This is a genomic window from Shinella sp. (genome assembly GCF_052438155.1).
GTDB lineage: Bacteria > Pseudomonadota > Alphaproteobacteria > Rhizobiales > Rhizobiaceae > Shinella.
In genome coordinates this window covers 1-50,011 of sequence record NZ_JBQVPI010000030.1, presented here as the reverse complement: position 1 = coordinate 50,011, position 50,011 = coordinate 1, and the positions used below count along the sequence as shown (strand labels likewise).

The 50,011-nt window shown below is 61.7% G+C and carries 47 protein-coding genes and 2 pseudogenes; 16 read left to right on the top strand and 33 right to left on the bottom strand.

The genetic code is table 11. The annotated features are described in order from the left end of the window. The 3 genes from ACT6VE_RS29715 to ACT6VE_RS29705 form a co-directional block, all read right to left on the bottom strand. A partial coding sequence (locus ACT6VE_RS29715) for a cadherin domain-containing protein (protein ID WP_444801864.1) occupies positions 1–2,246 on the bottom strand: 2,246 nt, incomplete at its 3' end. Positions 2,247–2,459: 213 nt separating this feature from the next. Continuing rightward, positions 2,460–3,455 carry a helix-turn-helix domain-containing protein gene (locus tag ACT6VE_RS29710; protein WP_444801863.1) on the bottom strand — a complete coding sequence of 332 codons (996 nt, stop codon included), beginning with the start codon at positions 3,453–3,455 and terminating at the stop codon, positions 2,460–2,462. Between the two features lie 267 nt (positions 3,456–3,722). After that, the gene (locus tag ACT6VE_RS29705; protein ID WP_444801862.1) at positions 3,723–4,112 is read right to left on the bottom strand and encodes a cupin domain-containing protein; all 390 of its coding nucleotides are present in this window, start codon (positions 4,110–4,112) and stop codon (positions 3,723–3,725) included. 240 nt (positions 4,113–4,352) lie between these two features. On the opposite strand from ACT6VE_RS29705, the gene ACT6VE_RS29700 reads away from it, so the two are divergent. Then, positions 4,353–4,775, top strand: coding sequence for a twin-arginine translocation pathway signal (locus ACT6VE_RS29700; protein ID WP_444801861.1), 423 nt, complete (start codon positions 4,353–4,355; stop codon positions 4,773–4,775). 240 nt (positions 4,776–5,015) lie between these two features. On the opposite strand, the gene ACT6VE_RS29695 is transcribed toward ACT6VE_RS29700, so the two are convergent. The 3 genes from ACT6VE_RS29695 to nirK all read right to left on the bottom strand — a co-directional run bounded on the left by ACT6VE_RS29695 (position 5,016) and on the right by nirK (position 7,971). Further along, on the bottom strand, positions 5,016–5,711 hold the full coding sequence (locus tag ACT6VE_RS29695) for a Crp/Fnr family transcriptional regulator (protein WP_444801860.1): 696 nt from the start codon (positions 5,709–5,711) through the stop codon (positions 5,016–5,018). A 71-nt stretch (positions 5,712–5,782) separates the two neighbouring features. Continuing rightward, the gene (locus ACT6VE_RS29690; protein WP_444801859.1) at positions 5,783–6,697 is read right to left on the bottom strand and encodes an SUMF1/EgtB/PvdO family nonheme iron enzyme; all 915 of its coding nucleotides are present in this window, start codon (positions 6,695–6,697) and stop codon (positions 5,783–5,785) included. Between the two features lie 131 nt (positions 6,698–6,828). Next, positions 6,829–7,971 carry a copper-containing nitrite reductase gene (gene nirK / locus ACT6VE_RS29685; RefSeq protein ID WP_444801858.1) on the bottom strand — a complete coding sequence of 381 codons (1,143 nt, stop codon included), beginning with the start codon at positions 7,969–7,971 and terminating at the stop codon, positions 6,829–6,831. Between the two features lie 213 nt (positions 7,972–8,184). Between nirK and ACT6VE_RS29680 the strand changes: the two genes are divergently transcribed. Continuing rightward, on the top strand, positions 8,185–9,399 hold the full coding sequence (locus ACT6VE_RS29680) for an NnrS family protein (protein ID WP_444801857.1): 1,215 nt from the start codon (positions 8,185–8,187) through the stop codon (positions 9,397–9,399). Positions 9,400–9,437: 38 nt separating this feature from the next. Here ACT6VE_RS29680 and ACT6VE_RS29675 read toward each other — a convergent pair whose 3' ends face one another. The 4 genes from ACT6VE_RS29675 to ACT6VE_RS29660 are packed head-to-tail and all read right to left on the bottom strand — an operon-like array spanning position 9,438 to position 11,924. After that, positions 9,438–9,737 carry a metal-sulfur cluster assembly factor gene (locus ACT6VE_RS29675; RefSeq protein WP_069062210.1) on the bottom strand — a complete coding sequence of 100 codons (300 nt, stop codon included), beginning with the start codon at positions 9,735–9,737 and terminating at the stop codon, positions 9,438–9,440. Positions 9,738–9,741: 4 nt separating this feature from the next. Next, complete coding sequence (locus ACT6VE_RS29670; RefSeq protein ID WP_444801856.1) at positions 9,742–10,263, bottom strand: DUF2249 domain-containing protein; 522 nt, start codon at positions 10,261–10,263, stop codon at positions 9,742–9,744. 2 nt (positions 10,264–10,265) lie between these two features. Continuing rightward, complete coding sequence (locus tag ACT6VE_RS29665; RefSeq protein WP_444801855.1) at positions 10,266–11,618, bottom strand: hypothetical protein; 1,353 nt, start codon at positions 11,616–11,618, stop codon at positions 10,266–10,268. 27 nt (positions 11,619–11,645) lie between these two features. Then, on the bottom strand, positions 11,646–11,924 hold the full coding sequence (locus ACT6VE_RS29660) for a DUF2249 domain-containing protein (protein WP_444801854.1): 279 nt from the start codon (positions 11,922–11,924) through the stop codon (positions 11,646–11,648). A 226-nt stretch (positions 11,925–12,150) separates the two neighbouring features. Here ACT6VE_RS29660 and hemN point away from each other — a divergent pair, with 226 nt between their 5' ends. Beyond that, positions 12,151–13,503 carry an oxygen-independent coproporphyrinogen III oxidase gene (gene hemN, locus ACT6VE_RS29655; RefSeq protein ID WP_444801853.1) on the top strand — a complete coding sequence of 451 codons (1,353 nt, stop codon included), beginning with the start codon at positions 12,151–12,153 and terminating at the stop codon, positions 13,501–13,503. Between the two features lie 73 nt (positions 13,504–13,576). Here hemN and ACT6VE_RS29650 read toward each other — a convergent pair whose 3' ends face one another. From ACT6VE_RS29650 to ACT6VE_RS29625, 6 genes are all read right to left on the bottom strand, one after another. Continuing rightward, positions 13,577–15,475, bottom strand: coding sequence for a nitric oxide reductase activation protein NorD (locus ACT6VE_RS29650; RefSeq protein ID WP_444801852.1), 1,899 nt, complete (start codon positions 15,473–15,475; stop codon positions 13,577–13,579). 9 nt (positions 15,476–15,484) lie between these two features. Continuing rightward, positions 15,485–16,288, bottom strand: a complete 804-nt coding sequence (locus ACT6VE_RS29645) for a CbbQ/NirQ/NorQ/GpvN family protein (protein ID WP_444801851.1) — start codon at positions 16,286–16,288, stop codon at positions 15,485–15,487. 66 nt (positions 16,289–16,354) lie between these two features. Next, positions 16,355–17,701: a cbb3-type cytochrome c oxidase subunit I gene (locus ACT6VE_RS29640; RefSeq protein ID WP_444801850.1), complete on the bottom strand. Its 1,347-nt coding sequence runs from the start codon at positions 17,699–17,701 to the stop codon at positions 16,355–16,357. 24 nt (positions 17,702–17,725) lie between these two features. Next, a complete protein-coding gene (locus tag ACT6VE_RS29635; protein ID WP_444801849.1) occupies positions 17,726–18,178 on the bottom strand; it encodes a c-type cytochrome in 453 nt (150 codons plus the stop codon). A gap of 155 nt (positions 18,179–18,333) precedes the next feature. Further along, positions 18,334–18,609, bottom strand: coding sequence for a cytochrome C oxidase subunit IV family protein (locus ACT6VE_RS29630; protein ID WP_444801848.1), 276 nt, complete (start codon positions 18,607–18,609; stop codon positions 18,334–18,336). A gap of 6 nt (positions 18,610–18,615) precedes the next feature. Continuing rightward, on the bottom strand, positions 18,616–19,170 hold the full coding sequence (locus ACT6VE_RS29625; protein ID WP_444801847.1) for a cytochrome c oxidase subunit 3: 555 nt from the start codon (positions 19,168–19,170) through the stop codon (positions 18,616–18,618). A gap of 100 nt (positions 19,171–19,270) precedes the next feature. On the opposite strand from ACT6VE_RS29625, the gene ACT6VE_RS29620 reads away from it, so the two are divergent. After that, positions 19,271–19,426, top strand: a complete 156-nt coding sequence (locus ACT6VE_RS29620; protein WP_444801846.1) for a hypothetical protein — start codon at positions 19,271–19,273, stop codon at positions 19,424–19,426. A gap of 124 nt (positions 19,427–19,550) precedes the next feature. On the opposite strand, the gene ubiV is transcribed toward ACT6VE_RS29620, so the two are convergent. Genes ubiV through ubiT form a run of 3 tightly spaced genes read right to left on the bottom strand, consistent with a single transcriptional unit; the run spans position 19,551 to position 21,969 of the window. Continuing rightward, positions 19,551–20,486: a ubiquinone anaerobic biosynthesis protein UbiV gene (ubiV, locus tag ACT6VE_RS29615; protein WP_444801845.1), complete on the bottom strand. Its 936-nt coding sequence runs from the start codon at positions 20,484–20,486 to the stop codon at positions 19,551–19,553. An 8-nt stretch (positions 20,487–20,494) separates the two neighbouring features. Further along, positions 20,495–21,472, bottom strand: a complete 978-nt coding sequence (gene ubiU, locus ACT6VE_RS29610; protein WP_444801844.1) for a ubiquinone anaerobic biosynthesis protein UbiU — start codon at positions 21,470–21,472, stop codon at positions 20,495–20,497. Continuing rightward, positions 21,463–21,969: a ubiquinone anaerobic biosynthesis accessory factor UbiT gene (gene ubiT, locus ACT6VE_RS29605; protein ID WP_444801843.1), complete on the bottom strand. Its 507-nt coding sequence runs from the start codon at positions 21,967–21,969 to the stop codon at positions 21,463–21,465. The genes ubiU and ubiT overlap by 10 nt, the downstream gene beginning before the upstream one ends. A 108-nt stretch (positions 21,970–22,077) precedes the next feature. On the opposite strand from ubiT, the gene ACT6VE_RS29600 reads away from it, so the two are divergent. After that, positions 22,078–23,589: a UbiD family decarboxylase gene (locus ACT6VE_RS29600; protein ID WP_444801842.1), complete on the top strand. Its 1,512-nt coding sequence runs from the start codon at positions 22,078–22,080 to the stop codon at positions 23,587–23,589. Further along, positions 23,586–24,179 carry a UbiX family flavin prenyltransferase gene (locus ACT6VE_RS29595; protein ID WP_444801841.1) on the top strand — a complete coding sequence of 198 codons (594 nt, stop codon included), beginning with the start codon at positions 23,586–23,588 and terminating at the stop codon, positions 24,177–24,179. The genes ACT6VE_RS29600 and ACT6VE_RS29595 overlap by 4 nt, the downstream gene beginning before the upstream one ends. 312 nt (positions 24,180–24,491) lie before the next feature. Here the strand turns inward: ACT6VE_RS29595 and ACT6VE_RS29590 are convergent, their stop codons facing one another. The 6 genes from ACT6VE_RS29590 to ACT6VE_RS29565 form a co-directional block, all read right to left on the bottom strand. Further along, entirely contained in the window at positions 24,492–24,713 is a 222-nt protein-coding gene (locus ACT6VE_RS29590; protein ID WP_444801840.1) for a sigma factor, read from the bottom strand. A 120-nt stretch (positions 24,714–24,833) separates the two neighbouring features. Next, on the bottom strand, positions 24,834–25,253 hold the full coding sequence (locus ACT6VE_RS29585; RefSeq protein ID WP_444801839.1) for a DUF2177 family protein: 420 nt from the start codon (positions 25,251–25,253) through the stop codon (positions 24,834–24,836). Positions 25,254–25,280: 27 nt separating this feature from the next. Continuing rightward, positions 25,281–25,652, bottom strand: a complete 372-nt coding sequence (locus tag ACT6VE_RS29580; RefSeq protein WP_444801838.1) for a DUF2147 domain-containing protein — start codon at positions 25,650–25,652, stop codon at positions 25,281–25,283. A 21-nt stretch (positions 25,653–25,673) separates the two neighbouring features. Then, entirely contained in the window at positions 25,674–26,906 is a 1,233-nt protein-coding gene (locus ACT6VE_RS29575; RefSeq protein ID WP_444801837.1) for a class I SAM-dependent methyltransferase, read from the bottom strand. Continuing rightward, on the bottom strand, positions 26,893–27,726 hold the full coding sequence (locus ACT6VE_RS29570; RefSeq protein WP_444801836.1) for a DUF1365 domain-containing protein: 834 nt from the start codon (positions 27,724–27,726) through the stop codon (positions 26,893–26,895). The genes ACT6VE_RS29575 and ACT6VE_RS29570 overlap by 14 nt, the downstream gene beginning before the upstream one ends. Then, a complete protein-coding gene (locus ACT6VE_RS29565; protein ID WP_444801835.1) occupies positions 27,723–29,108 on the bottom strand; it encodes an NAD(P)/FAD-dependent oxidoreductase in 1,386 nt (461 codons plus the stop codon). Before ACT6VE_RS29565 ends, ACT6VE_RS29570 begins: the two co-directional genes overlap by 4 nt. Positions 29,109–29,286: 178 nt before the next feature. Here ACT6VE_RS29565 and ACT6VE_RS29560 point away from each other — a divergent pair, with 178 nt between their 5' ends. The 7 genes from ACT6VE_RS29560 (at position 29,287) to ACT6VE_RS29530 (ending at position 36,330) form a co-directional block, all read left to right on the top strand. After that, positions 29,287–30,087 carry a DUF1295 domain-containing protein gene (locus ACT6VE_RS29560; protein WP_444801834.1) on the top strand — a complete coding sequence of 267 codons (801 nt, stop codon included), beginning with the start codon at positions 29,287–29,289 and terminating at the stop codon, positions 30,085–30,087. A gap of 2 nt (positions 30,088–30,089) precedes the next feature. Then, on the top strand, positions 30,090–31,118 hold the full coding sequence (locus ACT6VE_RS29555; RefSeq protein WP_444801833.1) for an SAM-dependent methyltransferase: 1,029 nt from the start codon (positions 30,090–30,092) through the stop codon (positions 31,116–31,118). Beyond that, complete coding sequence (locus ACT6VE_RS29550) at positions 31,115–31,669, top strand: hypothetical protein (RefSeq protein WP_444801832.1); 555 nt, start codon at positions 31,115–31,117, stop codon at positions 31,667–31,669. Before ACT6VE_RS29555 ends, ACT6VE_RS29550 begins: the two co-directional genes overlap by 4 nt. A 29-nt stretch (positions 31,670–31,698) precedes the next feature. Beyond that, positions 31,699–32,232 carry a lipocalin family protein gene (locus ACT6VE_RS29545; RefSeq protein ID WP_444801831.1) on the top strand — a complete coding sequence of 178 codons (534 nt, stop codon included), beginning with the start codon at positions 31,699–31,701 and terminating at the stop codon, positions 32,230–32,232. Between the two features lie 418 nt (positions 32,233–32,650). Beyond that, the gene (locus ACT6VE_RS29540) at positions 32,651–34,180 is read left to right on the top strand and encodes a sugar ABC transporter ATP-binding protein (RefSeq protein WP_444801830.1); all 1,530 of its coding nucleotides are present in this window, start codon (positions 32,651–32,653) and stop codon (positions 34,178–34,180) included. Further along, complete coding sequence (locus ACT6VE_RS29535) at positions 34,181–35,212, top strand: ABC transporter permease (RefSeq protein WP_444801829.1); 1,032 nt, start codon at positions 34,181–34,183, stop codon at positions 35,210–35,212. It abuts the gene before it with no gap. A gap of 53 nt (positions 35,213–35,265) precedes the next feature. Continuing rightward, the gene (locus ACT6VE_RS29530; RefSeq protein ID WP_444801828.1) at positions 35,266–36,330 is read left to right on the top strand and encodes a substrate-binding domain-containing protein; all 1,065 of its coding nucleotides are present in this window, start codon (positions 35,266–35,268) and stop codon (positions 36,328–36,330) included. Between the two features lie 313 nt (positions 36,331–36,643). Here the strand turns inward: ACT6VE_RS29530 and ACT6VE_RS29525 are convergent. From ACT6VE_RS29525 to lsrF, 8 genes and pseudogenes are all read right to left on the bottom strand, one after another. Continuing rightward, positions 36,644–37,602: pseudogene (locus ACT6VE_RS29525) on the bottom strand (IS481 family transposase). Between the two features lie 57 nt (positions 37,603–37,659). Further along, positions 37,660–39,393, bottom strand: coding sequence for a glycerol-3-phosphate dehydrogenase/oxidase (locus tag ACT6VE_RS29520; RefSeq protein WP_444801827.1), 1,734 nt, complete (start codon positions 39,391–39,393; stop codon positions 37,660–37,662). Continuing rightward, positions 39,390–40,892: an FGGY-family carbohydrate kinase gene (locus tag ACT6VE_RS29515; RefSeq protein ID WP_444801826.1), complete on the bottom strand. Its 1,503-nt coding sequence runs from the start codon at positions 40,890–40,892 to the stop codon at positions 39,390–39,392. Before ACT6VE_RS29515 ends, ACT6VE_RS29520 begins: the two co-directional genes overlap by 4 nt. Position 40,893: 1 nt before the next feature. Continuing rightward, complete coding sequence (locus ACT6VE_RS29510) at positions 40,894–41,868, bottom strand: ABC transporter permease (protein ID WP_444801825.1); 975 nt, start codon at positions 41,866–41,868, stop codon at positions 40,894–40,896. Continuing rightward, positions 41,865–43,403 (bottom strand): sugar ABC transporter ATP-binding protein, encoded by a 1,539-nt coding sequence (locus ACT6VE_RS29505; protein WP_444801824.1) that lies wholly within the window; start codon positions 43,401–43,403, stop codon positions 41,865–41,867. Before ACT6VE_RS29505 ends, ACT6VE_RS29510 begins: the two co-directional genes overlap by 4 nt. A 58-nt stretch (positions 43,404–43,461) precedes the next feature. Then, positions 43,462–44,589, bottom strand: a complete 1,128-nt coding sequence (locus ACT6VE_RS29500) for a sugar ABC transporter substrate-binding protein (protein ID WP_444801823.1) — start codon at positions 44,587–44,589, stop codon at positions 43,462–43,464. A 111-nt stretch (positions 44,590–44,700) separates the two neighbouring features. After that, on the bottom strand, positions 44,701–46,656 hold the full coding sequence (locus ACT6VE_RS29495) for an SDR family oxidoreductase (RefSeq protein WP_444801822.1): 1,956 nt from the start codon (positions 46,654–46,656) through the stop codon (positions 44,701–44,703). 68 nt (positions 46,657–46,724) lie between these two features. Further along, a complete protein-coding gene (gene lsrF, locus ACT6VE_RS29490) occupies positions 46,725–47,612 on the bottom strand; it encodes a 3-hydroxy-5-phosphonooxypentane-2,4-dione thiolase (protein WP_444801821.1) in 888 nt (295 codons plus the stop codon). Between the two features lie 398 nt (positions 47,613–48,010). On the opposite strand from lsrF, the gene ACT6VE_RS29485 reads away from it, so the two are divergent. From ACT6VE_RS29485 to ACT6VE_RS29475, 3 genes and pseudogenes are all read left to right on the top strand, one after another. Then, a complete protein-coding gene (locus ACT6VE_RS29485) occupies positions 48,011–48,814 on the top strand; it encodes a DeoR/GlpR family DNA-binding transcription regulator (RefSeq protein ID WP_444801820.1) in 804 nt (267 codons plus the stop codon). A 172-nt stretch (positions 48,815–48,986) separates the two neighbouring features. Then, positions 48,987–49,327: pseudogene (locus ACT6VE_RS29480) on the top strand (DDE-type integrase/transposase/recombinase). A 414-nt stretch (positions 49,328–49,741) separates the two neighbouring features. Further along, positions 49,742–50,011, top strand: a 270-nt coding sequence (locus ACT6VE_RS29475) for a methyltransferase (protein ID WP_444801819.1), incomplete at its 3' end; no start/stop codon positions are given.

Here is a 50,011-nt window from a genome sequence, read left to right as displayed (position 1 = left end):
TTGGACGACAGGCTGTAGGTGATCGCGCCGCCTTCGGGATCGATGGCTGAGAGCGTACCGATCGTCGTGCCTACTTTGCTGCTTTCCAGTACGGTCGTCTTGGAAAGCGCTAGCGATGTTGGCGCTTCATCGACGACATTGATTACCCCGATCGATACGCTCTTGCTGATACTATTGCCGCCCACATCAGTCGCGACGATCGTAATGGCGTGGCTCTTGGCCGTTTCGTAATCGATCGCCTTGGCAAGCTGCAGCGTATTGCCAACGATCTTGAAAATTCCACCAGGGTTGGACGACAGGCTGTAGGTAATCGCCCCGCCTTCGGGATCAACGGCCGAAAGCGTGCCGATCGTCGTGCCGACCTTTCGATCCTCCGCGACGGTCGATCTGGAAAGCGCAAGCGATGTCGGTGCAAGGTTGCGCAGATCCAGCATGCCGTCGGAGAATCTGGCCGTTTCAACGCCTAGCAGCGTGTCTTGCCCGTCATTGGCCCCCGGACGATTGTCCGTGACGGTGACAAAACCGCCAGGGAGTTTCGCCACGGTATAATCCGCTCTCTTGCCCGAATAGACGGCGATATCCGTTCCAACACCGCCATCGATCTGATCCGCGCCCCCTCGTCCGCGCAGGGTATCGCTGTATCGCGAGCCGACCAGCCAGTCGTCGCTATCCTCGGCTGCCAGCGTAACCGCCGATGTCAGCGCAGATCCGTCAAGACTGATGCCTGACGTGAGTTCGAGCTTGCCGGACAAGTCGAGCGTCCCCCCGGCACCTGAAAGGGTCAGGTTTTCCAGCCTGTAGATCGTCGAGAACGCCTTCAGCTGCGCAAGGCTGGCGGTGAGTCTATACGACTGCAGGAACTCGACATTGATGAACGTGCTTGTTCCCAGATCGCCGTTAAACCAGAACCAATCTGTTCCCGTTCCGCCGTCGACAGTGAGGGCAAGCTTTGCATCATCGCTCGCGGCCAAGACATCGTCGCCGGCGCCGCCATTCATGACGTCGCGACCCCTGCCCTCGATATGATCGTTTCCATCCTGTCCATTCAACACATCGGTGCCATGGTCGAATTCGATGCCATAAGCGTCGCCGCTGTGACCGATGAGAATATCGTCGCCCGCGCCACCATTGATCGTGTCATTGCCGTCGCCACCGGTGAAGACATCCCTGGCTGCACCGCCGTTGAACGTATCGGCGAACTCGGTTCCCACGATCCAACCGCCTTCAGGACCAGCAGTGACGGTGATGGCGCTTTCCAGCTTCGCGCCGTCCATGAAGTAGGATTTTCCCGCGAGATCGAGCGCGCCACCTGCACCGATTAGCCAGATATGATCGACCGATACCTGCGAGAAGAGCGCGAGGTCGGCGAAGCGGATGGAAATGCTGCCGCTCCAGGACACAAGTTCCTCGACATTGGTGTAGGTGACACTGCCAAGCGCGTTGCCAGAGACCACATCCCAGCCGTCACCGCCGTCGACGGTGCCGCTGCTCGTTTCGTCCACGACGAATTTATCGTCTCCTGAACCACCGTTAAGGACATCCGTGCCACTGCCGCCATAGAACGTATCGTTGCCTTCGCCGCCGTTCAGCGTGTCGTCCCCCGCCTCGCCATAGAGCGTATCGTTGCCAGCATCACCGTTGAGCGTATCACCGCCGTCGCCACCCTTGATCTCGTCATCGCCACGATTGCCCGAGAGCACATCGGCATAGGCCGAACCGACAAAAACGTCATTGCTGGTGCCGCCCGTCGTCACAAGACCGGAGCTCAGCGCGCTGGCGTCGAGCAAGACTACGCGGTTGGTTTCGATGCGCGGCAACGTCAGATCCAGGTTGCCGCCTTCACCAACGAGACGGATATCGTAATCGTCACGCAAATAGGGGCGGATGCTGGAAACACTCATCAACTGCGAAATCGACGCAATGAAGGTGTAGGCGGTGATCCGCTCTACATTGACGAAGCTCATCGTCCCGAGCGACGCGGTTTCCTCCTCTACGGTTACGACGTCGAAGCCGTCACCGCCATCGAATGTTCCGTCCGCGATGTAACCCAATAGACCCAGCTCGTCGTCCCCCTCTTCACCGTAATAGGTGACGTGCTCGGTGCCCTGGAGGATGTAGAACCGGTCATCACCTCCGCCGCCGTAGATGATGTCCGTCCCCCCGCCGACGCCGTTTGCGCCCAGTACTTCGCTGCTATCGGTTGCAGTTATCGTGTCGTTGCCTGCGGTCATCGTGAAAGAGGGCATGCGGCGGATCCCAATGAAGTGTTGAAATAACGGCACTGTCGTCCGCACGCATGGGGCGCGGACCGATCGCGACGATGAAAACTGTGCGGACGGGATCGCCGGCTTGCGGGCTTTTCAGGCGGCGCGATCCTCCGAGCCGATTGCGATACAGGCCGCAGCGGCGAAGGACTATGCAATTCCGGCATGAACGGCAGATTTCGGCGAGCGGTAAGCTTATGAGCCGTTCCGGCGAAGCGTATCGGACGGGCGTTCGCCGAAACGCCGTCGATAGGCAATTGCGAATCGCCCGAGCTCCCAGAACCCGAGCTGCATGGCTACGGTGGTCACCGACGTGGTGGCGGGATCGCCCGCAAGAAGACGATCGCGAACATGATCCAGGCGGCAGTCCCGCGCAAACTGCATCGGGCCCTGGCCGAGAAACTCCTGGCAGGCGAGGCTGAGGGTCCGCTGGGCAACACCGACCTCGACGCAGATGTCGCGAAGAGACAGCATTTCCTCCGGCCGATCGTCCATAGCCTGCTTGAAACGGGTGACGATCTGGCGATGCCGGCCGAGCGCGGCACGGTCCCGGCGCACCACACCCTGCGTCAGGCTGCCGACGAGAACATCTAAGATCGTCCCGGAGAGCGCCCTGGCCGGTTGCGGCTCGGTTATGACCCAGGGAGTGTCGCGCGCGAGGCGGGCCATGTCCACCATCAGGGCAACTAACGAGGCCATTCCCGCCTCCGGAGCGACGAACATGCGGTCGTCATCGAGCGGCACGCCATGGTCGCGACCGGTTACCTCCGATCCATAGGCTGCCAGCCGTTCGAACGGCACGGTGACGATGCCGAAGGCCCAGGGCTGACCGGCGGGAGATGAGGTGACGATCCGCTCGTTCGGGCGGAAGTGAAAGATATGTCGGCCGTAGAGGCTGCGGCCGGAAACGCGCCGTACGATGCCCGGCTCGGTCGCGAACATGAAGGTATGAAGGTTCGGCGCTCCCGCCGTTTGCGCAATGCCCTGCGCGAAACGGCCCGCGCCAACGCTCAGACGATCGAACGAGACGCGCGCAAGTGTTCCATGAAATAGCTTCCCACTTCGGCCGGCGGGCCGCGGCGACGCACCTCCGGAATACATTCCTCCGATTGCCGACGCCATCGCCTCCGGATTCACGAAGGTTCCGTAGCTGGCGCGGGCGAGATTGTCAGTTGTCGGATGGGTGCTCATTCCGATCCACCGTCAAGAGCGGCCATTGCCATTGAAAAGGTCAACGCTCGGTGAAAATCTCATCTGAGGTCCTTCGGCGGAGAGTTGATGGCATTCCTTCCTGGATCAGACCGAGGTCTACCCAGATCAGCCGCCGTTGTCGACAAAAAATTGTAAAAGAGAATGCTGCATCCTAAGGTTATTCCGCACGACTCCCACTACAAGACTTGCTCGTAAGCTCTTGAACGGATTTGAACCAAAGACCCGTCGCTATGGAAGGTCCGGAGCCTAGCCGAGATCGGTTTGTATCCACTGACGCGAATGATGGATATCAATCGTTTGGAGCCGGCCCGGCCCGAGATTCTCGAACCGGTGCGGAACGCCCGCTGGACCTAGAAGGACGTCTCCGGCCGATGCATCCAAGACACTATCGCCGATATAAAACCGTGCGCGGCCTTCCACGACGATGAAAGTCTCGTCATAGGGATGAACGTGTAGGCGCGGGCCAACTCCGATTTCATCGTTGCCATAAGCCAGCACGGTGACCGGACCGTTCAGGTCCGTGCCTGCAATCGAGCCTCTCCATGGCCCTTCGACAACAGGGTCGAAGAGCCTCATCTGCGATCCGGAACGACCATCCGGACGAACAGCGTCGGGGTCAAAATCATAACGCGTCATACTAGGGGTCCTCCTGGCTGGCTTCCAATGACGTTCGACTGATGCTCGATCCGACAAAGCAGATCGCAATAGTACAAATTCAACCTCGGTTGGTGGTTGATCATAACTTGGCAATACCGCTTGGTCCGTCTCTCATTACGAAACCGTACAGTCCGTTCGTTGTCTGTCTGGTTGGTCAGCGGGCGTAAAAGTGATACATTTGAAGAGAGGTCAGTACCGAATTTTTCAAAGGATATCGGGATGCCTGAAACCTGTTTCGAGCGCCGAAGGTTCATTGCCGCTGGTGCCGCCTTTGCGGTAACGGGGATTGTTGACCTTGGTATGCCCGCCCGGGCTTCTGCGCTTGCTGCGACGCCGTCGATGCGGGGAGGTTCCAATAACTACATCCCCGGCGCTGAAATCGTCGAGCGAATCGGCGGCGGCGGTTTTTTGATATCGGGTACAGTGCGCCTCGCTGGCGATGGCGTCCCGCTGGCGGGCCAGCGCATCCAGATGTGGGCCCATACGACCGAAGGCAGCGAGCGCGACCGGCGCAGCCATGGTGCTACGCTGACCGACGCTAACGGCGAGTTCCGGCTCGAAATGCCCCAAATCCTGCCCGCACTCGGTCAAGCGCATGCGCACCTCGACAGGTTTTGGCCGCAGAATATTCGCACGGTCTGATTAAGTCATATTTAATGATAATTCTCACGTTTACAGGCTGGATTTGCTCGCTGGCGTAAGGCGTCGGAGCAATCCCGCCAAAATCAAGGTCGACCGCCTGCGAGCGACAACCAACGTTTTTTCTGGAACGATCTTTCGATACCCGACAGCGGGTCCACCTAGTCAATGTGCGAGCGTCCTACCGCAGCATCAAGAGGTTAGATCACTCCACTCATTCCTCGCCATATGTCAGCGCGCCCATTACTTGCGAGTGTCATCTGCCAGTGCCGACAGTCCGGCAATGTCACGGATGAGCAGCTTCTGACGTCCGCCCTCTACGAGGCCCTTCGCCTCCCAGGCGCTCAGAATGCGTGACACTGTGTGCAGTGTCGTGCCGGTCATTTCGGCAATGTCCTGTCGGGAGATCGGGAAGTCAATGCGGATGCCCTCGCCTTCCTTGCGGCCGGCCTGTTTTGAGAGGCGCAGCACGGCATGCGCGACGCGTCGCTCAACTTCCTGAGTCGACATTTCGCGGATGCGAGTATGCGCCTCTTCCAGCCGCTGGCCGATCGTCTGCATGGCGGTGACGGCAAGGCGAGGGTTCTGCTCGACGAAATGCGGCCAGAGATCCGTCGGCCAGCCCAGAATGACACTTTCGGTCGCAGCCTTCGCGGTGCCGGGGTAGTCGGAGCGCTGCAGCGCCTTGGCAAAACCGAAGAGATCGCCGGGATGCACGACGCGCACGATAATCTGCTGGCCGTCCTCAGTCACCTGCATCACCTTCAGGCGCCCATGCAGGAGAAGGAAGAAGCTTGCCGCCTGCTGGCCCTGCTCAAAAACGGCATCGCCCTGCGGCACGCGGCGCGCGGTCGCGTGGTTCAGCAGCCTGTCGAGATCCTCGTCGCTCATCCTGTCGAACAGGGCGAGCGACCGGACGACGGTCCGGTCAATCTTCACAATCGTGTCCCTTTGCGTGCGCCTTCATCGGCGCACACGGCTTCTATCACGCCTCTCAGCCGACAGAAAGTTCAGAACGCAAGTCCCTTCTCTCTCAGCCTGGCGAGAAGCGGCGCATACCACCGCGTATCTTTGACCAGCCGGAAGCCGACATTGTCGGGTGGAACCCCGACCGCGCAGCCGCCGCCCTTCGGGTTGCGCACGAACGAACTAAGCGCCGCCCGGTGCTTCCCGCTCGCAACATAGATGCCGCAGGACGACACGTCGTTCAAAACCGTGCCCGCCTTGTCGAGATTGACGCGCCGGTTACACGTCGCCGTCCACTCCCAGATGTTGCCGGCGAAATCCGCAAAGCCGTATTCGTTCTCGCCAAAGCGCCCAAGCGGCTGGGGAACCGGATCGCGCGACGCCTTACGCGCCGCCTCACGGTTGTAATCGGCCAGCCAGCGATCAGCCGGATTCGTGCTGTTGATATCGACACCGAGCGCATCGTCGGGAAAACGCGAGCCGGCGGCAAATGCCAGATCCCGATCGGTCGGCAAAGTCCAGACTTCGCCGGTGTGCGCACTCAGCCAGCCGGCATAGGCGATCGCGTCGTCATAGCTGACGCCGGTCGCCGGTGTGTTGGCCGCATCCTCTGGCGCGAAGGTCGGCTCGGGCTGTGCGCAGGCGCCGTTGGCGACGCAGCCGCTGTAGTCAGCGGCAGTCACCTGGTATTTCATGATGGTGAGCAGACGGCGCACGGTGACGCTTTTCACCGGCCCGTCGACGGCAAAGCCGTTGCGGAAAAACTCGCCGCTGTCGCGATAGTCGAAGGTACGCGGCGCGATCTCAACTGTCAGCGGCTCGTCCAGCACTGGACCGGTGGGTGCCGCTCCGATAAGATCCGCCTTTATCGCGACAGCGCCGGCGAGTGCGACCAGCAGCAATGCGGGAAGGGCAAGCGACTTCAGGGGAATGCCGGTTCTCGATGTCAGCGCAGCCATGAAGGCCTCCTCGCGCTTCGCCCGGACGATAGGTCAACGTCCGGGACGGGCGCCGATTGGTAGAGGGATCGCAGCTTTGCGATCCGGAAGTGCGCCCGCCGCGTGGGTGGGCGCACCATTGTCGGACTGTGTCAGGTGCCGCTTGGCGGCGTGACCGAGGTCATCAGGTCGTCGTTCCAGTCGCCGGTGACGGCGAAGTGACCGGCGGCGCCCAGTTCGAAGGCCTCGATGAGGTTGTGGTTCACATAGGCGTAGATGCCGGGCTGCTGGAAGGTGTAGTAGGCAGCGCCTGCCGTGCCGCCCGGAATGAACCAGGTTTCCTGGTCGACATCCGGCACATTGTGAAACTTGCCGGTCGCCCAGACATAGTCGCCATGCCCGCCGATGAGGTGCGGACGGGTGTCGCGGTTGGCCTGCGAATGCACAATCAGCACTTTCTCGCCCACCTTGGCCTTCAGTGCATTGTCGCCGGTCAGCGCGCCGACGGCGCCGTTGAAGACGATGTGGCTGGGGGTCAGCGTGCGCATGACCTCCAGCGTGTCGGCATAGGCCTCGCCGACGCTGGGATATTTCTTGTAGTTTCCCTGTGCGTCGCGCGGCACGTAAAAATCCTGCTCGCCGACATAGTAGACGTGGTCATAGGTCAGCTCCTTGCCGTGCCCATCGGTCAGGCCTTCGCGCGGCAGCACCATGATCGCGCCGTTCATGCCCGAGGTGACGTGCCACGGCACCATGCCGGGAGGTGCACAGTGGTAGACGAAGACGCCTGCCTTGGTGGCCTTGAAGCGCAGTACCGTGCGCTCACCGGGATTGACCACGGTCAGCGCACCGCCACCAAGCGCACCCGTCGCCGAGTGGAAATCGATATTGTGCTGCAGCTCATTGGTATCGGGGTTGATCAGCGTCAGCTCGACATAGTCGCCCTGGTGCACGACCATCAGCGGGCCGGGAACCGAACCGTTGAAGGTCATGGCGTGCACTTCCGTGCCCTTGTCGTCGAGGATCATCTTCTTCTCCTCGATCGTCATGGTGAATTCGTAGACCTTCGGTCCTCCCTCGGCTTTCTGGCTATGGGCGTGCACGAAGGGCGGCTTTACCAGTTCGATCTTCACCCTTTCGAGCTTGGCGACATCGGCTGCGGTCCCGCCCGCATTGGTCTCGATCGCGCCGCCTTCCGCTCGCGCCATCGACGCCGCAATGATCGGCGTCAGGACGCCGGCAAAGGCGGCTCCGCCGAGAATGGTGCGGCGTGTCATCTGAAACTGCTCGGTCATTGCTGTCTCCTTTTTGAAAGAACGGAGCGGTGTTTCGCCCTGTCCTCTCTGTTCTAGGAGCATTCGCGCCGACCTGTTTGTGATGGGACAAACAGGCCTTTCCGGCCGATGCGGCATTTTGGCAGAGGCTGATTTGCTCTTTGCCATCTCGCAAAGAAGGCGCCGCGCATCTGCCCTAGAACAAGCTGACAATTGCAAAGGAACGAGACGATCATGACCGCCAGCCAACCCGCAGCGCGCGTCAGCCGCGCCGTCCCGCGGGGCCTTTCCCGCACCGGCCCGGTTCTGTTTTCCTACGGCTTCCGGCCGTTCTTTCTCGGCGGCGGCGTCTGGGCCATCGTGGCGATGGCATTCTGGATCGCCGCGATCACCGGCCGCATGGATCTTGCCCGCGAATATGGCGCGCCCAACTGGCACGCGCACGAAATGCTGTTCGGCTTCGCCTCCGCGGTGCTCGCCGGCTTTCTGTTGACGGCCGTGCCGAACTGGACGGGACGCCTGCCCGTATCCGGCTGGCCGCTTGGCGGGCTTTTCGCCCTGTGGTGCGCCGGCCGCGTCGCCCTGCTTGCCACCGAGCAGATCGGCGTGGTGCCGGCGGCGGTCATCGACGGCCTCTTCCTGCCTGCACTCCTTGCCATCTGCACGCGCGAGATCGTGGCGGGGCGCAAGTGGAAGGACCTGAAGGTGCTTGCCGGCCTGCTGGCGCTGTCACTCGCAAACGGCCTCTTCCACGTGGCAGCCATCGATGGCGAGCATGACCGCCTTGCGATCCGCCTTGCGGTCTCCGCCTATGTCATGCTGGTGATGATCGTTGGCGGCCGCATCCTGCCGAGCTTCACGCGCAACTGGCTGAACAAGTCCGGCCGCACGGATTTCCCCGTGCCCTACAATCACTTCGACAGCGTCGCCATCATCGGCGGCATCTGCGCTCTTGCCGCCTGGACGGTCGCACCCGAGCACCCGGCGACGGCGGGGCTCGGCCTTGCAGTCGCCGCCCTGCACTGCATCCGCCTCCATCGCTGGCGCGGCTGGACGACGAGGCCGGAAAAACTGATCGCCGTGCTCCACGTCGCCTATGCCTTCGTGCCGCTCGGCTTCGCGGCCATCGGCGTCAGCGCCCTCGGCTACCTGGAAGAGCGAGCCGTACTGCACCTCCTTTCGGTCGGTGCTATCGCCGGCATGATGCTGGCGGTGATGACGCGGGCGAGCCTTGGCCATACCGGTCGTGCGCTAACCGCCTCGCGCCTCACCGTCACCTCCTATGCCGCGCTGATCCTGTGCGCGCTGGTGCGCCCGCTTGGAGAAATCTTGCCTGCTGCCAGCCCGCAGATCTACGCCGCCGCCGGCCTCCTCTGGATCGCGGCCTTCAGCCTGTTCTGCCTGGAATATGCGCCGATCCTCGCCCGCAAGCGCCGCACGCCGCTCTGAATCAAACGGCCCGGAGTTTTCTCTCCGGGCCGTTCTCTTCAAAATGCTTCCGTCATCATCTCCGGCGTCCAGGGCGGCTCGTAGGTCATGTGCACCTCCGCATATTCTACGCCCGGCACATACCAGACGCAGTTGCCGACAGCCTCCTTGAGATAGTCGCCGGCCGGGCAGCCGCGTGTCGTCGTGGTCATGGTGACACGGGCAATGCCGCCATCCTCCACATCCACCGCATAGATCAGCCCGAGATCGACGATGTTACGGCCGATCTCGGGGTCGATGATCATGCGCAGGGCATCGCGGATATCGTCGGCAAGCCTTGCTTTCTCTCCGTCGCCCATCGCTTCAGCCCTTCCGCACGAGGATGCGGTAGGCCGAGCCCGTTTCGTCGAAATTGCCGGCCCACTGGTGGCCGCGCTTCGTCAGTTCCGGGAAAAGGAACAGCGGCTCTCGGGACAGCAGTGCGAAGAGTACCTCGCCCGGCGCCAGCTCTTCCGCGACCGCCAGGATGCGCACCATGGGCTCCGGCGGGCCGAGATCGGTAAGATCGAGATGCCGGACCGGATCCGGCCAGGTCTCGGGACGTTCGGCATCGGCGGAGATTTCGACCGGTGCCGCATCCGTCTGCGGTGTGAACAGCACCTCCCAGTCGCCGTCCTCGACCTCGCGTACCTGATGATCGAAGCCCCGGCTCGCCATGACGCGAAACAGCGGCTGCGGCCGAAACGTGGCGAGGAGTTTCAGGCCCTGCCCGGGACGAAGCTCCTGCACCGCCTCCATGATCGCCTGGAACGGCTCTCCGCCGCTGCGCAGGACCGGCCGCACGTCGAGCACCTTCGGCGCGATCTCGGTTGAAATGTCGGACATGGTCATCTCCTTGAAGCGGATAGGGGCAGAAAGAGGTGTGGCCGTATCATGCCGGGTGGTGCACGGAGCGCCAGCGGCACGACAGAAAGCCGGCGGGCGCGGATGAACTCGCGCATCAACGCCAGCGTGGCGGCAAGCTGCAGGCAGACGGCACCGCGAAAAAGAACGGGCGTGCCCGCGAAAAGCGCAAGCGTCGCCGCCGCCACAGCGCCGTAATAGATCCAGAACACAATACGCGCGCGGGTCTCGTCGACGAGGTCCTGCACACGCGGTACCGGCGCCCGGCCGAGCACCGGGCCATAGGCTTCCAGCCAGGTGAGGAAAGCGACGATCTTGTAGAGTTGGGCAAGCCCGAGGCCGGTCAGCCAACCAAAGACGAAGAGGTAGGACAGTGCCATCACCGCCTCACCCGTTCGGATTGCGGGTACATTGACGAGGGCAGCAGCGACGGCAAGCGCGACGAAGGCGGGAAAAGCCGCGCGGATGTTCAGTTCGGCCTGCCTGCGTTTGCGTGCGTGGTAGATGTCAAGAACATCGCCGCCGTAAAGCAACGCGGCCACCAATGTCAGCAGCAGCGCAGCCGCAAACAGCAGGTCCGCGCCGGCAAGCGCAAACAGCACAAGCGGAACACAGGCGACGGCGAGCCCGATCACAACGCTTGCCAGCCACCAGACGGCACGGCTTGTCCGCCGCTCCGCCTCGGGCGACAGCAAAAACATGGCAAGCAGACGATAGCTGACGCCGGCCGCGGTGATACTCAGCCAGCCGCCAAGACCGAGCACCGCATGCAACTCCACACCATCCGCGACCAGCCGGGCCAGCAGCGTGTTTTCGCTGGAGCCCGACAGCACCAGGGTAAAGCTGGCACCGAGCAGGATTGCGCCGACGAGGGAAACGAGCCCCGTCGCGACGAAGCGAGCCGGCAGTGGCAGGGGACGCGCGGCACAAAGCGTCACGGCAAGAATGCCGGCGACAAGACCAAAACCACCGAAAAGCAGGCTGCCGCCAAGCGGCAACAGAAGGAGCGGCAGGTCCAGCGCACCGGAAAGCGCAACGAACCCGCCGGCGAGAAACGCAAGGCCACCGACAAGCAGAACCAGTGCCGGCGCGGCAAAACGCCCGCCGACGAGGGGGCGGGCGATGAGAACCGGCACGAATTGCAGCAGCGCGCCCGCCATCAATAGGCTCAGCCAACCGATCGCGATGACATGGACGACCACCAGCGTCTCCGGCGCACCGACAGCCGCATCCGGATAGCCGTAGCCGGCAACCATCAGGCCCTGCCCCGCGACCAGCATCAGACAGGCGGCGGCGAAATAGGACATGGTCCAGCGAGAGAGCGTGGCGCCCGGCATGTCGTTTCTCCCTCGCCGCGTCCAGTTCTAATGGTCCGCACCGCAGCAGCAGTCGCAGCCACCATCTTCGAGCCGGTCGATCTCGACGCGCCAGACGGCCGGGCCCTCTTCCAGATAATCCCAGCCGAACTGTCCGGGAAAATTCGTTTCGAGCTGGTAGTGCAGCGGGCGTGGGTCGTGGTCGCTGGTGATCAGCATGGATTTGCCGGGCAGCAATGCGCCGAGCATGCCGAAGATGCGCGGGTGACGCTCGCGCGGCGGAACGGTACGGACGTCGATGGCGGGTTTTTCCTGGTGGTCTGACATGGTCTGGTGTTTCCGTCCCGGCCGCTCCGATCCTGTTCCGGAAGGCACGGCCCGACTCGACCGGAACCGCCTGACGCTAGCCGCACGACCTTCCCGTCACTTTGATCAACCGCAAACAAAACCGGAAATGCGGACCACAGCACCTGGTGCTTGGCTTTGCGCAAAGAAGCCCATCCGTCCCAGCCCTAGGTTTTCCTCAATCGACCATCCAGACAGAGGAAAGCCCATGCGACAGGACCTGATCGAGAAATACGGCGAAGCGCGACTGCCGCGCTATACGAGCTATCCGACAGCGCCTGGTTTCTCGCCCACCGTCGGCGCCGGCACCTATGGCGACTGGCTCTCCGCCATCAAGCCGGGCACGAACGCCTCGCTCTACCTTCACATCCCCTTCTGCCGGTCCATGTGCTGGTACTGCGGCTGTCACACCACCATCACCCAGCGAGACGCACCGATCCTCGACTACATCGACATGCTGCGAAAGGAGATAGGCCTCGTTTCAGAGCGCGTGGAAAACCGCATCAAGGTCAGGCACATCCATTTCGGCGGCGGCACGCCGACGATCATGAAGCCGCAAGAGTTCCGCGACCTGATCGGTCTGCTGCACGCCCGTTTCGGCCTCGTCGCAGGAGCGGAGATCGCCGTGGAGATCGATCCGCGCACGCTGACGGCGGAAATGGCGGCGGCGCTCGGCGAAGCGGGCGTCACCCGCGCCAGCCTCGGCGTGCAGAGTTTCGATCCCGTCGTGCAGAAAGCTATCAACCGCATGCAGAGCGAGGCGCAGACCGCCGAGGCCGTGACGCGGCTGCGCATAGCAGGCGTCAGCGGCATCAACTTCGATCTCATCTACGGCCTGCCGCACCAGACGGTCCAGTCCTGCATCGACACGACGAAGGCGGCGGTCGCCATGCGGCCGGAGCGTTTCGCCGTCTTCGGCTATGCCCACATCCCCTCGTTCAAGAAACACCAGCGGCTGATCGATGAGCGCGCGCTGCCGGATGCCTCGGCACGCGCCGAGCAGGCGGAGGCGATTGCCGAAACGCTCGTTGCAGCCGGCTATATCCGCATCGGCCTCGATCACTATGCGCTCCCGAGCGATGATCTCGCTATCGCTGCAAAGCGCGGCCGGCTGCGTCGCAATTTCCAGGGCTATACGATGGATGCCTGCGAAACGCTGATCGGCTTCGGCGCGTCGGCCATCGGCCGTACGCCGGCAGGCTACATCCAGAACGAGGTGCCACCGGGACTTTACGCCCAGCGCATCGCCTCGGGCCGCCTCGCCACCGTCAAGGGTTATCGGCTGACCGCAGAGGACCGGTTGCGTGCCGATATCATCGAGCGGCTGATGTGCGACTTCTGCGCCGACATTACCACTATTGGCGCCCGGCACGGCTTTGATGCGGCCCCGCTCCTGCAAGGCAATGCCCGGCTGGCGGCGCTTGCCGAAGACGGTGCGATCGACATCCGGGGCGGCACGGTCACGGTGCGGCAGGATCACCGCTTCATCATCCGCGCGGTCGCCGCCGCCTTCGATGCCTATATCGACCAGTCGGCACGCACGCACAGCAAGGCTGCCTGAAACCACAAATCGAGAAAGCAAAAGGCCCGGCGTGGTGCGGCACGCCGGGCCTTTCTCGCAACTCCCGTGTCCTCTATCCCACGAGACCGCGATAGATCGCCGGCAGCGCCGCAGGCAGCCGGGCGATATTGCTGACGATGGCATAGCCGTTGCGACCGAAGATGGCGGGCACATAGGCCTGCGCCTCCCGGTCGACCGTCACGCCGAACACGCTGAAGCCCGTGCGCCGCGCCTCGTTAACAGCGCGACGACTGTCCTCCAGCGCGAACCGGCCCTCGTAGTGATCGACATCGTTCGGCTTGCCGTCCGTGAGGATCAATAGGAGTTTCCGGCGGTTCGGCTGTTCGCGTAGCTTCGCCGCCGCATGGCGGATCGCCGGGCCGATTCGGGTATAGAAGCCCGGCTTGAGCGCGGCGATGCGTGCCTCCACGCCATGGCCCATCGGCTCGCCGAAATCCTTGACCGTCTCGACGCGCACCCAGGAGCGGCGACGCGAGGTGAAGGTGAGGATCGAATGGCTGTCGCCGCAGGCGGCGAGGCCGTGGGAGAGCACCAGCAGCGCCTCCTTCTCCACGTCGAGCACCCGGCGGTTGTCGAACCAGGCGTCGGTGGAGAGCGAGACATCCACGAGGATGGTGACGGCGAGGTCATGCGCCTGCGGCCGGCTCATCAGATGGATGCGGTCGCTGCCCTGCCCCCCGGCGGCAAGGTCGCTGCGCGCCCGCACCACCGCATCCAGATCGAGCTCTGCACCGTCGAGCTGCGCGCGCAGCATTTCATGACGTGGCCGCAGCACTTCGAATTGCCGGCGCACGCGGCGGATAAGGCTTTTTGTATCGGCATCGGGCTCCGGCACGGCGGCCGTATCCGGCGCCGGCGAAGCGAGCACCCGGCACTGGTCCGGCAGGTAGGTCGCGGTGCGATAATCCCATTCGGGATAGGTGAATTCGCCTGTCAGCCGGGTGCGGTCGAGTGCTTCTGGCGGCAGGTCGAGATCGAAGCGGAAGCGCGCGGCGGGGCGGCCCTTGCGCTCGCCGAGCGTCATGTCGTCGAGCTCGTCGGCCGCAGAGGCATCGTGGTCGTCGCTATCGTCGCCGGGACGGTCGACATTGACCATCTCGGCCATCGCCAGGATCTTCTCGAAGCGGTTGAGCATGAAGGGACTGCGTTCGCTCTTGCGGTTCTCCGCCTTCTCGCGCAGCGCCACATGGCGCCCGGTCTCCGGCGTCTCGGGCGTGCCTCCGCTCACCGGCTGGTCCTCCTCGCCGCGCCCTTCGCCCTCTTCGCGCAGGAGCGCATCCGGCCAGAGCGGCACGGGCAACATGGGTAGATAGCCGGCCGGCGCGCAGTGCGGGAAGATCACCGGCATGGTGTTGTCCGAGAGGCCTGCGCCTTTGCGCAGAAGGCTCAGGATGCGGTTCTCGACATGGTGCTCGATGGAGGGAAGCGGCCGGGGCTGGCGCGCTTCCAAGGCGGCGGCGCAAAGGCGGCGGTAGCGCCTTGCGAGGCCGGGAAAGTCCTCGAGCACGGCTTTCGCCGTCGCTTCCGCGCGCTGGAGAATGTCGAGGTCGCGCAGCAGCGGGTCACTTTCCGCGATCGGTTCCAGCGGCATCAGGGCCATGGCGGCGGCGAGCCAGACATAGAGATCGCGGTTAAGCGCACGATCCGGGAACAGGTCGATTGCGCCGGGCAGCATGACAGTCGCATGGTCGCGACCGGGCTGCACCAGCTTCTCCTCGCCGAGCCCCACGCGCTGGCGCAACCGCAGGCGGTGCGTCAAGGTGCGCCCGCGCGCAGGTGCGATCTGCACCGCCCCCTCCCCGCCGAAGCCCCGAAAGCAGACGGCGAGAACCGGGCGGACATCCTCCAGCCGCACCGCCTGGTCTGGATGACGCGGCCAGCTGCCAGTATTGCCGACCAGTCGGTGCCAGGCCCGACCGACGGTTTCCTCAAGCTCCAGAAAATCCAGCATGACAAAACCTCACCGGATCATCGCATCGGCGATTTCGAGGAGGGCGGCACGCACATCCGGCTCGTCGGTCAAGGGCTCGATCATCGCGGCCCGCACAGCCTCGCGCGCGCTCATGCCGCTGTCGATAAGGCAGGCGCAATAGACCAGCAGGCGCGTCGAGACGCCCTCTTCGAGGTCATGCCCCTTCAGCGCGCGCAGCCGATGCGCCAGCGCGACCAGCGGCGTGACACGCGCCTCGTCCAGCCCGCTTTCCGTGGCGACGACGGCAATCTCAGCTGCCTTGGGCAGGAAGTCGAACGCGATGGCGACGAAACGCTGGCGGGTGGAGGGTTTCAGCGCCTTCAGGAGGTTCTGGTAGCCGGGATTGTAGGAGACGACGAGCATGAAGCCGGGCGGCGCTTCCAGCACCTCGCCGGTGCGCTCCAGCGGAAGGATGCGCCGGTCGTCGGTGAGCGGATGCAGCACGACGGCGACGTCCTTGCGGGCTTCCACGATCTCATCGAGATAGCAGACCCCGCCCTCGCGCACCGCCCGCGTCAGCGGACCGTCGACCCAGACCGTATCGCCGCCCTTCAGCAGGTAGCGGCCGGTGAGGTCGGCAGCCGAGAGATCGTCGTGGCAGGAGACGGTCGACAGCGGCAGGCCTAGCTTTGCGGCCATATGGCTGACGAAACGGGTCTTGCCGCAGCCCGTCGGGCCTTTCAGCAAGAGTGGCAGCTGGCGCATCCACGCCTTTTCGAAGAGGGCGCATTCGTTGCCGGAAGGGCTGTAGGCGGGAATCTCGGCATGGGCGGCCTTGAGCATCACGTTCATGTCGGTCTCCAAGTCTATAGAGGAAGAAAGGTGCCGGCCCCGCGGGATGACGGGGCCGGCCAGCACTCACTCGGCGGGTTGGACCATACGGGTAAGGCTGTCGGTACGCTCACGGCCGGGGACCAGCACCGCCCAGATGAACATGAGTGCCGAGACGAGCACGACCACGCCCGAGCCGAGGCGGACCCAGTAGAACAGCGCCAGCTGGTCCTGCACGTCCATGAAGCTTTCGCCGAGCACGCGCTGGAGGTGGATCTGCACGACGCCAGCGAAGGTGAGCGCGAAGGTCATGACCGACATGGCGGTGCACATGATCCAGAAGCTGACGATCGAGAGCCACTGGTTGTAGGGCTGACGGCCGCGGATCTCCGGGATGGCAAAGGCCATCATGGCGAGGTTCAGCATCACATAGGCGCCGAAGAAGGCGAGGTGTCCGTGCGCGGCAGTCATCTGCGTGCCATGGCTGTAGTAGTTCACCGACGAGAGCGTGTGCAGGAAGCCCCACACACCGGCGCCGAAGAAAGCCATGACCGAGCAGCCGATCGACCAGAGCAGGGCCGCCTTGTTCGGATGGTTGCGGCCGGCCTTCCAGGTCATCACGAAGGTGAAGATGACCATGGTGAAGAAGGGGGCTACTTCCAGCGTCGAAAACAGCGAACCGATCCACTGCCAGTAGCCCGGCGCGCCGATCCAGTAATAGTGGTGGCCGGTGCCGAGAATGCCCGAGAAGAGTGCCAGGCCGACGATGACATAAAGCCACTTTTCCACGACCTCGCGGTCGATGCCGTTGAGCTTGATCATCAGAAAGGCGAGCACGGAGGCCATGATCAGCTCCCAGACGCCCTCGACCCAGAGGTGGATGACGTACCACCAGTACATCTTGTCGAGCGCCAGGTTGATGGGGTTGTAGAAGGCGAACAGGAAGAAGAGCGCGAGGCCCCAGAGACCGAAAAGCAGGATGTTGATGACCGTGGTCTTGCGGCCCTTCAGCGCCGTCATGGTGATGTTGAACAGGAACATCAGCACCACCACGACGATGCCGACCTTGGCGATGAAGGTCTGTTCGAGGAATTCACGGCCCTCGTGGATGCGGAACATGTAGCCGACGACCGTCAGACCGGCCGCGATGAAGAACATCCAGAACTGCAGGACGGCGAGCTTCGGGCTGTAAAGCTCCGTCTCGGTCTCCTCCGGGATCATGTAGTAGGTCGCGCCCATGAAGCCCATGAGCAGCCAGACGACGAGCGCATTGGTGTGGATCATTCGCACGATGTTGAAGGGCAGAAGCTCGGACAGCACGTTCGGCAGCACGTAGATCGTGCCGGCGAGAACCCCGAAGAGCACCTGGGCAAGGAACAGGCCGAGCGCGCCGTAAAAATACAGCATCGCGACCTTTTGCGTTTGATATTTCATATCTTTCTCCTGGGCGCTTGTCGGTCAGCCGGCATCGTTCGGCGGCCAGTTCTGGGTCAGGATCCGGCTCGTCCATTCGAGGAAATCGGCCAGATCATTGAGTTCCTGTTCGGTTAGGTTGAACTGCGGCATCTGCCGCCGGCCCTCCGCCCCGCTCGGCTGGGCAGCCATCCAGGCCTTCAAGGCCTCGCGCGCGCCTTGCGGGTCATCGACGCCGCCGTAGCGCTTCCACACATTACCGAGCTCGGGCGCGAAATAGGCGCCTTCGCCAAGCAACGTGTGGCAGTTGATACAGGCGTTCTTTTCCCAGACGTGTTTTCCCCGCGCGACGCTGTCGGTCAGCGTCGTCTCGTCGGTGGAGGTGGTGCGTATGTAGTAGTGAGAGTGGGCCGTAAGCCCCACGAAGATCGCGAAGAAGAAGATGGACCCGCCATAGAAGACATTGCGGGCCCCGGTCTTGGTTAGGCGCTCTGCCATCCCCTGGTCCTTTCCTTGCCGAAACTCCCCGAGCCCGGCGCCAAACCCGCCGACTGGCTTGCCGGCGAGCCCCTCGCCGGCAGTGCGGGACGTCTTGGGTTCTAGCGTCGGGGAAAAAGCCTTCTTTGCGCATTGGCAAAGAACGAGGCGGTTCGTCAGCCGATGAGCGTGACGGCGACCGCGCGGGTGAGTGCAAGCAAGAGCAGGGACGCCGGCCAGGCCAGCAGCGCGGACCGCGTGACGCCGCTAGCAGCGCGCAGTTCCATGAAATCGAGGATGACGATGCGGCTCTTCGCATAAGCCATGACGAGTACGGCGATGGTCGGCACCAGCAGCCCGCCGCTCAGCCCGCCGACGAAGGCGCCGCCGGCGGCGAGCGTCAACAGCAGGGCGAGGATAGCATTAAACTGTTCGCGAGCCTGTCGGGTCATGGAGCCTCAACCGAGATAGACGATGGGGAACATAACGAGCCAGATGAGGTCAATCGCATGCCAGAGCGTGGCGATCATCACAACGTTCGCCCGCGATGGCCGCCAGGCAACAAGCAAGAGAATGCCGGCGCCGAAAAGCACATGCAGCAGATGAAAGCCGGTGACGAGAAAATAGAGTTCCGCGAGCGTGCCAGCCGTGCCGATGCCGGAGCGAACCTCAACTGTGTATTCGACCAGCTTGATCAGCACGAAGGCAAAGCCAGACAGCGCGGCAAACATGAGTGGCCGGCGCGCCGCGCTGTCGCCCGAGCGAACAGCGAGCGCCGCCTGCCAGCCGCTGAAGACGAGAAGTACCGTGTTGAGCGCGGCGAGCCCCGGATGGAGATGAGAGCGCAGAAGCGATGCGCTCCCGACATCCGTCACCGTCATCACCATGAAGGCGATGAGCAGTGCGCCGAAGGCGGCCAACTCGCTCCACACCAGAATCCAGAGCAGCAAGGAATCGTCGCCTCCGCTCTCCGCCTTCCTGCCTGTGGTGTCCACGTCGTCTATCGTCGCCATGGCCTTTCGTAGCGTCGGGAGCCGCAGGCTTCTTTGCGCCGGCACAAAGAGTAGCGGCGGCCGGCGCGGCAGAATGGCGGTGAAACGAAAGGATCCTTCCATGACGGATGCACAGTTCGGCCTCGTCGTCGCAGCCCCGGTCATCGCCGGCTTTGCCATGATGCTCTATCGCATGGGCGTCCTGCAGGGCGCGGGCACGCTTTCCGCCGTCGGCGCGTCGATCGTCATCGCTGCCGTGCTGTTCTTCGGCCAATAGGAAACACCATGAGCGAACCGAGCCTTGATGCCGCCAGTATCGACAGGTTGCCGAAGAGCCTTCCCTCATGGTGAAGGCCGCGCCGACGATCGACGCGCGCACCATTTTCGCCTGAACCAGCGGCTCAACCGTGCCCGATTGCCGTGTTGCGCCCGCGCGACACCCAGGCAGCTCCTTCCTGCTGGTGCAGAAAACCGTTCGAGAAGCGCACGCCCGGATAGATGCTCGACAGGCCCGCAATCGCCTCCGCGCCGTCCATTCTGCCATCGAGGACCGCACGGTAAACGCCGGCCACCGCAACCATGTCGCAATCCTGCGGGGAGAGCCGGACACGCGAAAGTCCCGCCTCCACCAGCGGCGCTAGATCATCGAGAAGCACGGCACAGCTATTCGACATAGTCTGCACGCCGTTCAACACGAAGAAGGATTGGCGATCGAGGGTGCGCAGCGGCAGGCCGTCCGGCTCCTCGCCGCAGATGAACTGGCAATTGTCTTTCGTCAGTCCCTTTGAGCGGGCATGGGCGCAGCGGGCGGAAATGGCGAGCGGCATGCGGCCGAACGCAAAAATCTCGAAGGAGAAGCCCGGCATCGCGGCCAGAATCTGCAGGATGGAACCCGCCGGCAGCTCCGGTGGCAGGCAGATGTTGTCTGCGCCACGCGCCGCAAGCAGGCGCGCCGTTGCGGCATTGTAGACATTGACCAGCGGGCCGATCGCATGCGGTCGGTCCTTGACGAGGCCAAGTGCAGAAAGATCGTTCGCCTCGACCGGGTGGGCGCTGTCGCGGATGAGATCACGGACATACCGGCTTTCCCGCTCCAGCGTCACCATGGCGAGCGTGGAGAACGTCACCCGTTTGCCAGCCGCTTCCAGCCGCTCGACGACCTCTGCGACATGCGGCTCGCTGAAATGCTGGCGCTTGGAGCAGACGGTCTCACCCAGCGTCACATGGGCAACGTCCGCCTCGTCGGCGATGCGGAAGTAGAAGTCACGCCATTTCGGCCCGTTCCACAGGAAGTAGACCGGTCCGAGGCTGAGAGCCGGTTTGTTGGTCTTCGACATGTCGGCTCCTATCGCCAGCGCTTGTCATAGGCGCCCGTCGTGGTGCGCTGGCCTTCGCTCATTGCGCGCAACCGGGCCACCAGCGCGGCCCGCTCTGCCGGCCCCGCGGTGAGCGCCCTCTTCAGCGAAGACACTACCTCGGCGACGTAGGCCTTGCCGCGCTGTCGCCCCTCGATCTTAAGCGCGCAGACGCCGGCCGCCCGGAGCGCATCGATCTCATCGATGACATCGAGCGAGACCGGATCCTCGAAGGCGTAGCCTTCCACGTCGCCAATCGCGAAACGCCCCTTGCATAGCGTCGGGTAGCCGGAGGCTTCACCGGGGCCGAAACGGTTGATCGTGTAGGCGCCGAGTTCCGAGACGAGGTCCGCGCCGTCCTGCCGGTAGCGCACATGGCTAGCCGGCGAGCAGACGCCATTCATGTTGGGCGATTTGCCGGTGGCGTAGGAGGAGAGCGAACAGCGCCCCTCCGCCATCACGCAGAGCCCGCCGAAGGCGAAGACCTCCACCTCGCAGGCGATCTGCCGCGTCAACCGGGCAATGTCCTGCACGGTCAGCACGCGTGGCAGCACGACGCGCCTGGCGCCAAAAGCCTCGATGAGAAAGCGGATCGCATCGGCATTCGAGGCCGAAGCCTGGACGGAGACGTGCAATCGCTGTTCCGGATACTTCTCCGCCACATAGGCCATCAGGCCGAAATCCGCGAGGATCAGCGCGTCGGCGCCGATCGCCACCGCATCGTCTGCCGCCCGATACCAAAGCGCCTCATCGCCCGCCCGCATGAAGGTGTTGAGCGCGACGAAGGTCTGCACCCGCCTGCCGCGGGCAAGTCCTATGGACTGGCGCAGTTCCTCGCGGCTGAAATTGAGGCCGGGGAAATTGCGGGCATTGGTCTCATCGCGAAAGCCGCAGTAGACGGCATCGGCTCCGGCCTCCACCGCCTCGCGGAAGGCGGAAGGCGTGCCGGCCGGACAGATCAGTTCCATGCAGGGACCCTCCCTTCGAGGGTCTTGGCGCGGACATATCGCGCGATAGCAGAAACCAGCGGCGAAAACGGCCCGGCCAGCGCGCCGAGTTCGCTTGGCAGGTCGATCGCGCTGTCATCGAGCGCATTGCGCAGCGCCAGCATGGCCTCCATATCGCCCGTCACCGAAAGGTCGCGCGAAAAGAACAGCGCGTCAGCATCGCATCGCCCTTCGAGAAGCCCCAGCAGCAACACGAGCGGTCCGCCAATGCGGGCATCCGCCGATGGCGCCTGGCCTCGCGACACGCTGAGCGAACGCTTTTGCGGGACTACGATGAAATGCAGCGGCAGGTCAGTCGGCGAAAAACCATAGCGGACCTGCTGGTACGGACCTAGCCGTTCGAAGAGGCCGGGATGAGCCCTCAGAACCCCGGAAAAGACGAGGCGCGCCATCCGCTCGACCAGCCAGATCGGCGCTATATCGGCGGGTTTTGCGAGAAAGGGAGGAAGAAACGACATGAACAGGACCCCGGCGAGAAACGAATGACCGGAACCTAGGGAGCCTTGCGCTTGCGGAGTTTGCGCCAGCTCAAAGACCACGACAATTTTCCCCGGCAAAGGAGCGGCATGAAAGCCGATGCCGCCATTCCCCGCCGTTACGACAGCCTGCAGGATTTCGTGGCGCTCCTGGAGCGACGCGCACGGCTGAAGCGCATTGCAGAGCCTGTTTCTCTCGTCCACGAGGTGACGGAAATCCACCGCCGCGTGCTGGCAGATGAAGGGCCTGCACTTCTCTTCGAGCGCCCGGTCGATGCGGAAGGGCGCACCCAGCCGATCCCTCTCCTCGCAAACCTGTTTGGAACCCGCGAGCGCATCGAATGGGGTTTCGGGCTCGAAGCCGGTGGCCTGCCGCGTCTTGCGCACTTCCTCGCCGATCTGCGCGATCCGCGGCCGCCGCGCTCGCTGCGCGATGCGTGGCACAAACTGCCGCATCTCAAGGCCGCGCTCTCGATGAACCCGCGCGAGACACGGCGCCCACCCTGCCAGCAAATCGTCTGGCGGGAGGATCAAGTCGATCTCGACCGCCTGCCCATCCAGACCTGCTGGCCGGGCGAACCGGCGCCGCTCGTCACATGGCCGCTTGTCATCACGCGTGCACCGGAGGATCCGAGCGACGTCAATGTCGGCATTTACCGTATGCAAAAACTCGGCCGGAACCGGCTGATCATGCGCTGGCTGGCGCACCGTGGCGGCGCCCGTCACCACCGCCTCTGGCAGGCGCTTGGACGCGACATGCCGGTTGCGGTGGTCATCGGTGCCGATCCGGCAACGATCCTCTCTGCGGTGATGCCACTACCGGACGGTTTGAGCGAACTGAGTTTTGCTGGCGTGCTGGGCGGGCGGCGGCAGGAAACAGCGCTGGGCGTGAGCGTTCCCGTGCCGGTGCCTGCCAGTGCGGAAATCGTGCTCGAAGGCATGGTTTCGGCCACCGAGGAGGCCGAAGAAGGTCCCTACGGTGACCATACCGGCTACTACAATGCCGTCGAACGCTTTCCGGTGATGACGCTTTCGGCGATCACCATGCGCAAAAACCCGCTCTATCTCTCCACCCATACCGGCCGCCCGCCGGACGAGCCGTCGCGGCTCGGCGAGGCCATGAACGAACTCTTCGTGCCGCTGGTGAAACGGCAATTTCCGGAAATCCATGACCTCCGGCTGCCGCCTGAAGCGTGCTCCTACCGCGCCATGGTCGTCTCGATGAACAAACGGTATCCCGGCCAGGCGCGGAGGGTGATGATGGGCCTCTGGTCCATGCTGCCGCAGTTCACCTATACCAAGCTGATCATCGCGGTGGACGACGATATCGACGTCAGACGCTGGGAAGACGTGATCTGGGCGCTCTCCACCCGCTTCGACGCGAGCCGCGATCTGATGTGCGTCGAGAACACCCCGATCGACTATCTCGATTTCGCCTCTCCAAAGGCTGGTCTCGGCGGCAAGCTCGGTCTCGACGCCACCACAAAGATCGGCACCGAAACGGACCGCGAATGGGGCCGGGTCCTGGCGATGTCACCGGACGTCACCGCCCGTATCGACGGTCTCTGGGCCTCCCTCGGCGTTGAGGGTATTGCGCCATGAACATTGCGCGCGTCATCGTCGGCATATCCGGCGCGTCCGGTGCCGCACTCGGCATGCGCATCGTCGAATTGCTTGCCGCACTCCCGGATATCGAGACGCATCTTGTCGTCTCCGATGCCGCGCGACGCACACTCGACCTGGAATGCGACCCGACCGCGTTGGAACGACTTCAGTCCCTCGTCCATCACCATCATCCGAACGACGACATCGGGACGTCGATTGCCAGCGGCTCCTTTCCGGTCCATGGCATGATCGTCGCGCCCTGTTCCATGCAGACGCTTTCTGCGATTGCGACAGGCCGCACGGACACGCTTCTGGCGCGCGCAGCAGACGTGCAGTTGAAGGAGCGCCGCCGGCTGGTGCTCATGACCCGCGAGACGCCGCTCCATCTGGGGCATCTGCGCAATATGTGTGCTGTCACCGAAATGGGGGCGATCATCATGCCTCCCGTGCCGGCCTTCTACCATCTTCCGCAATCCGTCGCTGAGATCGTGGACCACCTCGCCACCCGCGCGATCGACCTTCTCGAGTTGTCTTGTTCGCCGCTTTCGAAGAGCTGGCCAGGAACGCTTCAAGGCCTTGAAGGGTGAGCGCCAGGACCGGCGCGATGGCTTATAAACTGCTGCGAAGCCGAGACTACGCATCTTGCGTCAGTAGTCCGCATCGCAAGCGTTTCGCGAACTGCCCGCCGTCCGTTTAACGCCGGGAATTCCTGGTCGTTAGAAACAGGCCGTCGTGAGAGGGCACACAAAGCCATTTTAAGCCGATGCTTCCGATCCAATCGATCGTGTATGATCTGATCCCCAAAAACAGGACCGCTTTTGGGGATCAGAGCAATCTTCAGAAATTGGCTTGCGGACGCGGATTAGGCTGATAGCGTGATCGCGTGCGATCGCGGAAAGCTAAGCGGAAGTGGAGCTTGGGCAGACCGAGAAGGTCCGTGCGCGTTGCCAGACCTTGATGTAGATTTCGTGCAATGCTTCTTCCGCGTCACCGCGGTTGCTCAGAATGCGCAGGCATATGCCCATTCGTTTCGGACTGGTCGATTCGTAAAGCGACACGAAAGCCGCGCGATCTCCGATGGCGATACGATTGACCAGGCCTGCGATGTCGTCGCTGTGCATTGAGAGTAGTCCTGCCACCCGCCTCTTATAAAGATCGATCGTTGAAATCCCTGACATCTGCAGCGTCCGTGATGTCCGAGCCTTGAGCCAACTGCGCAGTGGGTCTACGCGATAGGCTAGTCATGTCTGGTTATGAGATCCTGTAATCCGCCGCGTGATCCAAAAACCTGCCCCGGCGGCAATCGCAGAAAGAACCGTTCCCCAGACCAAATCAGCGATTGTCAGGAGGGTCGACCAGTTCTTAAGCGTAGATTGATTGGTCAGGTCGTATGTGGCGTATGCGGTGAAGCCAACCGCCGCGCCATGAAGCAGAGCCGTCGCAAGCGAACCGGACATCAAGCCACTTCTCACGGCAAGATAGGTCAGTCCGCCAGCATATATAAAATAGAAGGCTATAGCCGGGATGAGACTGAACTCAGCGGCGAGCATGTCACCGAGAACCGGACGGTAAAGGCGGTCAGCCATGGTGCTCAACCAGACAAAGTCGATCGCAGCGAAAACAATGAGTGTAGCGAAATATGCGACCGCGTACGTCTTCATAGTATGCTCCTAACGTCCTGAACCGTGTCAGTGGATCCGCGTCCAATCGATGCCCTTGCAAAGGAGGCCAGCCACGATGCAGCCGCGGGTAATCATCTTGTCACCATCGATGGTCACGGTGAGCTTGTAGGTTATGTCACGCTGCGGATCGTAGGCCTTCCCGGAATAAGCACCTTCGGCGCTTGGCTTGATCGTCATGACCAGCTTGTCGCCTTCCTTTTCTTTGGCTGTCCCCGGTTTGATCCAGGTATTCACCGCGCAGAGGTCGGACCCGCAGGGCGCGATCATAACCCTGGCATTTCCGTCGCCTCGCGCCCATTGACCGTCGATATCAGCGGCCTTCGCGATGCCGACATAACCAAGCGCGACAACTGTAACTGTCAGAGTGAGAAACTTCATCTCCATTCTCCTTTGAGAGGCCTACGCATGCTCGACCGTGTAAAGTCCAACATCGATGCTTCCCTCCTCGAACCCGGCCTCGCAGTAGCAAAGGTAATAATGCCAGAGCCGCTTGAAGCGCTCGTCGAAGCCCTGAGCTTCGATCGCCGGCCAGTTGGCATGGAAGCGGAACCGCCAGTCGGCCAGCGTTCTGGCATAGGATTTTCCGAAATGCTCGACTTCGGCAAGCTTGAGCCCGGCGGTTGAGATCGCCTGTTTAAGTGCCTTGTCCGATGGCAGGAAACCGCCGGGAAAGATGTATTTCTGGATAAAATCGGTACTACCGCGATAGGACTCGAATCGCCTCTCCTCGATCGAGATGATCTGCAGCACGGCGCGCCCGTCATGCTTCAGGCAACGTTTCAAAGTGTCGAAGTAACCCCGCCAATAGGCCTCGCCGACTGCCTCGAACATCTCGATCGACACGATACGGTCGTATCGGCCATCCGTGTCCCGGTAGTCCTGAAGTCGCAGCTTGATATTTTCGGCCAGACCACTTTTAGCCGCGAGATCCTGCGCCCATGCCAGTTGCGAGGGAGACAAGGTGATCCCGAGGACGTTTGAATTCGACTTGGTGGCAAGCTCGACAGCCAGCGCTCCCCAACCACATCCAATTTCCAGCACGCTTTCGCCGCCCTTAAGGGCCAGCTTTTTGCCAATCCGGTCGAGCCGGTTTTGTTGGGCGGCTTCGAGAGTCGGCGTCGTCTCGTCATAGATCGCCGAGGAATAGAGCATCGTCGGATCGAGCCATTCCTTGTAGAAGCTATTGCCGAGATCGTAGTGCGCCTCGATATTGCGCCGGCTTCCTTTCCTGGTATTGGCGTTCAGCAGATGGCTTATCCGATGGACGAAGCGCATCAGCAGATTTCCTTCGATTGCCGACGAGAGCGCCTTGCTGTTGCGAGCGGCAAACCGGATGACCGCCGTGAGGTCCGGGGTTGTCCACTCTTCTTTCAGAAAGCCCTCGGCAAAACCGATATCGCCGGCCGTGAAGAGGCGACGCACCATGCGCCAGTTCCGCACAACGATCATGGCGTCTGGACCGTGCTCCGAACCTCTTCTTTCAATCGTCGCCCCGGACGGCAGCACAACCCTCAGGCGGCCGAAGCGTATGTCACCAATCAGACGCGCCAGAAGCCTGGCACCAAAGCTCAGCCGTTGCGAGCGAACTGGGACGGCAGGCGTTATTCGGGAGATATCGTCAAGCTGGCTCATCAATTTCGACTTTCGGAGGTGATAGTTTCTCATCGATCAGATCGCAGCGGACGAAGGAAACAGGATCCTCCGGCGGTTTCGGGCGTAAGCGCAGACGAATGCCTTTCAACCAAATCTTCAGCGCCTCCCAATGGATGCCACCAACGACCCTGATCGTCAGAAATGGAATGGTGAAGAACACTCTCAGCAGGACGGCATCCGACAGTTCCGTCCGCTTCGCGAGATGCCGTGCCGTCAGCATCAGCCCTTGAACGTCGAACGCATCGATGCGGATCGAAAGACTTTCGGTCGGAGCACGGACCCGAAATTCGTAGCGCAGATCCAGGTCCATGAACGGCGAAACATAGAATACCTTGTCGCAGCGCTGCAGGATTTCTTCGCCAGCGTCTCTCTCGACTGGAATCATGTAGCCGTGGCGCTCGCCGAACGTGTTATCCACTTCCCAGAGGATCGCCCGCAAGACGCCATCCTTGCCGTAGCAGAAGAAAACGCTCAGCGGATTGAAGGCCCAACCCAGCAGCCGTGGCATCGTCAGCAGGCGGATGGGACCGCCATCCGGCTCGACGCCCACTACCTGCATGGCGCTCTCCACCTGCCCCTTGAGATCGGCCCCCGACCGATCGCCGCGGTCCTTGCGGCGAAACGAGAACAGATTGAAGCGATCGACGGAAAACAGTTTGAGCCGACGATCGAGCGTCTCGAGTTCGTCGAGATCGATCAGGAGTGAATAAATCCGATAGCCGAGACTATGCCGTTTGGGCTTCAGCCGCACATGCGTCACATGCCCCGGAAACAGGGCCGACTGCAGTTGCCCCGTCATGCCAGAACCTCCAGTGGTATCGGTCGTTCGGCCGGCTTGCTCAGCGGCTTGCGGACGATGCGGGCGCTCTCCTGATCCACCTGCCAAGGCCGACCCACACCGCCAAGATCCTCGGCGACTGCCAAGCCTGCCTGAATACCATCCTCATGAAAGCCGGAGCCGAGATGCGCGCCACAGAACCAGGTATTGCGCACGCCCTGCAGCGACCATACCTCGTGCTGCGCCCGATCGGTGACAAGGTCAAACACCGGATGATCATAGACCTCGCGCCGAATAACAGTTTCTTCGCGCGGCGCACGACGGGGATTGAGGGTTACGAAAGTCGGCGGTGCTGCTCCAAGCGGCTGCAGCCGGTTCATCCAGTAAGTGATTGACGGCTGCGCCGGACCGATCCCGGCATCTGCGCGTGTATCGGCGACATAGTTCCAGCTCGACCAGGCTGGCCGCCGCTTTGGCATCAGGGTCGTATCGCCGTGCAGCACGGCTTCGTTGCGCGAGTAGCGGAAGGCGCCGAGAATACGACGCTCTTCGTCGCTCGCATCGCCGAGCATACGCAGTGCCTGATCCGCATGGGTCGCGATCACCACGTCGTCGAAGACCGACACGCCGCCATGCGCATCGCGGATCTCCACGGATCCGGGCTGGCGACGGATCGCCTCCACCGGTGTCGAAAGACGGATGCGGTCGGCGAACCGGTGGATCATCCGCGTCACATATTCCCTGCTGCCGCCGTTCACCGTACGCCAGACGGGGCGGTCCCAAAGTTCGAGAAGCCCGTGATTGCAGCAGAAGTTCACGAAGCCGGCTGCCGGATAGGCGCCTACCTGCATGGCTGGTGTCGACCAGATCGCCGCCGCCATCGGATAGAGGTGATCGTCGCGAAAGGCTCGGCCATAGCCGTTGCGCGTCAAGTAATCGTCGAGCGAAATGCCGCCCATCATTGCAAGATCACGCGGTGCGCTGCGATAAAACCGCAGAATATCGCGTATCATTGACCAGAAGCGCGGTTTGACGAGATTGGATTTCTGCGCAAACAGTCCGAGGCCGGTGCCACCGGAGTACTCGAAGGCGCCCTCGTTTAGCGAGACCGCAAAAGACATGTTGGAAGCGGCCGTTGGCACGTCGAGCGTGCGGAACAAGGCGGTCAGGTTCGGATAGGTCGCCTCGTTATAGACGATGAAACCGGTATCAACCGCGAAGCGGCCGTTCGAGCTCTCGAACTCAACCGTATTGCTATGGCCGCCAACGCGGTTCGCTGCTTCATAGACGGACACATCATGTCTCTGCGACAGTAGCCAGGCAGCCGAGAGGCCGGAAATACCGCTTCCCACGACTGCGATTTTCAGGTGCCTTCCGCCAGCAGCGCGCTCATAAAATGCCATGCAAACCCTCTCGTCCTCGCCGGTTCAGATGCTCCATCTGCGCATTACGAGAGGTGCTTCGGGTTAGTTTCGCGATGTGCGAAAAATTTTCGAGATTCTTGAGGGCCTGCCGAAACTGAAACGCCTTCGGCGCCGTACCAGACTGTAGGATTACATTTGGAGCTGATCGAGGAACAGGATGGACTTGACTCTTCTGGTCGTCATCGCACTCTGGCTGTCGCTTGCCATGTCGATCGCCTGGGGCATCCAGCGCGCCACAGGTGCGAGCGGCTGGATCGATACGATCTGGTCTTTCGCGGTCGGTGGCGGCGGCATATTCGCGGCACTCTTTGCCGATGGCAATTTTGACCGGCGCATGGCCGTCTTGTTCCTCATCGCAACCTGGTCGCTGCGGCTCGCTGGCCATATCGGGTCGCGCACCAGAGCTCGTGGTGAAGATCCGCGATATGCAAAAATTATCGAGGACTGGGGCGACAGCGCCGCGTGGCGGCTCTTTCTCTTCCTGCAGATCCAGGCCGTTGCGGCGTTTATCCTGGTGCTTGCCGTTTATCTCGCCGCCGCAAACGACGCCCCCTTTCCCCGGTTCATCGACGGTCTCGCGACAATGGTCGCGCTCGTGGCGCTTGCCGGAGAGGCCGTCTCAGACTGGCAACTCTCGCGATTCCGCAAGACCCTGCAGGCGAAGACCAACGTCTGCGAAACAGGGCTGTGGCGCTATTCCCGGCACCCTAATTACTTCTTCGAGTGGCTATTTTGGTGTTGCTGGCCGCTGTTTGCGCTGAACCTTTCGGCGTGGAGTTGGCTGTCGATGCTCGCGCCGCTCCTGATGTATTGGCTGCTGGTGCACATCTCCGGTATTCCGCCGCTCGAGGAACACATGCTGCGCTCGCGCGGCGACAAGTTCCGCGCCCTTCAAGCTCGCGTCAACGCCTTCTTTCCCGGCCCCCGAAAATCCGAACCCACTCATCAAGGAGAATAGCCGTGAACATGCTGGCCTTCGCCATCAGTACCGCCGAGCGCGCGCCGCTCACCGACGGCATGACGCTTGCCGGCATCGATTTCCTGTGCGGCCGTACCAAGCGCAAACTCGCTGCGACATCAGCCCAAACGGAGCACGCCTTCGTAGAGACCATGGGGAAATTTCCCGTAGCGACCCATACGCACGATGCCAATCGCCAGCACTATGAGGTGCCGGCGGAGTTTTTCGCCCTCGCACTCGGCCCGCAGCGCAAATACTCCTGCTGTCTTTATTCGACCACGGACACGACACTGGCGGAGGCGGAAACCAACGCGCTTTCGCAGACAGTCCAGCATGCTGCTATCGAAGACGGCATGAGCATCCTCGAACTGGGATGCGGCTGGGGATCGTTGTCACTCTATCTCGCGCGCCAATTTCCGAAGTCGCGAATCACCTCGGTCTCCAACTCGGCCTCGCAACGCGCATATATTCTCGACCGCATGCGACAGGACGGTCTGTCCAATCTCGAAGTCATCACGGCCGACATGAACGACTTCACGACGGAGTTTCGGTTCGATCGGGTGGTCTCGGTCGAAATGTTCGAGCACATGTCGAACTGGAGGACGCTTCTGAAGCGTGCGCGGGGTTGGGTGAAGCCGGACGGCAGGCTTTTCCTGCATGTATTCACCCATAAGGACCGCTCCTACCGCTTCGACCACGACGATCCAGCAGACTGGATTGCCCTTTACTTCTTTACCGGCGGGATCATGCCGGCACATGATTTGCCCCATCGCTTCGGCGATCTCTTCCAGGTCGAAAACGAGTGGCGTTGGTCCGGCACCCACTATCGACGAACCGCACGCGACTGGCTTTCGAATTTCGACCGCAACATCGATCGCATCCAACCCATTTTCCGCCAGGTCTACGGCAAGGACGCCTCTCTGTGGTTGCGCCGCTGGCGGCTGTTCTTCCTGTCGACCGCGGGCCTCTTCGGCCACGACAATGGCGACGTCTGGGGCGTTGGCCACTACCTGCTGGCGCCGGCGCCGTGACCGGGGCGAAGCGCGCCCCACTCGACCCACTGACCCAAGCAACCGTCACGGTGGCCTGGGTGATCGTCCTGAACAAACCGTTCTATCCGCTCTATGTCTGGTATCTTGTCGGCGATGGCGTCTCGGCAGCGCTCGGCTCACTTGTCGCCGCGCCGTTCTTCCTGGCGATACCCTTCCTGGCGCCGCGTTCCAGTTTGGCAGCTCGTGTCGCCCTCCCCCTTGTCGGCACACTCGATACCCTATTCGAAACGAAGCTTTTTGGACCGGCTTCTGGCACGGAGCTGTTCTTGGCCGCCTGCATCCTGCTTGTGGCGCTCTCGTTCCGGGCCGACGAGTTATGGTGGCAGCGCGGCGCGGCCGTCTTCGTATTCGTGATTTTCGTGTTTTCCCGAAACTGGATCGGCATGCCGCTCCACGCATGGAAAGGGAGTGGCTTATCGATCTTGCTGAACCTCAACGCCTTCGCGGTCGCAAGTCTGACGACCTTCATCGCCCTTCGTTTTGCCGGGATCGTCCGCTCCGGCGAACCCGATCCGGGAAATCTTCGTTAAGAGACCAGGTTCATATGGAGGAGATCATCATGCTATCACATATTCGCGTTTCGGCATTTCTGACAGTCATGTTCGGCCTGCTGTTCGGCCTGACAACGGAGGCTGCCGCCGCGCCCAAAGTCGTCCAGGTTGGAGCTGACCACTATCGGGGGACTTGGCTGGAGATCGGGCGAACGCCGATGGTCCTGACCGATGGCTGCGTCGCCGGTTATTCGACATATCGGAAGGGCAAGACGCCGGACGAGGTCATCGTCGAGGACGGCTGCCACGTCGATACGCCGAAGGGCAGATTGAAGACGGTCAGCGGCACGGGCAAGATCGAGGATTTCGGAACGGCAAACGCGAAGATGCGCGTCCGTTATCCGCTGTTGATCACCTTCAACTACTGGATCCTTTACAAATCACCTGACAAATCCTGGTTCATCAGCGCCAACCCATCCATGACGGATCTCTGGATCTATTCGAGAACGGTCCCTTCGAAGGCACGCCTGCAACGGATGGTCCGAAAGGCAAGCGAACTTGGGTATGATGTCAGGAAGCTCGAGTTTCCACTGGCTCGCTAGAATGGCGATGATACCGCTGGATGCAAAGAGCGAGAGCTCTTCAAAGGACATGCACCATGCCATGGCGATACCATCGACTTAACAACTTAAACCTGGATCGCCACTTGTCGCCTTTACCTCCATAAAGTTCTCCAGTTCCCGCTTGCTGCCTTCGCGACCATTACCCAACAGCTTGAAGCCGCCAAAGGAGCGTCCCGGAGCGCGGCTCTTGCCATCTAGCTGGATCACACCCGCCCGGATACGCCACGCAATGCAAAGGCGGCATATCACGCGGGAGCTGAGAGGCGGCAGGCTCGCTTACGCGATAGTTGGAAAGCCAGAGTTATTATTTTCTATAAAAATAGTAGATTATTTCTTATGTCGCTGACTGAACTCTTCTAGGCTCGAAAACTTCGTATTGCCTTGAAGGACTTCGGCGATGACCTCATTGAAGCCTGTACCCCCAGCCCTGCGGCTGCGCTCGGTGAGCAAGTCTTATGGGCCGACCCGCGCGTTGAGCGCTGCGGATATCGATGTGCATGCCGGTGAGATTGTCGCACTGATGGGTGCTAACGGCGCGGGCAAGTCGACGCTCATCAAGATTCTCTGCGGTGTCCATCGGGCCGATTCCGGCACGATCGAAATCGAGGGCCGTCAGGTCGATATCGCATCTCCTGCGGAGGCGCGCGCACGCGGCATCGTCGTGGTTCACCAATCGATCGCCGATGTCGGCGTACCCACGCTCAGCGTAGCGGAAAACCTGCTGCTGGATCTCTTTTGCACCGGCACCGGTCCCTTGATCGCCACGCCAGCGGATGTACGCCGGCGCGCGCGGGAACGGGCGGAGCGTATCGGCCTCGATATCGATCTCAATGCCCAGCTTGCCGATGTCTCGCTTGCAGACCGGCAGTTGATCGCCATTGCGCGTACCGTCAGCCACCGTCCGACGGTCATGCTGTTCGACGAGCCCACCGCGAGCCTTTCCTCCGTTGAAGCAGAAAAGCTTTTCCGCGTTATCGAGGGGCTGCGGACAAGCGGTGTCGCGATCATTTACGTCTCCCACAAAACGGCTGATATCCGCCGGCTTGCCGATCGTGTCGTCGTGCTGCGAGACGGACGCATCGCGGCGAGTTTCGAGCGGCCCATCGAGATGCGGGCTGCAATCCGTGCCATGATCGGCCACGATCTGCCAGCGCCAAGAAAGCGGTCCGCAGGACACGGGCCGCCAATCTTTCGGATCAGGAATGCCCGCCTCGCGAAACGCGAAGCCACGTTCGATCTCGACGTGTGCGCCGGCGAGATCATCGCCGTCACCGGTCCGCTCGGCTCCGGCAAGAGCTCGCTCGCGGGGGCAGTCTTCGGCCTCTGGTCTCTTGCGGAAGGAGAAATGTGGCTGGAAGATCAGCCGTGGCGCCCTTCCGGCCCCGCCCAGTCGATCGCCTCGGGCGTCTTCTATGCCGGTGAAGACCGTTGGCGGACATCGTTCTTTCCGTCCTCCGTACCCTTCGCATCAGTCGCGGGCACGATCAGCTTCCCCTTCCTCCGGCGCTGGCGTCCCAGCGGTTTGTTACCCTTTGGCCAGGAAGGCAGGGTCGCCGACAATGCCATCGCCACCTTCGGCATCAAGGCACAGTCGCGGGACGTGCCGCTCACCGCTCTATCGGGCGGAAATCAACAGAAGGTTGTTCTGGCCCGCTGGCAAGCAGAGCCTGCAAGACTATTGCTGCTCGACGAACCCTTCCAGGGCGTCGATGTCGGCGCCCGCGACGACATCATTCGCGTGATCAGGACGAGCAGCGCCGGCCGCGCGACGATCGTCTTCGTGAGCGACTACGAGGAGGCCCTCGAAGTCGGCGACCGCATTCTGACAATCGAGAACGGCGTGATCCAGGCCGACACCGACGCGGCTGATGATGCAGCCGTAGTGACACCATCCTTGGCGGCGGAGCCGCAGTTGGAAACAATCTAAATGTCCATCACAGCATCGTCTTCCCCTGATCGCGTCGCCTCGCCATCCAGCTGGTCATGGCAAACCATTGTCATAAAGTCAGGCATCTTCGTCCTGCTCGCAGCCATGATGATCGTATTCCAGCTGAATGAGCCGGCTTTCCTGAGGGTCGCAAACATCTTCAGCATCCTGCAGGCCGTCGCGATCGTTGCCCTGCTTGGCATAGGCGTGACAGTCAGTTGCGCCATCGGCGGCTTCGATCTATCCGTCGGCGCGCTGGCGGCCCTCAGCCAGATGGCTGCGGCCTATATCCTTATCGTGCTCAATGGCTCCGCCTTCGAGGCACTCGCCGGCACGCTGCTGATCGGGGTGCTGGTCGGCCTGTTCAATGGACTGCTTATCGTCATTCTCCGGGTTCCGGATCTGTTAGCGACACTCGGCACCCTGTTCCTGCTTGCAGGTGCCCAGCTCATCCCGACGGGAGGGCGCTCCGTCGCGCCCGGCATGGCCCTGCTCGACGGAAGTGCGGCGACCGGATCCTTCACGGAATTCTTCCTGGCGCTTGGCCGATATCGGGTCGGCGGTGTGGTGCCGGTTCCGGTAATTGTGCTTGCGGTCGTCGCACTCCTCTTCTGGTTCCTCATGGAGAGAACACGCTGGGGGCGTGTATTTTATGCCGTTGGCGGCTCACAAACCGCAGCGCACCTCGCGGGAGCGCCGACCAAGACCTATCGCTTCTCGGCTTACGTCATCTCGTCCGTTCTTGCCGCCCTTGGCGGAATCCTGCTTGCGGCCCGTCTCGGGCGCGGAGATGTCAGTGCTGGCAATTCCCTGATGCTTGATGCGGTCGCAGCCAGCCTCATCGGCTACGCGGTGCTGGGCGCCAACAGGCCGAACGTCTTCGGCACGGTCGTCGGCGCAGTCTTCGTCGGCGTGCTCCTCAACGGGCTGACCATGCTCAACGCCCCCTACTACATTCAGGACTTCGTGAAAGGCGTCGTGCTGATCAGCGCGCTCGCTGTGACCTTCAGTCTGTCCCAACGACGAAACTGAGCAAACGACCCCGCTCCCCATTCCAACTATCCCAACCCTATCGGAGAACCATCATGAAACGTCGCACTCTTCTTGGCCTAGCAACCGGCGCCCTTTTGGCGGCCTCCACCATCATGAGCGGCATCGCAAACGCGGAAGGTATTTCTGGCGCACCGGCACCGTTCGACAAGGGCGGCGTCAAGGTGGCGCTCATCGTCTATCTCTCGGGCGGCGACTACTACCAGAACTACGAGGCGGGCGTGAAACGCCAGGCCGACAAGCTCGGCATCGAGCTGCGCTCCTTCCAAGGTCGCCAAAAGCCCGATGAGCAGCGCGAGCAGATCCGCCAGGCCATCAATCTCGGCGTCAGCGGCATCATCATCGCCGGCGGCAAGGGCGAAGCGGTTACGGATGTCGTGCAGGAAGCGCTGGACGCCGGCATCAAGATCGCCGTCCAGAACATCACGCTGCCGCAGAAGGAAATCATCGTCATCGACCAGGACGAGAGCAAGCAGTTGAACCTTGTCCTGGAGCAGGCAGTCAAGGACAACGGCGACAGCTTCAAGGCCGGTTACATCTACGTGGAAGGTTTCCCGGCCCTCGACAAACGTGATATTGCCTGGCAGGCCTTCAAGAAGAACCATCCGAATGTCACGCAACTCGCCCAGTGGGGCGCGGTTGATGACACGCCGGCGCAGACTGTGGCAAACCAGACCGCAGCGGTCTTCCGTGCCAACCCTGATATCAATGTGGTCCTGGCGCCATGGGACGAATTCGCTCGCGGCGCGAAGATCGCCTTGGATGAAGCTGGTATCAATGAGCAGGTAAAGATCTACAGCGTCGACGTCTCAACGTCGGACATCCAGGCAATCCGCGAACCGAATAGCCCGTGGGTGGCGACCGCCGCAATCAGTGCAGCGGGAACTGGCGCAGCAGCGCTCCGCGCTATTGCCCTGTCGTTGACCGGCGATCTCAAGGAGACCAATATTCTGCTGCCGCCAACACTCATTACGCGCCAGTTCCTGATCGACAACGATGTGAAGACGGAAGAGGAGCTGAACGCGAAGCTGCCGGAATTCGCGCTCGAGCAGGCTGTCACGGCTGACTGGATCACGAAAGCAACCACTCCGTCCAACTGATCCTGCAGGCTTCGCTCCGAATACTCGTCTTCAGCGCGAACTGAAGGCGGATGTTCGGATGCCGCTAACATAGGAAGTCCAGATGATATCCGGTAGATCCGAAGGAGCCGCATCAAAGGCCGGATACTCCAGTAGCGCCAATCTTACGGCCGCCTAAAAGGCGCTCTCAGCGACACACCGGGCACTGAAATTGGTCGTTCAATGGACCTTTCATTGAGCGGCTGCGTGCCTCCGCGAGAAGACGAGATCCGGAAGTCTTGAGCGGATTCGCCCCCCCGACACCGCTTTAATACTGAACACCGCGACGCGCGCCCTAGGTGTTCAGTCCCGGCATCTGGTGGATCGGGTCTAGGATGAATCGACCCGGCTCTGATGTCCAGATTTTGCAGATGTATTCGTAGGGCGTGTGGCCGTTCAGCGTCTTGAGCCTGCGTGCGAAGTTGTAGGCTGCGAGGAAGTCTGCGAGGTGCGTGCGCAGTGATCGTGATTTTCGTAATGGAAGCGTTTGACAGTCGCGTCCTTGATCGTCCGGTTCATCCGTTCGACTTGTCCATTGGTCCAGGGGTGGTTCGGCTTGGTCAGGCGGTGCTCTATACCATTGGCTTGGCAGATCATGTCGAACCTCATGGACCGGGAATAGATCGTGTTGCGATTGCGAGGTTGCTCGGCGAACTGGATACCATTGTCGGTCAAGATGGTATGGACCCGATAGGGCACGGCTTCGAGCATGTGCTGCAAGAACTCCCAGGCCGTTTTTCTGTCAGCCGTTGCAACGAGTTGAGCGACGGCGAACTTGGCAGTTCGGTCAATGCCTACAAAGAGATAGAGCTTACCTTCGGCGGTTTGCACTTCGGCGATATCAATGTGGAAGAACCCGATGGGGTAGCGCTTGAACTTCTGGCGCTTCGGCTTGTCGCCCTCGACATTAGGCAGGCGCGAGACGCCGTGCCGCTGCAGGCAGCGATGCAGCGCTGACCGCGTCAGGTGCGGGATAGACGGCTGCAGCGCGTAGAGGCAGTCGTCCAGTGGTAACAGCGTGTGGCGCCGGAACGCGACGACCATCGCCTCCTCGGCCTGCGTCAGCACGGTGGACCGCGGTTCCGTCGGCCCGGTCTTCATATCCTCGACCGTTGCACGCTTGCGCCATTTGGCGACCGTCTTGGGATTGATGCCCAACTCCCGGCTCAGTTGCGCGAGCGAAGCTTGCGATCGCTGTATTGCTGCTCTGACGGGGTGCGTGGTCGTGGCGCTCCCGTGACGAACTTGTCCCATAGTGCTTCCTTCCATTCTCGAGAAAGGATCGCACCATCAAACCGTGGGATCAAACACCTAGAGAAATTGCGGTCTTCGGTTCTGTCGTTCTGAGACTACCATTCTATGTGTTTTGCGGTACCGCTCTATCAGACGCTCAAGCTCCGTCACCCGATGTGCATCATCCCAGGAGCGGACTGAACCGATTGCGTCGACCAGCTCATTCAGTGCCGCATGATCAAGTGGCCGTTCGAGGAAAACAGAGGTGCGACCGAAGAGGAAGTCTTCGGCGTGCAGGACCAGTTCCGTTTCACAGATGAAAGCAATCTCTTCCTGGGAGAATTCGGGCAAGGATGCGAGGACCGTTTCACCATCGGCCAGCACTTGCGCCAAAAATTTCGCACGCACGCCATAGCGGGTGACGAGCTGATACGCTCTGTGCCGGGAAAGTCCGTGATCACTCATGATTGCCGATAGCAGTTTTTCCGTCGGAGCAGCTGCCTGCGAAAGACCTGCGCCGCCGCCGATCGGGACGTCAACCGTAGAAGACAACCGACGCTTGCCCAGGCGCCCGAGGATTTCATCAGTCGCCTCAGCGGAGAACGCGCGGAAAGTCGTCCACTTTCCTCCGACCAGCGAAAAAATCGGAAACTGTCTTTCTCCTTCCGGAGGAAGTTCGGGCATGGAATGATCACGGCTGACCGCGCCGGGGTCGCTCATGTCATTGGCCGGCAGTGGGCGGACACCGGCATAGCTGAAAAAGATGTTCGACCGGTCGACGGGAACCTGTGGGAAGAGCCGCCGAAACGCCCCCAGGAGATAATCCACCTCGTCGTCGTCGCAGATCACCCCATCGGGATCATCGACCGGTATGTCGGTGGAACCGAGCAGCACATTTCCCATGAAATTCGACAGGATGCAGATGCGCCCGCCGTCAGCCTCGAAATAGATCATCCGACCATGCAGGGTTTCGGCCAGGGCCGGCAGGTCCAGCATCAGATGGCTGCCCTTCGTGCCGCCAATCATCCTGCGCGATGCAGATGTTGACGCGTTCACCCGATCGATCCATGCGCCGGCGGCATTGACCAGCACATCGCAGGTAAGGGAAAAGAACTCCCCGCTCTGCGCATCCTGCAGTTCGACCTGATTGCCCTTCACCCCGCTGAAACGCAGGTGGTTCAAGGCGATGTTATCGGGATTGGCGGCCATTCCGTCGAGCGCCAGTTCCACGACGAGCCGCTCGGGCGAAGTAATCCAGGCATCGTAGTAGGAGGCCGCGATCTTCAGGGAGGGATCGAGATCGGGGATTTCACGCAAGATATCCTGGCGGGAGATCATGCGATGGCGGGGCATGACGCGGTTCAGCGCGCCGTAGAGATCGTAAAGCCACAGACCGAGCTTGATGACCAGCGCACCGCGTTCCGTGATCTTGGCCGGCATGCGCAGAAACTTGCGCAATGCCGGCACAACCCCGCCAAACCAGGAATGGATCGGAATGATCATTTCCAGCGGGCTGACATAGTGCGCGGCGTTGCACAGCAGCCGGTTGCGTTCGGCCGCGGATTCCCGGACGAGCCGGAATTCACCCGTTTCCAGATATTTAAGCCCGCCATGGATCATGCGTGACGGCGCACGGCTGGCGCCGGAGCAGAAATCGCCCTGCTCGACGAGGATGCAATCGACGCCCTGCAGACTGAGATCGCGGAAAGTTCCCATGCCATTGATACCACCGCCGACGATCAGGACCGGGATATGCCCGATCCGGCGCAAGGCCTCCAGGTGGGCTCCACGGGTGGTTACAGTTCCAGTCATCGGGCTGTCTTCTCTTCATGCCGTTTCATGATCGTAGCGATGGCATCGCAATAGCGGCCATAACCGGCATCGAGCTGCGCGGCGACATCGCCGGGCTGATAGGTACGCAGTTGCGGTTTGGTACGCAGGCTCGCCTCCTCCCATCCGCTATAGACGCCAGCGGCGATCCCTGCGGCGATGGCTGCACCAAGCGCACCGGCTTCCGGCATTTCCGGCACTTCGACGCGGCGGTTCAGCGCATCGGCAAAAAGCTGGCCGAAAAAGGGATTCCGGCTGCTTCCGCCCGTCAGGCGCACGCGGCAGACCTCCCCTTGCGGATCGATCAGATCGATGTGATGCCGGTGATTGAAGACTATGCCTTCGGCCACAGCGCGCAGCATATGGCCGCGCCCGTGCCAGCCCCGCAGCCCGAGAAAGGCCGCCGGTACGTCCTCGGCGTGCGGAGAGCCGTAGAGATAGGGAAGATAGATGATGTCGGATGGATCGTTGGCGACAGCATCCAGTTCGGCTTGCAGTATGGCGAAGGGGTCACCGCCCGCCAGAGCGTCCCGCGCAGCCGTTTGCACAAACCAGTCGAGATTGGCGCTGGAAGCGGGCGAAACCGACATGTTCATCCATTGTCCCGGGCGCAGTCCGTTGCGCGCATTCCATCCGATCGAGGTCTTGGGGGCATCGACCAGCATTTCGTTGATCGAATAGGTTCCCGCGATCACCGCGATCGTCCCGGCTTCCGAAACGCCAGACCCGACCGCGCAGGCGGTCACGTCGTGCAGACCCGCCGCAACGGGCGTGCCGACGGCAAGACCCGTGGCTTGCGCAGCCTCTTGGGTGATCTGTCCCGCAATGTCACCCGGCATGATGACGTCCGGCAGCGCGCCGGCAATGTCGCCGAGGCCGAAGAGATCAAGCGCCTCGTCGCTGTAGCGTTGCGTTCGTATGTCGGTGAAGGCGACACTGGCTTCGGTGAAATCGGTTGCCACCTTGCCGGTCAGGCAAAAACGCAGCCAATCCTTGCAGGACAGGATGGCGGCGATGCGTCCGTACCGTTCCGGCTCCTCATCCCGCAAATGGGCAAGCAGAGGCGCCGGGGATGACGGTAAGGGACGCTGCCCGGTCAGGTCCAGCGCCCGCGCCGACACGCCCGTCTCGTCCCAGCGCCGCAGCAATATCTGCGCCCGGCTGTCGAGCGACGTGGCCGCAAGGCCAAGCGGCGCACCGGCGCAGTCGAGCAGATAGAGCCCGTCGCCATGCCCCGCCAACGAAACGGCGACCGGACGAACCTCGATGCCCTCGCTCGCACTTGCCCGGTCCAACGCCTCGCGAATGGCCGTAGCGGAGGCTTTCCAATGGCCTGCCATATCCCGTTCGACATGACGGGGCGTGGTCTTGATCTGTGCGATCTCACGCCGGGCAAGCGCCACGACCGTTCCGTCGTCCCGGAAGACCACGGCCTTGGTGACGGTCAGACCGCTATCCAGTCCCAGAAGATACGCCGTCATGTCAGGATTCCAGCCGTGCGTGGCGCAACCTCTCCTGCAGGCTCGCCAGATAGATCGCCACCAGAAGCACGGCACCAAAGACGACCTGCCTGATCGAAGGTGGCACACCATGCAGGTTCATGAGGTTCTCAATGATGGCAATCACCAGCACGGCCGCGAAGACGCCGCCGACATTGCCCTTGCCGCCGCTCATTGCCGTGCCGCCGAGAATAGTGCCGGCGAACACCATCATGATATCGCCCTGCCCCATGTCGGCCACGACGGATTCCAGGCGGCCGACTTCGAGAAGGCCACCGAGCGAAGCCAGGAAGCCTGCAATAGCGAAGCAGATGATCTTCGTCCGCTCGATGTTTACGCCGGCGACGAAGGCGGCGTGCTCATTGTTGCCGAGCGCGAGAATATCCTTGCCGAGGCGGTGGCGATCGATCAGCAGCCAGGCGACGAGGAAGATCGCGATCCAGACAAGGACGGCCACCGGGAGGATGCCGAACAGCTTTGCCGAGCCAAGATAGACATAGCCCTCGGGCAGATAATAGATCCCTTCGGGGATCAGGTAGACCACGATGCCGCGCATCAGCAGCATCGTGCCGAGGCTAATGAGGAAGGAACTAACCCTGAGCTTGACGGAAAAGACGCCGTTCACCAGCCCTGCCAGCGCACCGAACAGCAGCGTGCCGAGCACGGCAAGAATGGGGTAGCTGTCCAGGGATAGGCTCTGGAAGAACAGAACGATGGCCAGCGCCGGCGCCAAGGCGAAGGTCGATTCAAGCGACAGGTCCACATTTGCGGTCAGAAGGACGAAGAACAGTCCGAGCACCATGCAGCCGAGCGGAGCTGCCGCCCACATCACGTTCAGAATGTTGCGCGCCGACAGAAAGCCCGGAACCGCCAACCCGGCCAGGCACAACAGCGCGAGCAGGGCCCAGATCAGATGCTTTTCCAGAACGAGAAAAATGAATTTATTCACCGAAGTCATACCGGCACCTCAACACCCTGTATCGCCTTGTAGATCGTCTCGACATCGAAACCCGGCTTGCCGCGTTTCAATTCCCGGACCACCCGTCCCTGATAGAAGATCAGGATCCTGTCGCAGATCTCGGCCAGCTCTTCCTCGCTTTCCGAGATCATGATGACGCCCGCATCGCGCGACAGGTCCTCCCGGATCATCTTGAGGATGTCCGGCTTGGCGGAGATATCCACGCCGCGGGTCGGTTCATTCAGAAGCACCAGTCGCGGCGCCGTCAGCGAAAGGCGCCCGAGCAGGATCTTCTGCTTGTTGCCGCCCGACAGCCCGTCGATGGGCACGTCGAGACCCGGCGTCTTGACCTTGAGGCGCGTGACGATGGAGCGGGAAACGGCTTCGCATTCGGCGCGGCGCACGAAGCCCAGCCGGTTCGTCAGCACGGGAAGCCCGGCGATGATCGCGTTTTCCAGCACCGAGCGGTTCTGGATCACCGCCTGCTCCTCGCGGTGCTTGGGCAGGAAGGAAACGCCGGCCGTCTGTGCTGCCTTGGGGCTCTTCAGATGCACTTGTGCGCCATCCATCATGATCGATCCGCCATAATTCGGGGCCAATCCGTAGAGAGCCTCGATGGCGGCGTCCTTGCCGGAACCTTCCAGGCCGGCAAAACCAAGCACCTCACCCCGATGAAGCTGGAGATCCAGATGCGCGAGGGAGCGCCCGGCCTTCAGCGCCTGCACCGTCAGAACCGGTGCGGTCGAAAATTCGGGCTGGTCGGTATAGTTGATCTCGGTTTGCGCGACATCACCGACGATCCAGCCGGCCAGTTCCCTGCCGGTCGTTTTCGCCGTCTCCAGCGTCGCGACGCGCTCGCCGTCGCGCATCACCGAAACGCGGTCGGTAAAGCCCATGACTTCGCTGACATGATGTGAAATCAGGGTGAAGGACAGGTCGAGCTGGTCGGCAATCAGCCGGCGCAGAAGGCGCAGGAGGCTTTCCTTGCGCTCGCTGGTCAGGGACGCCGTGATCTCGTCCAGCAGGATGGTACGCGCCTTTTCGATAAAGACAGCCCGGCCGAAGGCCAGAAGCTGCTGGGTTTCAAGCGGCAGGTCGCCCATGCGGTCCTCGGGCCGGGCACGCAAGCCAAGTTGCCCGATCACATCGCTCGACTGCTGGCGCGTTATGCCAGGTGACAGGAAATTCAGTCGGCCGCCCGGATGACGGCCCATGAAGAGATTGTCCGCCACCGACAGGTCAGCGGCAAAGGCCGGTTCCTGGGTGACGAGCGCGATGCCGAGCTTTTTGGCCCGCGACGGCCCGGATTGCGACGGCGTCAGGGCGCCCCGGTCGGTGACGATCTGCCCTTGGCTCGGTGCGAGCAATCCGGCCACCAAGGAGACGAGCACCGACTTGCCCGCGCCATTCTTGCCGATCAGGCCGTGTATCTCGCCCTTGCGGACATTAAGATCAACGGAATCGACCGCCAGAACGCCCGGAAACCGGCGTGTCACGCCTTGCACCGCAAAGCTCAGCGAAGGGTCCAGTGTCATGGCAACTCCTGTTGAGAGAGTGACGGCGAGCGCCTGCGCGCTCGCAGTCTCGACGCGGTTACTTGCCAAAGTTAGGCATCTTGCCTGTCTGCTCGACCGTCATTTCATTCGCCCAGTTGCGCGGGTCGTCGTAGTTCGCACTGCCCGGCACGCTGTAAGCCTGCGTCTGGTACCACGAGCCCTCGATCGCCTCGGGCGTGAGCACCTTGACCGGAGCCCAGATCGGCTCCTCGCCCTGAAGCAACACATTGGCCTCGTCCGGCAATGCCTTACCCGACATCAGTGTGTACAGCATGCGCATCGAGATGATGCCTTCACCGGTCGCGGGCTGAACGGAGATATGGTCGATTTCACCCCGTGCCATTGACTGGAACTCCGGCACCGTACCATCGATCGTGGCAACGGGAATATGCTTGGGATCGTCGATAGGGAAAAGCAGTTCCTGCGCCTTGAAGGCCGGAACAGCACCACCGATGCCCATCGTGCCGTCGATGCTGGCGATGCCCAGGATCTTGTCGGCACCTTCACGCGAGATCACGTCGTCAACGATCTTGCGCGCCTTGCCGCCATCGCAACCTGCTTCCTGCTCGACGATCTTCACGCCGGGATACTTGGCGGCGATCGGATCGAGTGCAGAGCGATAGCCGGTATGGCGGGCAATATCGAAGGAGGCGGTGATGATGCAGCGCAGTTCGATGAAGACACCACCCTTTTCGGCCCAGCCCTCGCCGCGCAGCGTGTCGAGGCGCTTGATTAGGGCCTCGCCGCCCAGGCGACCGGCCGTTTCATTGTCGAACGCGACGAAGGTCTGCTTAACGCCGGGAACCCAGGCATTGGTCGTCACGACGGGAATATTGGCTTCCTGCAGCTGCTTGACGATGCTACGCATCGCTTCACCACGCCAGGAGGTGAGAAGCACGCCATCTACGCCGCTGTCGAACTGCGCCTGAAGCGCCTTCAGCTGCTGGCCGGCATCGTTCGCGCCGAAGACGTTGAACGTGATCGTGTCGCCGCTTTCGGTCAAGATGCGCTTGGCTTCCTGCTGCTGGCCGAGCGCGACGCCGTTGAAATAGATGTCGTTCGGTTCCCACCGGATAACGGCAACCTTGTAGTCCTTGGCCGCGGCTGCACCTGCCATCAGGCAGAGCGCCGATACCGCTGTCAGTCCCTTCAAAAAGCCTCGCATCATATCCTCCTTTAGTGCTGGTACTTGCTTCACAACCGGATCATCCTGCTGTTGCTCCTCAATGGCTGGATTCACGCAGCCATCCTTTCCTGGTGTTTTGCTCCTCCCGGCTCAAATGACCCGGTCATTGCCGCCGTCCACCGGAATCTGCGCCCCCGTGGTTCGGGAAAACGTACTGTCGGCAAGGGCTGCCACGGCACGGGCGACATCCTTAGACGTCACCTCCGTTCGCATCAGGTTGCGCGCCTTGTATTGCTCCACTGTCAAACCGTAGCGCCGCGCCGAAGTCGCCAGCGCTTCCGGCGTCCACAGGTCGGTGTCAAAGACACCGTCAGGGTGAATGACGTTGACCCGGATCCCTTCGGGAGCGAGTTCAAGGGCTGCCACGCGCATCAACTGCGTCAGCCCCGCTTTCGATACGGAGTAGGCCGCAGCGCCAGCACCAGGCGCCGGCACGTTGCGCGAGCCGATGAGAATGACGCTCGGATCGACACCGTGACGCAGGAACGGGATCGCCTGCTTCAGGAGTTTGCGGTGCGAGGTCAGATTGACGGCCAGCGATGCATCCCAAGCCGCATCCTCTAGCACTTCGATATTGGCGCCGGCGCGGAAGATGCCTACGTTGGAGACGAGAATGTCGAGCCCGCCATAGTCGGCGACCACCTGCCGCAGAGCAGCGCATACCTTCGCCTCGTCGGTCAGTTCGACGATCAGGCTTTCATAGCCGGGGCGGTTCATATGGTCCTTCACGGCAGGATTGATATCCAGTCCCACCACGACGGCACCACGGTCGCGCAATGCCTCGGCCGTCGCGCGGCCGATGCCCGTTGCGCAACCACCCACGACCGCGATCTTGCCCGCCAGCGGCGGCTGCGCACCCTGGACGCGGAGCTTGGCTTGCTCTAGTTCCCAATATTCAAGCGCACGCAGGTCGCCTTCTTCCAACCCTTGCCAGCCGCCAAGACGGGCGGCGAGCCGCAGCGCCTGCAGATTGGCCACCGCCACGTCCGCGGAGACCCGCGCCCGTGTCAGCGTCGGCCCGAAACTGCGCACGGCACCGTCAGGAAGAATAACCCAATGGGGATGCGGCGGCAGGGGCGTCAGATCGGCATCGTCACCGCGCGCAACATAGGCCTTGTATTCGGCAGCAAAATCCTCAAGCGCCTTTTCCGGCTCACCCTGAATGACCGCGGGAAAGGGCTTGTTGTGGATGACATGTTCCGGCGTCAGCGTGCCGTGACGCGAAAGCCTCGTGACATCGGCGATTTCTGCGACGGGCAGCCATGCTGCCGGACGCGAAATCATGGCACGTCCGGCAAGGCGGCTAGCTGCGCCGCGCAGTCGGGCAATAACCACCGGATCGGTGTCCGTCTGCGGGGCAGCGGGCAAGGACGAAATACGGCTGGCAAGCCAATCCTCGGCGCGGGTGCAGATCGCCACCATGCGGTCATAGCTCTGGCGAGCCGTATCGCCCCAGGTGAAGACGCCGTGATGTTCCAGGATGATGGCGTCGGCCACAGCGAATTCCGGCGAGAGGATCGCCAGGCGCATCTGCCGTGCCAGGTCGAAACCCGGCTTTACATAGGGCAGGATCATCACACGCGGACCGTAAATCTCCCTGAGCAGCGCCGTGCCCCTCAGGCTGTTGGAGACGGTGAGCACGCCGTCCGCATGGGAATGGTCGACATAGGCCGCGGGAAACAGCGCATGGACAATGGCTTCGATGGAGGCCGCCGCCGCCTGCGGATCGAGGCGCGCGCGCTTGACCTCTGTCACCATATCGCTGTCGGATAGCGTTTCGAGTTCAGCGAGGGCGAGCACGGAGGAAAGGTCGAGCGCGGTGAAGCCCTCTACCCCCATCGTGCCCAGATCAAAACCGCTCGCCTTGACCCAGATCACCTGCTGGTCAGCTCCGAAACGGTCGGTGGCGACGCCCTTGTAGGACGTATTGCCGCCACCGTGCAGCACCATAGTGGGATCGCGCCCGATGAGCCGCGACGAGTAAGTCCGCAAGTCCAGGCCGGTTGCGGCCTCGCGGGCCTCGGCCTCGTTCCAGAGATTTTCCATGCGCTGATCCTTGATTTCCTGTTGCCGGGCCGCGTGGGCCCGGCTCCCCTTCAATTAAGGTGACGGCCTCAAGCCGCCGCCTTACCGTGCAGGTCCTGGAAGAGCTCGTAGCCCTCTGTGCCGGTGCGACCTTCGTGGACGACAGCCGCCAGTGCGGTCAGCATTGCCACCGGATCGGTCGACTGGAACACGTTGCGTCCCATATCCACGCCGGCCGCACCCTGGTCGATGGCGCGATAGGCCATTTCCAGAGCCTCGCGTTCCGGCAACTTCTTGCCTCCGGCAATCACGATCGGGACAGGGCAGCCAAGCGTGATGCGTTCGAAGCCCTCATCGACATAGTAGGACTTGACGAACTGCGCACCGATTTCAGCCGCGATGCGCGTGGCCAGACCGAAGTAGCGGGCATCGCGCGCCATGGCCTTGCCGACGCCGGTGACGGCCATGGTCGGGATGCCGTAACGCGTACCGGCGTCGATCAACTTCACGACGTTAGCGATGGATTTGTGCTCATATTCCGCGCCGATATAGACCTGCGCGGCCATGGCCGAAGCGCCGAGGCGAATGGCATCGTCGATTTCCACACTCACAAGCTCATTGGAAAGCTCCGTCAGGATCGAATTGCCTGCCGAGCAGCGCAGCACGACGGGCTTGAGTGCCTCCGGCGGGATTGAACTGCGCAGGCCGCCGCGGGTGCACATCAGCACGTCGGCATGGGCAGCCAGCGGCGCAATCGTCAGATCGAGGCGCTCCAGGCCGGTGGTCGGCCCCTGAAAATAACCGTGGTCGAACGCCAACATGACTGTGCGCCCGGTATCGGGGCGAAACACCTGCGAAAGCCGCGCCTTCATGCCCCAATCATGATGGGCATTGCCCTTCAGGAAAAAGCGTGACGTGTCCGCCGGCCGCTCGCGGCCCCAATCCTTGCCATCCTTGATATCGTCCAGATCTGCCATGTCATCCTCTCTTGTGCCGCCTTGCGCGGCCGTCTGCTGACGCGCGTTTCCAAGGCCACGAACCGATGGGCCCGCGAGCCGGAAACATGTTTTTTCGCCTGTGGGCGAAGATTTAGATTTCGCTGGTGGCCTCCCACCCGGATGCTCGATTCCTAGCAGGCCCAATGAGAGATATCAATTATTTTGTTATTTTTATCGTAATTTATGTTGCAATGCGACATTTTTAGATTCTGCAATGTGAAAATGAAGATTTCCCCATAACTACGGATTCAGTGAACGAATACGCAACACATTGTAAATATGGCACTTTCATCGCAGTTTTCGCAAATTTGAGAAATCGATAGACAATGCATCGAATTTGCTCGATACAGAAAATGTTAAATTCAGCAGGGAGCACGATGACAGATTATAACAATTTCGATGCTGACGCCGACGCCGCATCCTCAAAGGCGGAGCGGCGGCGCACGAAAATCATCCAGGTGCTGATGAGTGGATCATCGACGCTCATCCGTGATCTGGCTGAAATGCTCGATGTCAGCCTCATGACGATTCATCGCGATCTTTCCGTGCTGGAAAAGGAAGGTCTCGTTCGACGGTTGCGCGGCTCGGTTTCCGCGGAAAAATCTCTACTGTTCGAAAGCAGCTACAATTACCGCGGCCGCAAGAACGTGGAGGACAAGAAGCGACTTGCGCGGGCGGCCCTTGCCCATCTGGAGCCCGGCAATGCCGTGATGATCGACGACAGCACGACAACCTACCATCTCAGCGAATTCCTGCTCGAGGTCGCGCCTTTGACGGTTGTCACCAATGCCGCACCAATCCTGGAAAAGCTCCGCCACACGCCCGAGATCGATCTGGTATCGACCGGCGGGCGCTATCACCCCGGCTACAACGGCTACTTCGGCGCGAACTGTGAAAAAGCCATACGCTCCTATCATGTCGACGTGGCGATCCTGTCTACCACCACGATCCAAGGCCTGTCGCTCTACACCCCCGACGAGATCGTGGTTCGCGCGAAGCAGGCAATGATGCACGTTGCAAGACGGTGCATCTTGCTGGCTGATGCCACGAAGTTCCAGTTCAGCGCACTGAACTATGTCGCCGAGATCACGGATTTTGACCTCGTCATCCTCACGGGCGACATACCGCCGGACAAACTGGACCTTATTCGCGCCTCTAAGGTGCATGTTGAGATCGTCTGATTTGTTTTTCTGCTCTTCAAGGGATCTGAACCATCGGCTTGAACCGTTCAGGGTTTGAACGCCAAGATGGCAAGCGGCGATGTCACATTGTCCTGAGCTTAACGGTTGCTGGATAATTCGGTGAGATGACTCCGCCGACGATCAGTTACAAGAACCTCGCTTTCCACCGCAGATCATCGCCCGCGCGGGGTGGCTGTATTTCCGGTTTCCTTTGAGCCTGCGGATGGTGGAAGAAATGCTGTTGGAGCGCGGCATTGTCGTTTCCTACGAAAAAATACACGGTTATGTTCTCGATGAGATCGTGCGGAGAATTCTCACGTACCAATTCGAAAACGAGAACGGATGATGCAGGGATTTCGATCTGTCGGAAGCTTGCAACGGTTCATCTCGGTTTTCTTAGCAGTCCGCAATCTTTTCGTCGCACCGCACCAGAAACACTCAGCCCTAGCCACCCACATTCATCGGATCTGCGTAATGGCGCAGTGGAGAGTCGTGGCCGGCACAACCGCCTGAGTTCACACACACGCCTTGCCCGGGCGTTCATAAAACAACGTGACATCGCCCTCCATCCATAGCCGAGCACCGTTTGGATGCGGAGCATAGGCGCTGATCGCCAGGAAATCGACACCCGCAACGACGCCCGTCTTTGGCCTGATGCCTTCGATCTTCGTTGTCCCTTTCTGTCGGTCGCGGTCACCAAGCGCGAGGTAACCCAGCGAATGAGGATCGGCGTGCGGCCGTCAGCAACCGAGTCGACATCACCGATGATGGGAACGAAATTACCATTCCTATTGAGGTCGGCGAAGAACTTCAGGCCCTGATCAGGGGCTTCTTCGACGTTATGAAGTGTGCCAGCGTGAAAACCAAGTAGGACGCGGGATTTCGTGCTAGTCTCACCAGTCGTTAAGTCGGATGAGGATGACGGCAATGTTGGAAACGGATAAAGTTTTCGCCGGCTCAATTCCGGAAAACTACGATCGCCATATGGTGCCGTTGATTTTCGAACCTTATGCTGCGGATCTTGCACTCCGCCTCGCGGATTTTTCGCCCGACGCCGCTCTGGAAATCGCCGCAGGAACCGGGGTCGTCACTCGTGCCCTGGCGCCGAAACTGACGCCCGACACAAGCTATGTGGTAACCGACCTCAACCAGGCAATGCTCGACTACGCCCGTTCGCGACAGCCTGCGGACAACCGC

Excerpts from the sequence above, each read along its gene's own strand:
- ACT6VE_RS29710 (WP_444801863.1), bottom strand. The coding sequence starts at position 3,455 with ATGAGCACCCATCCGACAACTGACAATCTCGCCCGCGCCAGCTACGGA.
- ACT6VE_RS29705 (WP_444801862.1), bottom strand. The coding sequence starts at position 4,112 with ATGACGCGTTATGATTTTGACCCCGACGCTGTTCGTCCGGATGGTCGT.
- ACT6VE_RS29700 (WP_444801861.1), top strand. The coding sequence starts at position 4,353 with ATGCCTGAAACCTGTTTCGAGCGCCGAAGGTTCATTGCCGCTGGTGCC.
- ACT6VE_RS29690 (WP_444801859.1), bottom strand. The coding sequence starts at position 6,697 with ATGGCTGCGCTGACATCGAGAACCGGCATTCCCCTGAAGTCGCTTGCC.
- nirK (WP_444801858.1), bottom strand. The coding sequence starts at position 7,971 with ATGACCGAGCAGTTTCAGATGACACGCCGCACCATTCTCGGCGGAGCC.
- ACT6VE_RS29680 (WP_444801857.1), top strand. The coding sequence starts at position 8,185 with ATGACCGCCAGCCAACCCGCAGCGCGCGTCAGCCGCGCCGTCCCGCGG.
- ACT6VE_RS29675 (WP_069062210.1), bottom strand. The coding sequence starts at position 9,737 with ATGGGCGACGGAGAGAAAGCAAGGCTTGCCGACGATATCCGCGATGCC.
- ACT6VE_RS29670 (WP_444801856.1), bottom strand. The coding sequence starts at position 10,263 with ATGTCCGACATTTCAACCGAGATCGCGCCGAAGGTGCTCGACGTGCGG.
- ACT6VE_RS29665 (WP_444801855.1), bottom strand. The coding sequence starts at position 11,618 with ATGCCGGGCGCCACGCTCTCTCGCTGGACCATGTCCTATTTCGCCGCC.
- ACT6VE_RS29660 (WP_444801854.1), bottom strand. The coding sequence starts at position 11,924 with ATGTCAGACCACCAGGAAAAACCCGCCATCGACGTCCGTACCGTTCCG.
- hemN (WP_444801853.1), top strand. The coding sequence starts at position 12,151 with ATGCGACAGGACCTGATCGAGAAATACGGCGAAGCGCGACTGCCGCGC.
- ACT6VE_RS29650 (WP_444801852.1), bottom strand. The coding sequence starts at position 15,475 with ATGCTGGATTTTCTGGAGCTTGAGGAAACCGTCGGTCGGGCCTGGCAC.
- ACT6VE_RS29645 (WP_444801851.1), bottom strand. The coding sequence starts at position 16,288 with ATGAACGTGATGCTCAAGGCCGCCCATGCCGAGATTCCCGCCTACAGC.
- ACT6VE_RS29640 (WP_444801850.1), bottom strand. The coding sequence starts at position 17,701 with ATGAAATATCAAACGCAAAAGGTCGCGATGCTGTATTTTTACGGCGCG.
- ACT6VE_RS29635 (WP_444801849.1), bottom strand. The coding sequence starts at position 18,178 with ATGGCAGAGCGCCTAACCAAGACCGGGGCCCGCAATGTCTTCTATGGC.
- ACT6VE_RS29630 (WP_444801848.1), bottom strand. The coding sequence starts at position 18,609 with ATGACCCGACAGGCTCGCGAACAGTTTAATGCTATCCTCGCCCTGCTG.
- ACT6VE_RS29625 (WP_444801847.1), bottom strand. The coding sequence starts at position 19,170 with ATGGCGACGATAGACGACGTGGACACCACAGGCAGGAAGGCGGAGAGC.
- ACT6VE_RS29620 (WP_444801846.1), top strand. The coding sequence starts at position 19,271 with ATGACGGATGCACAGTTCGGCCTCGTCGTCGCAGCCCCGGTCATCGCC.
- ubiV (WP_444801845.1), bottom strand. The coding sequence starts at position 20,486 with ATGTCGAAGACCAACAAACCGGCTCTCAGCCTCGGACCGGTCTACTTC.
- ubiU (WP_444801844.1), bottom strand. The coding sequence starts at position 21,472 with ATGGAACTGATCTGTCCGGCCGGCACGCCTTCCGCCTTCCGCGAGGCG.
- ubiT (WP_444801843.1), bottom strand. The coding sequence starts at position 21,969 with ATGTCGTTTCTTCCTCCCTTTCTCGCAAAACCCGCCGATATAGCGCCG.
- ACT6VE_RS29600 (WP_444801842.1), top strand. The coding sequence starts at position 22,078 with ATGAAAGCCGATGCCGCCATTCCCCGCCGTTACGACAGCCTGCAGGAT.
- ACT6VE_RS29595 (WP_444801841.1), top strand. The coding sequence starts at position 23,586 with ATGAACATTGCGCGCGTCATCGTCGGCATATCCGGCGCGTCCGGTGCC.
- ACT6VE_RS29590 (WP_444801840.1), bottom strand. The coding sequence starts at position 24,713 with ATGCACAGCGACGACATCGCAGGCCTGGTCAATCGTATCGCCATCGGA.
- ACT6VE_RS29585 (WP_444801839.1), bottom strand. The coding sequence starts at position 25,253 with ATGAAGACGTACGCGGTCGCATATTTCGCTACACTCATTGTTTTCGCT.
- ACT6VE_RS29580 (WP_444801838.1), bottom strand. The coding sequence starts at position 25,652 with ATGAAGTTTCTCACTCTGACAGTTACAGTTGTCGCGCTTGGTTATGTC.
- ACT6VE_RS29575 (WP_444801837.1), bottom strand. The coding sequence starts at position 26,906 with ATGAGCCAGCTTGACGATATCTCCCGAATAACGCCTGCCGTCCCAGTT.
- ACT6VE_RS29570 (WP_444801836.1), bottom strand. The coding sequence starts at position 27,726 with ATGACGGGGCAACTGCAGTCGGCCCTGTTTCCGGGGCATGTGACGCAT.
- ACT6VE_RS29565 (WP_444801835.1), bottom strand. The coding sequence starts at position 29,108 with ATGGCATTTTATGAGCGCGCTGCTGGCGGAAGGCACCTGAAAATCGCA.
- ACT6VE_RS29560 (WP_444801834.1), top strand. The coding sequence starts at position 29,287 with ATGGACTTGACTCTTCTGGTCGTCATCGCACTCTGGCTGTCGCTTGCC.
- ACT6VE_RS29545 (WP_444801831.1), top strand. The coding sequence starts at position 31,699 with ATGCTATCACATATTCGCGTTTCGGCATTTCTGACAGTCATGTTCGGC.
- ACT6VE_RS29540 (WP_444801830.1), top strand. The coding sequence starts at position 32,651 with ATGACCTCATTGAAGCCTGTACCCCCAGCCCTGCGGCTGCGCTCGGTG.
- ACT6VE_RS29535 (WP_444801829.1), top strand. The coding sequence starts at position 34,181 with ATGTCCATCACAGCATCGTCTTCCCCTGATCGCGTCGCCTCGCCATCC.
- ACT6VE_RS29530 (WP_444801828.1), top strand. The coding sequence starts at position 35,266 with ATGAAACGTCGCACTCTTCTTGGCCTAGCAACCGGCGCCCTTTTGGCG.
- ACT6VE_RS29520 (WP_444801827.1), bottom strand. The coding sequence starts at position 39,393 with ATGACTGGAACTGTAACCACCCGTGGAGCCCACCTGGAGGCCTTGCGC.
- ACT6VE_RS29515 (WP_444801826.1), bottom strand. The coding sequence starts at position 40,892 with ATGACGGCGTATCTTCTGGGACTGGATAGCGGTCTGACCGTCACCAAG.
- ACT6VE_RS29510 (WP_444801825.1), bottom strand. The coding sequence starts at position 41,868 with ATGACTTCGGTGAATAAATTCATTTTTCTCGTTCTGGAAAAGCATCTG.
- ACT6VE_RS29505 (WP_444801824.1), bottom strand. The coding sequence starts at position 43,403 with ATGACACTGGACCCTTCGCTGAGCTTTGCGGTGCAAGGCGTGACACGC.
- ACT6VE_RS29500 (WP_444801823.1), bottom strand. The coding sequence starts at position 44,589 with ATGCGAGGCTTTTTGAAGGGACTGACAGCGGTATCGGCGCTCTGCCTG.
- ACT6VE_RS29495 (WP_444801822.1), bottom strand. The coding sequence starts at position 46,656 with ATGGAAAATCTCTGGAACGAGGCCGAGGCCCGCGAGGCCGCAACCGGC.
- lsrF (WP_444801821.1), bottom strand. The coding sequence starts at position 47,612 with ATGGCAGATCTGGACGATATCAAGGATGGCAAGGATTGGGGCCGCGAG.
- ACT6VE_RS29485 (WP_444801820.1), top strand. The coding sequence starts at position 48,011 with ATGACAGATTATAACAATTTCGATGCTGACGCCGACGCCGCATCCTCA.